At 72.6% G+C, this 57,671-nt stretch carries 41 protein-coding genes (2 of these 41 only partly in view); 20 read left to right on the top strand and 21 right to left on the bottom strand.

What is annotated here, in order from left to right:
* Both IE248_RS01515 and IE248_RS01510 read right to left on the bottom strand, forming a co-directional pair.
* Positions 1-2,691, bottom strand: the 5' portion of a protein-coding gene (locus IE248_RS01515; RefSeq protein WP_190029814.1) for an AfsR/SARP family transcriptional regulator. Its footprint begins 858 nt before the window's first position; the window shows 2,691 of its 3,549 coding nt (coding positions 1-2,691); the start codon lies at positions 2,689-2,691; the stop codon falls past the left edge of the window.
* Between the two features lie 184 nt (positions 2,692-2,875).
* Complete coding sequence (locus IE248_RS01510; RefSeq protein ID WP_086025369.1) at positions 2,876-3,514, bottom strand: TetR/AcrR family transcriptional regulator; 639 nt, start codon at positions 3,512-3,514, stop codon at positions 2,876-2,878.
* Positions 3,515-3,819: 305 nt separating this feature from the next.
* On the opposite strand from IE248_RS01510, the gene IE248_RS01505 reads away from it, so the two are divergent.
* The 4 genes from IE248_RS01505 to IE248_RS01490 all read left to right on the top strand — a co-directional run bounded on the left by IE248_RS01505 (position 3,820) and on the right by IE248_RS01490 (position 8,166).
* The gene (locus IE248_RS01505) at positions 3,820-4,818 is read left to right on the top strand and encodes a tetratricopeptide repeat protein (protein WP_190029813.1); all 999 of its coding nucleotides are present in this window, start codon (positions 3,820-3,822) and stop codon (positions 4,816-4,818) included.
* Between the two features lie 613 nt (positions 4,819-5,431).
* Complete coding sequence (locus IE248_RS01500; protein WP_073798313.1) at positions 5,432-6,070, top strand: DUF6230 family protein; 639 nt, start codon at positions 5,432-5,434, stop codon at positions 6,068-6,070.
* A 115-nt stretch (positions 6,071-6,185) separates the two neighbouring features.
* A complete protein-coding gene (locus tag IE248_RS01495; protein ID WP_008738316.1) occupies positions 6,186-6,776 on the top strand; it encodes a DUF6114 domain-containing protein in 591 nt (196 codons plus the stop codon).
* Entirely contained in the window at positions 6,766-8,166 is a 1,401-nt protein-coding gene (locus tag IE248_RS01490) for a hypothetical protein (protein WP_190029812.1), read from the top strand. The genes IE248_RS01495 and IE248_RS01490 overlap by 11 nt, the downstream gene beginning before the upstream one ends.
* Before the next feature lie 91 nt (positions 8,167-8,257).
* Here IE248_RS01490 and pyk read toward each other — a convergent pair whose 3' ends face one another.
* The 3 genes from pyk to pta all read right to left on the bottom strand — a co-directional run bounded on the left by pyk (position 8,258) and on the right by pta (position 13,105).
* On the bottom strand, positions 8,258-9,691 hold the full coding sequence (pyk, locus tag IE248_RS01485) for a pyruvate kinase (protein ID WP_190029811.1): 1,434 nt from the start codon (positions 9,689-9,691) through the stop codon (positions 8,258-8,260).
* 63 nt (positions 9,692-9,754) lie between these two features.
* The gene (locus tag IE248_RS01480) at positions 9,755-10,957 is read right to left on the bottom strand and encodes an acetate kinase (RefSeq protein WP_073798315.1); all 1,203 of its coding nucleotides are present in this window, start codon (positions 10,955-10,957) and stop codon (positions 9,755-9,757) included.
* A gap of 63 nt (positions 10,958-11,020) precedes the next feature.
* Complete coding sequence (gene pta, locus IE248_RS01475; RefSeq protein ID WP_073798316.1) at positions 11,021-13,105, bottom strand: phosphate acetyltransferase; 2,085 nt, start codon at positions 13,103-13,105, stop codon at positions 11,021-11,023.
* A gap of 267 nt (positions 13,106-13,372) precedes the next feature.
* Between pta and IE248_RS01470 the strand changes: the two genes are divergently transcribed.
* On the top strand, positions 13,373-14,398 hold the full coding sequence (locus IE248_RS01470; RefSeq protein WP_008738325.1) for an ATP-dependent 6-phosphofructokinase: 1,026 nt from the start codon (positions 13,373-13,375) through the stop codon (positions 14,396-14,398).
* A 68-nt stretch (positions 14,399-14,466) separates the two neighbouring features.
* Here IE248_RS01470 and IE248_RS01465 read toward each other — a convergent pair whose 3' ends face one another.
* Entirely contained in the window at positions 14,467-15,156 is a 690-nt protein-coding gene (locus IE248_RS01465; protein WP_073798317.1) for a helix-turn-helix domain-containing protein, read from the bottom strand.
* 321 nt (positions 15,157-15,477) lie between these two features.
* Between IE248_RS01465 and IE248_RS01460 the strand changes: the two genes are divergently transcribed.
* Positions 15,478-15,882 (top strand): MerR family transcriptional regulator, encoded by a 405-nt coding sequence (locus IE248_RS01460; RefSeq protein WP_008738328.1) that lies wholly within the window; start codon positions 15,478-15,480, stop codon positions 15,880-15,882.
* Between the two features lie 16 nt (positions 15,883-15,898).
* Positions 15,899-16,267, top strand: a complete 369-nt coding sequence (locus IE248_RS01455) for a thioredoxin family protein (protein ID WP_073798318.1) — start codon at positions 15,899-15,901, stop codon at positions 16,265-16,267.
* On the opposite strand, the gene glgB is transcribed toward IE248_RS01455, so the two are convergent.
* From glgB to IE248_RS01435, 4 genes are all read right to left on the bottom strand, one after another.
* Entirely contained in the window at positions 16,254-18,611 is a 2,358-nt protein-coding gene (gene glgB, locus IE248_RS01450; RefSeq protein ID WP_190029810.1) for a 1,4-alpha-glucan branching enzyme, read from the bottom strand. The two genes, IE248_RS01455 and glgB, sit on opposite strands and share 14 nt — an antisense overlap.
* Positions 18,608-20,116: a maltokinase N-terminal cap-like domain-containing protein gene (locus tag IE248_RS01445; RefSeq protein WP_190029809.1), complete on the bottom strand. Its 1,509-nt coding sequence runs from the start codon at positions 20,114-20,116 to the stop codon at positions 18,608-18,610. Before IE248_RS01445 ends, glgB begins: the two co-directional genes overlap by 4 nt.
* 217 nt (positions 20,117-20,333) lie before the next feature.
* Complete coding sequence (gene treS / locus IE248_RS01440) at positions 20,334-22,028, bottom strand: maltose alpha-D-glucosyltransferase (RefSeq protein ID WP_008738339.1); 1,695 nt, start codon at positions 22,026-22,028, stop codon at positions 20,334-20,336.
* Entirely contained in the window at positions 22,025-24,019 is a 1,995-nt protein-coding gene (locus IE248_RS01435) for an alpha-1,4-glucan--maltose-1-phosphate maltosyltransferase (protein WP_190029808.1), read from the bottom strand. The genes treS and IE248_RS01435 overlap by 4 nt, the downstream gene beginning before the upstream one ends.
* Before the next feature lie 635 nt (positions 24,020-24,654).
* Between IE248_RS01435 and glgP the strand changes: the two genes are divergently transcribed.
* The gene (glgP, locus tag IE248_RS01430) at positions 24,655-27,300 is read left to right on the top strand and encodes an alpha-glucan family phosphorylase (RefSeq protein ID WP_008738347.1); all 2,646 of its coding nucleotides are present in this window, start codon (positions 24,655-24,657) and stop codon (positions 27,298-27,300) included.
* Between the two features lie 12 nt (positions 27,301-27,312).
* On the opposite strand, the gene IE248_RS01425 is transcribed toward glgP, so the two are convergent.
* Positions 27,313-28,323, bottom strand: coding sequence for an Lrp/AsnC family transcriptional regulator (locus IE248_RS01425; protein WP_190029807.1), 1,011 nt, complete (start codon positions 28,321-28,323; stop codon positions 27,313-27,315).
* 130 nt (positions 28,324-28,453) lie between these two features.
* Here IE248_RS01425 and IE248_RS01420 point away from each other — a divergent pair, with 130 nt between their 5' ends.
* Positions 28,454-30,001, top strand: a complete 1,548-nt coding sequence (locus IE248_RS01420) for a DHA2 family efflux MFS transporter permease subunit (protein WP_190029806.1) — start codon at positions 28,454-28,456, stop codon at positions 29,999-30,001.
* Between the two features lie 175 nt (positions 30,002-30,176).
* Positions 30,177-30,656: a hypothetical protein gene (locus IE248_RS01415; protein WP_073798321.1), complete on the top strand. Its 480-nt coding sequence runs from the start codon at positions 30,177-30,179 to the stop codon at positions 30,654-30,656.
* Between the two features lie 116 nt (positions 30,657-30,772).
* On the opposite strand, the gene IE248_RS01410 is transcribed toward IE248_RS01415, so the two are convergent.
* Positions 30,773-33,046, bottom strand: a complete 2,274-nt coding sequence (locus IE248_RS01410) for a M4 family metallopeptidase (RefSeq protein WP_037791308.1) — start codon at positions 33,044-33,046, stop codon at positions 30,773-30,775.
* Positions 33,047-33,457: 411 nt separating this feature from the next.
* Between IE248_RS01410 and IE248_RS01405 the strand changes: the two genes are divergently transcribed.
* A complete protein-coding gene (locus IE248_RS01405; protein ID WP_100582719.1) occupies positions 33,458-34,915 on the top strand; it encodes a sugar transferase in 1,458 nt (485 codons plus the stop codon).
* A 22-nt stretch (positions 34,916-34,937) separates the two neighbouring features.
* Here IE248_RS01405 and IE248_RS01400 read toward each other — a convergent pair whose 3' ends face one another.
* Positions 34,938-35,882 carry a GDP-L-fucose synthase family protein gene (locus IE248_RS01400; RefSeq protein WP_073798322.1) on the bottom strand — a complete coding sequence of 315 codons (945 nt, stop codon included), beginning with the start codon at positions 35,880-35,882 and terminating at the stop codon, positions 34,938-34,940.
* A gap of 298 nt (positions 35,883-36,180) precedes the next feature.
* On the opposite strand from IE248_RS01400, the gene gmd reads away from it, so the two are divergent.
* From gmd to IE248_RS01380, 4 genes are all read left to right on the top strand, one after another.
* Positions 36,181-37,194, top strand: a complete 1,014-nt coding sequence (gene gmd, locus IE248_RS01395; RefSeq protein WP_008738358.1) for a GDP-mannose 4,6-dehydratase — start codon at positions 36,181-36,183, stop codon at positions 37,192-37,194.
* 246 nt (positions 37,195-37,440) lie between these two features.
* Positions 37,441-40,215 (top strand): LamG-like jellyroll fold domain-containing protein, encoded by a 2,775-nt coding sequence (locus tag IE248_RS01390; protein WP_190029805.1) that lies wholly within the window; start codon positions 37,441-37,443, stop codon positions 40,213-40,215.
* 85 nt (positions 40,216-40,300) lie between these two features.
* The gene (locus IE248_RS01385) at positions 40,301-40,987 is read left to right on the top strand and encodes a hypothetical protein (protein ID WP_073798324.1); all 687 of its coding nucleotides are present in this window, start codon (positions 40,301-40,303) and stop codon (positions 40,985-40,987) included.
* A gap of 117 nt (positions 40,988-41,104) precedes the next feature.
* Positions 41,105-41,320 carry a DUF6458 family protein gene (locus IE248_RS01380; RefSeq protein ID WP_037791312.1) on the top strand — a complete coding sequence of 72 codons (216 nt, stop codon included), beginning with the start codon at positions 41,105-41,107 and terminating at the stop codon, positions 41,318-41,320.
* A gap of 28 nt (positions 41,321-41,348) precedes the next feature.
* On the opposite strand, the gene IE248_RS01375 is transcribed toward IE248_RS01380, so the two are convergent.
* Together IE248_RS01375 and IE248_RS01370 are read right to left on the bottom strand one after the other, a co-directional pair.
* Positions 41,349-42,470, bottom strand: a complete 1,122-nt coding sequence (locus IE248_RS01375; RefSeq protein WP_190029804.1) for a glycosyltransferase — start codon at positions 42,468-42,470, stop codon at positions 41,349-41,351.
* A complete protein-coding gene (locus tag IE248_RS01370; RefSeq protein WP_190029803.1) occupies positions 42,467-43,006 on the bottom strand; it encodes a WcaF family extracellular polysaccharide biosynthesis acetyltransferase in 540 nt (179 codons plus the stop codon). Before IE248_RS01370 ends, IE248_RS01375 begins: the two co-directional genes overlap by 4 nt.
* Before the next feature lie 96 nt (positions 43,007-43,102).
* Here IE248_RS01370 and IE248_RS01365 point away from each other — a divergent pair, with 96 nt between their 5' ends.
* On the top strand, positions 43,103-44,662 hold the full coding sequence (locus IE248_RS01365) for a hypothetical protein (protein ID WP_008738368.1): 1,560 nt from the start codon (positions 43,103-43,105) through the stop codon (positions 44,660-44,662).
* Positions 44,663-44,695: 33 nt separating this feature from the next.
* Here IE248_RS01365 and IE248_RS01360 read toward each other — a convergent pair whose 3' ends face one another.
* The 3 genes from IE248_RS01360 to IE248_RS01350 are packed head-to-tail and all read right to left on the bottom strand — an operon-like array spanning position 44,696 to position 48,878.
* Complete coding sequence (locus tag IE248_RS01360; RefSeq protein WP_100582723.1) at positions 44,696-45,916, bottom strand: MATE family efflux transporter; 1,221 nt, start codon at positions 45,914-45,916, stop codon at positions 44,696-44,698.
* Positions 45,913-47,676: a lipopolysaccharide biosynthesis protein gene (locus tag IE248_RS01355; RefSeq protein WP_073798327.1), complete on the bottom strand. Its 1,764-nt coding sequence runs from the start codon at positions 47,674-47,676 to the stop codon at positions 45,913-45,915. The genes IE248_RS01360 and IE248_RS01355 overlap by 4 nt, the downstream gene beginning before the upstream one ends.
* A complete protein-coding gene (locus tag IE248_RS01350; protein WP_190030051.1) occupies positions 47,673-48,878 on the bottom strand; it encodes a glycosyltransferase family 4 protein in 1,206 nt (401 codons plus the stop codon). The genes IE248_RS01355 and IE248_RS01350 overlap by 4 nt, the downstream gene beginning before the upstream one ends.
* 172 nt (positions 48,879-49,050) lie before the next feature.
* Between IE248_RS01350 and IE248_RS01345 the strand changes: the two genes are divergently transcribed.
* Positions 49,051-49,521 (top strand): FAD synthase family protein, encoded by a 471-nt coding sequence (locus IE248_RS01345; protein ID WP_037798162.1) that lies wholly within the window; start codon positions 49,051-49,053, stop codon positions 49,519-49,521.
* Here the strand turns inward: IE248_RS01345 and IE248_RS01340 are convergent.
* The gene (locus IE248_RS01340; protein ID WP_073798328.1) at positions 49,502-50,224 is read right to left on the bottom strand and encodes a CDP-alcohol phosphatidyltransferase family protein; all 723 of its coding nucleotides are present in this window, start codon (positions 50,222-50,224) and stop codon (positions 49,502-49,504) included. The two genes, IE248_RS01345 and IE248_RS01340, sit on opposite strands and share 20 nt — an antisense overlap.
* Before the next feature lie 42 nt (positions 50,225-50,266).
* Positions 50,267-51,466 (bottom strand): MFS transporter, encoded by a 1,200-nt coding sequence (locus IE248_RS01335; RefSeq protein WP_190029802.1) that lies wholly within the window; start codon positions 51,464-51,466, stop codon positions 50,267-50,269.
* 72 nt (positions 51,467-51,538) lie between these two features.
* Here IE248_RS01335 and IE248_RS01330 point away from each other — a divergent pair, with 72 nt between their 5' ends.
* Complete coding sequence (locus tag IE248_RS01330; protein ID WP_037798163.1) at positions 51,539-52,042, top strand: MarR family winged helix-turn-helix transcriptional regulator; 504 nt, start codon at positions 51,539-51,541, stop codon at positions 52,040-52,042.
* 9 nt (positions 52,043-52,051) lie between these two features.
* Here the strand turns inward: IE248_RS01330 and glgX are convergent, their stop codons facing one another.
* Positions 52,052-54,247: a glycogen debranching protein GlgX gene (gene glgX, locus IE248_RS01325; RefSeq protein WP_037799875.1), complete on the bottom strand. Its 2,196-nt coding sequence runs from the start codon at positions 54,245-54,247 to the stop codon at positions 52,052-52,054.
* Between the two features lie 390 nt (positions 54,248-54,637).
* On the opposite strand from glgX, the gene IE248_RS01320 reads away from it, so the two are divergent.
* Together IE248_RS01320 and IE248_RS01315 are read left to right on the top strand one after the other, a co-directional pair.
* Positions 54,638-55,834: a L,D-transpeptidase gene (locus IE248_RS01320; protein WP_373301444.1), complete on the top strand. Its 1,197-nt coding sequence runs from the start codon at positions 54,638-54,640 to the stop codon at positions 55,832-55,834.
* A gap of 112 nt (positions 55,835-55,946) precedes the next feature.
* Positions 55,947-57,671, top strand: the 5' portion of a protein-coding gene (locus IE248_RS01315) for a choice-of-anchor A family protein (protein WP_190029801.1). Its footprint extends 849 nt past the window's final position; the window shows 1,725 of its 2,574 coding nt (coding positions 1-1,725); the start codon lies at positions 55,947-55,949; its stop codon lies beyond the right edge, outside the window.

Here is a 57,671-nt window from a genome sequence, read left to right as displayed (position 1 = left end):
GGCCTCCGACGCGGCGGCGATCCCCTCGCGGAACCGGCCGAGTTTGGCGCGGGAGACGGTCTGGTTCGACAGGCTCAGCCGCAGCTGCGCCGGGTCGCCGATCCGCCGGGCCGCCGCCACCGCGAGGTCCGCGGCCTGCGCGTACTCCGACAGGTAGCTGCGGGCATTGAGATGGAACACCAGGTTCCGGGCCAGGTGGACGGCGTGCGCGAAGAACCCCCGCTCCTGGGCGCGTGCCACGGCCGCCAGCAGCGTCACGTACTCCCGGTCGAAGTACGCCTCCGCCTCGCCCGCGCTCCCGATCGGCGGGAGCCCGCCGGTCGGCCGGGCGAACGGGACGTCGACGGCGTCGCGCCCCGGGTACAGGAACCGGCAGGCCTCCTCGGTCACCGCGAAGAAGTGGTCCAGCAGCCGCCCGGTGGCCGCCGTCTCCACCGTGTCGTTGTCGCCGTCGTTGTCGTTGTCGTCGTCGCCGCGCGGGCTCTGGGCGAAGCTCCGCACCAGGTCGTGGAAGGCGTACCGGCCGATCTCGTGCTGCCCGACCAGGTGCGCGTCCAGCAGGTGCTCCAGTACGTCCTCGGCCTCCCGCACCCCGCACCCCAGCAGCGCCGCCGCCGAATGCACGTCGATCTCCGCGCCGGGGTGCAGCCCCAACAGCCGGAACGCGTCCCGGTGTTCCTTCCGCATAGCCCGGTAGGACAGCCGCAGCGTCGCCTCGACGCTGCGCTCGCCCGACCTCAGCTCGTCCAGCCTGCGGGTCCCGTCCGCGAGCCGGTCCACCAGGTGGCGCACCGTCCAGCGCGGCCGGTTGCGCAGCCGGGCGGTCGCGATCCGCAGCGCCAGCGGCAGGTGCCCGCACAGCTCCGCCAGCGCCTCGACGGCCTCCGGCTCCCGCTCCGTCCGGGACCGGCCGAGCGCCTCCCTGACCAGCGCCCGGCTGTCCGGCGGGGACATCACCCCGACCGACATCCAGTCGCAGCCGTCGAGTTCGACCATGCGGGTCCGGCTGGTGATCAGGACGAGGGAGTTCGACGACGCCGGGAGCAGCGGCCGCACCTGCGCGACGTCGGCGGCGTTGTCCAGGACGATCAGCATCCGGCGCTCGGCCAGCATGCCCCGCCACATGCAGCTGCGGCTGTCGGCCTCCTCGGGCAGCCGCTCGCCCGGCACGCCGAGGCTGCGCAGCAGTGCGCCGAGGACGCTCAGCGGCAGCCGCGGCTGCTCGCCGGGGGTGAACCCGCGCAGGTCGATGTAGAGCTGCCCGTCCGGATAGGCCTCGGCCAGCCGGTGCGCGGCCCGGATCGCGAGGGCGGTCTTGCCGCTGCCGCCCATGCCGTCGATGGCGACGATCCGGGTGGCCCCGTCGGCCGGAGCGGCGGCCCGCTCCAGCAGCCGGCCCAGCTCCCGCTCCCGCCCGGTGAACCCGGTCAGGTCGTTGGGCAGCGTCCGCGGCACCTCGGTCGCCCGCGGCGCCACCCGCTCACCCCCGGCCGCCGCCCCGGTCCCGGCCCCGCCGCCGGGCCCGGCCGCGTTCGTGGATCCGGCCCCGGGACCGGCGCCGGCCCAGGGCTCGGGCCCGACCGCGGATGAGGCCCTGCCCTCGGCCCAGGGCGCGCCCGCGACTGCTGCGCCGCTCGTCTCACCGGCCCCGGCCCAGGGCGCGCCCGCGATTGCCGGGCTGTCCGTGTCGCCGCCCCCGGCCCAAGGCCCGCCCGGGAAACCGGGTCCGGGCTTGGCCGGGGCGTCGGGCCCGGTCCCGGTCGCCGTCTCCGCGTCGGCCACCGGGCCGCCCGCAGCGGGTTCGGCCGGGGCCGCGGCCCCGGCCATCGAGCCGGGCGCGGCCTTCGGCCAGCCCGGGGTCCCGGTCACGGGGGCCGGGCCGGCCCAGGGCGTGGCGGGGCGCGGGGGCGCGGGGGGTTCCGGGGGCGCGAGTTCGGGGCTGTCGCGGAGGATCGCCTCGTACAGGCGGGTGAGCCGGGGGCCCGGGTCGATGCCGAGTTCCTCGACCAGCAGCTCCCGGACCCGGCCGAACTCCGCCAGGGCCTCCGCCTGGCGGCCCGACCGGTACAGCGCGAGCATCAACTGGCCGCGCGGCGCCTCCCGCAGGGGGTGGGCGGCTATCAGCTCCCGCAGGTCGCCGACGAGTTCCCCGGACTCGCCGAGCGCCAGCCTGATCTCGATGAGCTGTTCGACCGCGGTCAGCCGGCGTTCCTCCAGCACCGCCGAGGCCGAGGCGATCGCCGTGCCGCCGCTCCCCGACAGCACCGGGCCGCGCCACAGGTCGAGCGCGGCGCGCAGTTCCCGCGCCACGTCCAGCGGCCGCCCGGCGTCCAGCGCCGCCCGGGCCTGCCGCAGCCGCAGCGCGAACAGGCTGAGATCGAGCCGTTCCGGGGCGACGGCCACCCGGTAGCCGGCCCCCTCGGTGACGATCAGCCGGCCGCCGTCCGGAATGCGCTGGCGCAGATCGGCGACGGCTTTGCGGACCTGGTGCGCGGCGGTGGCGGGCGGCTCGTCGTCCCAGGCGGCCTCGACGAGGCGGCCGATGGGCATCACCCGGCCGGGGTCGAGGAGCAGCGTCGCGAGCACCCGCTCCGAGATCGGTCCGCCGAGCCGGATCCGGGCGCCTCCCGCGCGGACTTCGAGCGAGCCGAGGACCGCGAAGTGCACGTCTGCGGGGCGATGATCGCTCATGGTTGCCTCACCGGGTTCGCGCCAGCCCTCGACGGGAGGCCTTGACGAAGCGTGATCGTATACCAGCTCCCCGTGGCCGCGGCAGGCCCCGAAAACAAGGCGGCGGAGGCCCAACTGCCCAGGTAAATACGGAGTGATGGGTTCCTGGAGCCGCGGCCGCGCCGCCGGTCGCCGACCGGCGGAATCAGGCCGGGGGCCCGCCCTGGAGGCCGTGCATCAGGAGCGCCGTGAAGGTGGCCACCCACAGCCCGTCCACCGGCTCGGAGCTCACCAGCGCCCGGTGCACCACCGTGCCCGCGATCACGTCGAAGATCAGGTCGGTGGTGTCGCCGGTGAGGGACTCGTCCTCCTCGTAGGGGAGTTCGCCGCGGGCCTGCGCCCGTTCGCGCCCCAGTACGACGAGACGTTTCTGCCGGTCCACGATCGCCGACCGGATCCGGTCGCGCAGCGCCTCGTCCCGGGTGGACTCCGCGACCACCGCCATCAGGGCCGTACGGGCCTCCGGGCGCCGCAGCAGTTCCGCGAACTGGAGGACCACGTACTCGATGTCCGCTTCGAGGGAGCCCCGGTCGGGCAGTTCGAGGGCGTCGAAGAGCTCCGCGACCGCGTCCACGACGAGCTCGTTCTTGCCCGCCCAGCGCCGGTACAGGGTGGTCTTCGCGACCCCCGCCCGCGCCGACACGTCGCCCATCGTCAGCTTCGACCAGCCCAGCTCGACCAGCGCGTCCCGGGTGGCGGCCAGGATCGCCGCGTCCGCAGCGGCGCTGCGGGGGCGGCCGGTGCGGCCGGGCGGGGGGCTGATGCCGGGGCTGGGGTTGCGCATGGCGGTGACCATACCCGCCGGTAGGGAACCGCCCCGGGCCCTGGCGCTGTGGTTCAGATCACGGGGCGCCCGGGCCTGCGGGGAGTTACGCTACGGCTCGTAGCGAAAGAGCGACAACCACGCGAAGGCTACTGGTGCCAGGTGGGGACCCGGCGCCGCAGACATCAGGGCAAGAACAGACAAGACCAGCAAGGCGGCAGAGCCGGTAGGACCGGCAGGGCCGGCACGACAGGGGTGGGGCCGGATCGCGCGCTATTTCGCGCGATCCTTTTCGTCGGCGCGCGCACACGGGGGAGGATGTACGCATGCAGCCCAGAAACATGTCCATGAGCGGCGTCGTCGACCTCGCCGCTGTGAAGGCGGCCGGCGAGGCCAAGGCGAAGGCCGAGCAGGCGCGGGCCGAATCGGCCCGGCAGGGCGGGAGCGGCGCCGGCGCCGCGGCCGCGGCCGCCGGCGCCGTGCCGCCCTCCGCGCTCGTCATCGACGTCGACGAGGCCGGCTTCGAACGCGACGTACTCCAGCTCTCCAACGAGGTCCCGGTCGTCCTCGACTTCTGGGCCGAGTGGTGCGAGCCGTGCAAGCAGCTCAGCCCGCTGCTGGAGCGGCTGACCGTCGAGGCCGCCGGCCGCGTCGTCCTCGCGAAGGTCGACGTCGACGCCAACCAGATGCTGATGCAGCAGTTCGGTATCCAGGGCATCCCGGCGGTCTTCGCCGTGGTCGCCGGCCAGGTGCTGCCGCTGTTCCAGGGCGTGGTGCCCGAGCAGCAGATCCGCGAGACCCTCGCCCAGCTGGTCCAGGTCGCCGAGGAGCGCTTCGGCCTCATCGGCCTCCAGGTCGACCCCGGTGCCGAAGGGGCCCCCGCCGCCGCGGCCGCGCCCCCGGCCGGTCCGTACGACGCGCTGCTGGAGGCGGCCGTCGTCGCGCTGGACGCCGGTGACCTCGGCGGCGCGGTGCAGGCGTACAAGAACGTACTCGCCGATGACCCGGCGAACATGGAGGCGAAGCTGGGCCTGGCCCAGGCAGAGTTGCTCTCCCGGGTGCAGCACATGAACCCGCAGGCGGTGCGCGAGGCGGCCGCCGCCAACCCGCGCGATCCGCAGGCGCAGATCGCCGCGGCCGACCTGGACCTGGTCGGCGGGCACGTGGAGGACGCCTTCGGCCGTCTCGTCGACACCGTCAGGGTGACGGCGGGCGACGAGCGGGACGCCGTACGGGTGCGCCTGCTGGAGCTGTTCGAAGTCATCGGGGCGGACGACCCCCGGGTGTCGGCGGCGCGCACCGCGCTCGCCCGCGTCCTGTTCTAGCTCCCGGCCCGGCCCGGATCCGGAAGGGTCCGGGTGGCCGGTGGAGCACCGGCGATTTATTGACACGCTGGTAAACAGCGGCCGCATTTTACCAAAACTTGGTAATCGCGGCCGCTGTTACTGCGAGTAAGCCGAACCAGGTGAACTGTCCGGTTGGTTCACTCTTCCCCCGTTCTGTCGTGGCCCTGGGTGACACCCTGTGTCGCCGCCCGACGGCAGTGGGTCGTACTCCGGTTATCCACCCGTTACCCGCCAGTAACGAACCCCCTTGTGCCCCGGCCTGGAATGGACCACGATCGGCGACGCTCGGTCCTTCCCGCGGAGCCGCTCATCCGGAGCCGCGGTGGAGGGTCCCCACCGAGCCGGCGGGTGGCAGTTTCCGCACCGGCCGTGGGACAGGGGGGTCTCTGCCGCACCGGCAGGGCCTGTCCCTCCAGGTTGCGCGAACGCGTGGCCCAGTGGTTGTCGCTCGGGGGTGATCGCCGGTGTACCGGACGCGGCTGTGCGCCGCGGCCCGGCCGCCTGCGCTCCTTCCCGAGGACGTAGCACTTCTCCCATCCCAGGACGGGTACGGCCCGGACCGGAGATGTACGTCCGAGAAGGAGGAACGAAAATGAGTTCTCAGGTTCGTGGCGGGACCAGATGGAAGCGCTTCGCGCTCGTCATGGTGCCGAGCATCGCGGCCACCGCCGCGGTCGGTGTGGGTCTGGCGCAGGGTGCCCTCGCGGCGTCCTTCAGCGTCTCCGGCCAGGACTTCAAGGTCTCGGCCGACAAGCTCGACGGTGACAACCTCATCCAGTACGGCGGCATTGCCGAGGGTCACGACCTCAAGGGCAACGCGGCGCACCACCCGGTCACCATCTCCGGGTTCAGCCACGCCGAGATCACCAACATGTGCCAGTCGCTGGTGACCCCGACTCCGCTGGGCAACATCACGCTCCAGCTGCGGACGGGCCACAAGGGCAAGCCGGCCGTCGCCGACAACATCTACCTGGATGTTGCCGAGCTCGACACCGACGCCGAGTTCAAGAACCTCGACATCGGTGTCGCCGTGGGCGACGCGAGCCACAAGACCAAGCCGCAGGCCGGTACGGTCGCGAGCCCGTACGCGTTCTCCCAGCGCGCCGACAAGGCGATTCTGTCGAACGTGCGCCAGAAGGCGTGGGCGACGACGGCGGGTACGTTCAAGCTGCCCGACCTCAAGCTGCGCCTGCTCGGCGGCGACCAGCCGTGCTACCAGGACGAGAAGTAATCCGTCCCGAGGTGTGACCGGAAGGGCGGGACGGGGGCGGCAGCGGCCGTCTCCGCCCGCCCGTCCGGGCTCCACCCGAGTTTTCCGTACCACCGTTTCCAGGGAGCTGTAGTCCATGAACCACCAGGCCCCGGTCTACGTTCGCCGCTCCGATGATGCCCTGCTCACCGTGGCGTATTACCACTTCTACGCCTGGCGCGGCCGCCGCCCCTTCTGGGCAGGCCTGTTCATGATCTGCGGTGGTTTCCCGATCGCGTACTACCCGTACGCGGACCTCCGGCTGGGCAACGTCACCCTCGCCATGGCCACGACGGCCGGCTCCGGTTCGCTGATCATCGGCGTACTGCTGGCCGTACTGGGCGTGGCGCTCTGGTTCCAGCAGGCCATCCGCGTCTTCGCGGGAGTCGCCTCGATCCTGCTCGCGCTGGTGTCGCTGCCGGTGTCGAACCTGGGCGGATTCTTCGTCGGGTTCGCGTTCTCCATGGTCGGCGGCGCCCTGGCCCTGTCGTGGGTCCCCGGCAAGCCCGCCGATCCGGCGGAGGCGACGGCGATGGCGCCGGCGGCGACGGAACCCGTGGTCGGCATGAGCAAGGCCGATGCGATGGCGGGCGGCCTCCACGGCGTCCCGGCCCCCCGCGACTCGGAGACGGCACACGCGAGCGAGACGACTGCCCACGCCGATGGCGGGAGGAACAGTGCGGGGTGACGAGACGCAGCGGGGCGTGGCCCCAGGCGCAGAGTCCCGTGACAGAAAGGGCCCGCGGCACGCGGCGCCCAGGAAATCGCTGCTGAACAAGATCCAGATACCCGTCGGCAAGACGATGGCGCTGGCCGCCATGCCGACCGCGGTCTTCGTCGGGATGGGCATGGCCCCGAAGCTGGCCGTGGCCGACGACAAGGAGATCCCCTTCGCGCCCGGCCCGTGCGTGACGCGGTCGGACGAGCCCGCGGAGTCCGCGTCCCCGTCGCCCTCCACGTCGCCTTCGCCCAGTGCGAGTGCGAGCGCGTCGCCCGGCGCGAGCCCCTCGCCGAGCGCGTCCGCCTCGAAGCCGAAGCCGGGCGTGAGCCCGTCGGCGCCGAAGCCGTCCGCGAGCGCCTCGGCGTCCAAGCCGGCTGCCAAGCCGGCCGACCCGCCGCCGGCCGCGAAGCAGACGTCACCGGCTCCGTCGGCCTCGACGCCGGCCGCCAAGCCGGCGAACCCGCTGGACCCGCTGGGGCTGGGCGACAAGGTCAAGGACCTCGTCGACGAGCTCGGCAGGCCCCTCAAGGACGCGAAGGCACCGGCGACCCCGGCGCCCGCGCCGTCCACCACCGCCGCCACGGCCGCCAAGGACACCGCCGCGGACGCGATCCGCGAGGCGGCGAAGAAGGCGGGCGTCCCGGTCTCGGAGCTGTCCAAGGAGGTCAAGGACACCGCCGCGACCCCGAAGGACGAGACGGGCAAGGGCGCCGACAAGGGCGCCGCGCCGAAGCCCAAGGACACCAAGGCGGACCAGGACAAGGCCGACAAGGCCGACAAGGCCAAGGACGCCAAGGACGCCGAGGACGCCGAGGACGCCAAGGACGAGGCCACTCCCGAGGCGACGAAGGACGCGGACGGGAAGGAACCCTTCCCCTGTCCGACGTACGACGCCAAGGCACTCGCCGACGCCGAACTGGAGGCGGGGATCCCGCTCCTCCCGGACGAGCCGTGGTACCTCGACAGCTCGCTGCTGACCCTCTACGGCCTCGACTACGAGGGCATCGTCGAGGTGAAGACGGCGGGCGGCAAGGTCAAGAAGGTCCTCAAGTTCACCGCGGACTCGCTGGACATCAAGGACCTGTACCAGACGGTCGGCAAGAGCGGGAACGTCGCCCACCTGAAGTCCCGCCCGGGCTCCACGTCCAAGATCCGCGGCGGCACGGTGACGATGTACACCGAGAGCCTCAAGGGGAACCTCTTCGGTCTGATCCCGATCGAGTTCACCCCGAACAGCCCGCCGCCCCTGAACGTCCCGTTCGCGTTCTTCACGAACGTCAAGGTCGTCCAGGCCGGCCAGTTCGGCGGCACCCTCACGGTTCCGGGCCTCAAGAACTACATCGGCCCGCCGGAGTAACCCGCCGCGAGCACGACGCGCCGAGGGCGGCACCCCGGATCCTGGAAGGGATCCCGGGTGCCGCCCTCGGTCCGTGTGCGGCAGGTGCCGGTCAGGCCTGCGGGGCGTCGCCGCCCAGGTGGTGGACGCGGACCATGTTGGTCGTGCCCGGGACGCCGGGGGGCGAGCCGGCGGTGATGACCATGGTGTCGCCCTGGTCGTAGCGGCCCAGCTTGAGCAGCTCGCCGTCCACCAGGTCGACCATCGCGTCCGTGGTGTCCACGTGCGGGACGACGTACGACTCGACGCCCCAGCTCAGCGTGAGCTGGTTGCGCGTGTTGACGTCCGTGGTGAAGGCGAGGATCTCCTGCGAGGCGCGGTAGCGCGACAGGCGGCGGGCCGTGTCCCCGGACTGGGTGAAGGCGATGAGCGCCTTGCCGTCGAGGAAGTCCGCGATCTCGCAGGCCGCGCGGGCGACGGAGCCGCCCTGGGTACGGGGCTTCTTGCCCGGGACCAGGGGCTGGAGGCCCTTGGCGAGCAGCTCCTCCTCGGCCGCCGTGACGATCTTCGACATCGTCTTGACGGTCTCGATCGGGTAGGCACCGACCGAGGACTCGGCCGACAGCATGACCGCGTCGGCCCCGTCCAGGATCGCGTTGGCGACGTCGGAGGCCTCCGCGCGCGTCGGGCGGGAGTTGGTGATCATCGACTCCATCATCTGGGTCGCGACGATCACCGGCTTGGCGTTGCGGCGGCACATCTCGATGAGCCGCTTCTGGACCATCGGGACCTTTTCGAGCGGGTACTCGACGGCCAGGTCACCGCGGGCCACCATGACCGCGTCGAACGCGGCGACGACGGCCGCCATGTTCTCGACGGCCTGCGGCTTCTCCACCTTGGCGATGACGGGGACCCGGCGGCCCTCCTCGTCCATGACCTTGTGGACGTCCTTGACGTCGTTGGCGTCGCGGACGAAGGACAGGGCGACCATGTCGCAGCCCATCCGCAGGGCGAAGCGGAGGTCGTCGACGTCCTTCTCCGACAGGGCGGGGACGTTCACGGCCGCGCCGGGCAGGTTGATGCCCTTGTGGTCCGAGATGACACCGCCCTCGATGACGATGGTCCGCACCCGCGGGCCCTCGACCCCGGTCACCCGCAGCTCGACGTTGCCGTCGTTGATCAGGATCTGGTCGCCCTTGGTGACGTCGCCCGGCAGGCCCTTGTAGGTGGTGCCGCAGATGGACTTGTCGCCCGGGACGTCCTCGGTGGTGATGGTGAACTCGTCACCGCGCACCAGCTCGACGGGACCCTCTGCGAAGGTCTCCAGACGGATCTTCGGACCCTGGAGGTCGGCGAGGACGCCGACCGCACGCCCGGTGTCCTCGGAGACCTTCCGGACGCGGTCGTACCGCTCCTGGTGTTCTGCCTGGGACCCGTGGCTGAAGTTGAATCGGGCCACGTTCATGCCTGCCTCGATGAGCGCTTTCAGCTGCTCATACGAGTCGACGGCGGGGCCCAGCGTGCAGACGATTTTGGAACGGCGCATGGAGCGGATCCTATCGGTTTGTTTCGTAGCGGAATATTCCGTCTGGCGGAAAGTCCAAAGTGACTACCGGGTAACCAGCGCGTAGGCCTGCGTCGCGATCTCCAGTTCCTCGTCCGTCGGCACCACGGCCACCGCGACGCGGGCGTCCGGCGGCGAGATCAGCCGCGGCCGCGGCGAGCGCACCCCGTTCGCCTCCGCGTCCAGCTCCAGGCCCAGCCCGCCCAGCCCGGCCACCGCGGCGGCCCGTACCTGGTGGGCGTTCTCGCCGACCCCGGCCGTGAACACCACCGCGTCCACCCGGCCCAGGACCGCCGTGTAGGCGCCGATGTACTTCTTCAGGCGGTGGACGTACGCCTCGAAGGCGACCGTCGCCGCCTCGTCTCCCTCGCCCGCGCGCCGCAGCACCTCGCGCATGTCGTTGTCGCCGCACATGCCCAGCAGACCGCTCTTCTTGTTCAGGAGCGAATCGATCTCATCCACTGAGAGGCCCCCCACCCGCGCCAGGTGGAAGACGACCGCCGGATCCAGATCGCCCGACCGGGTGCCCATCACCAGGCCCTCCAGCGGGGTCAGGCCCATCGAGGTCTCCACGCACACCCCGCCGCGCACCGCCGACGCGGAGGCGCCGTTGCCCAGGTGCAGCACGATCACGTTCACCTCCGCCTCCGGCCGGCCCAGCAGCGCCGCCGTCGCCCGGGAGACGTACGCGTGGGAGGTGCCGTGGAAGCCGTACCGCCGGATGGCGTACTCCCGCGCCGTCGCGGCGTCGATCGCGTACCGCGCCACGTGCTCCGGCATCGTCGAGTGGAACGCCGTGTCGAAGACCGCGACCTGCGGGAGGTCCGCGCGCAGGGTACGGGCCACCTCGATGCCGGTCACGTTCGCCGGGTTGTGCAGCGGGGCCAGCGGGATCAGGTTCCGGATCTCCGCGAGCACCTCGTCGGTGACGACCGTCGGCCGGGTGAACCGGGTCCCGCCGTGCACCACCCGGTGCCCCACCGCGGCCAGCTCGGGGGAGTCCAGGCCCAGCCCGTCGGCCGCCAGTTCCGCCGCGACCGCCTTGAGCGCGGCCTCGTGGTCGGCGATCGGGCCGACCCGCTCGCGTCCGCCGCCCCCGCCCGGCGTCTCGTGCACGAGGCGGGAGGTCTCCTCCCCGATGCGCTCCACCAGGCCGACGGCCAGACGGGACGCGTCCGCCATGTCGAGCAGCTGGTACTTCACCGACGAGGAGCCGGAGTTGAGGACGAGTACGCGCGATGCGGTCACGGTGGGTCTTTCCTTCTCGGGGGTGTGGCCGGGGGAGGGTCCGGGAGGGCCGGGGCCGGTCGGTCAGGCGGTGGGGGCCGGCGCGCCCTGCGCCTGGATCGCGGTGATCGCCACGGTCGTGACGATGTCCTGGACGAGCGCGCCGCGCGAGAGGTCGTTGACCGGCTTGCGCAGGCCCTGGAGCACCGGCCCGACCGCGACGGCGCCCGCCGAACGCTGCACGGCCTTGTACGTGTTGTTGCCCGTGTTGAGGTCGGGGAAGATCAGCACGGTCGCCCGGCCGGCCACCTCGGAACCGGGCAGCTTGGTCGCGGCCACCGAGGGCTCCACGGCCGCGTCGTACTGGATCGGCCCCTCGATCAGCAGATCGGGGTGCCGGGCCCGGACGATCTCGGTCGCCTTGCGGACCTTGTCCACGTCGGCCCCGCTGCCCGAGGTGCCGGTCGAGTACGAGAGCATCGCGATCCGCGGCTCGACCCCGAAGGCCGCCGCGGTGGCCGCCGACTGGACGGCGATGTCCGCGAGCTGCTCGGCGTCCGGGTCCGGGTTGACCGCGCAGTCCCCGTAGACCAGGACCTTGTCGGCCAGGCACATGAAGAAGACCGAGGAGACGATCGAGGCCTCGGGCTTGGTCTTGATGATCTCGAAGGCCGGGCGGATGGTGGCGGCGGTGGAGTGCACCGAGCCGGAGACCATGCCGTCGGCCAGCCCCTCCTGCACCATCAGGGTGCCGAAGTAGTTGGCGTCGGTGACCACGTCGCCCGCCAGCTCGACGGTCATGCCCTTGTGGGCGCGGGCCTGCGCGTAGTACTCGGCGAACCGTTCCCGCAGCGGCGAGGCCGCCGGGTCGATCAGCTGGGCCCCCGAGATGTCGATGCCGAGGTCGGCGGCCTTCTTCAGGATCGCCTGGGTCTCGCCGAGCAGGGTCAGATCGCAGACCCCCCGGCGCAGCACCACGTCCGCGGCGCGCAGCACCCGCTCCTCGGTGCCCTCGGGCAGCACGACCCGGCGGCGCTCGGAGCGGGCCCGCTCCAGCAGCTCGTGCTCGAACATCATCGGCGTGACCCGCTCCGAGCGGGCCACCGACAAGAGGTCGCGCAGCTCGGCGGTGTCCACGTGCCCCTCGAACAGGCCGAGCGCCGTCTCCAGCTTGCGCGGGGTGGCGGAGTTCAGCCGGCTCTGCAGCGAGAAGAGCTCGGTGGCCGTCGGGAAGCTGTTGCCGGCCACCGAGACCACCGGGGTGCCCGGCGCCAGCTTCGAGGCCAGCGTCAGGATGTCCTCGCCCGGGCGCTCGTTCAGGGTCAGCAGCACCCCCGCGATCGGCGGGGTCCCGGAGGTGTGCGCGGCCAGCGCGCCGATCACCAGATCGGAGCGGTCGCCGGGGGTCACCACCAGGCAGCCGGGGGTCAGGGCGCCCAGGAAGTTCGGCAGCATGGCGCCGCCGAAGACGAAGTCCAGCGCGTCGCGGGCCAGCCCGGCGTCGTCGCCGAGGAGCACCTCGCCGCCGAGCGCCGCGGTGATCTCGGCGACGGTCGGCGCGGACAGCGACTTGTCCTCCGGCAGGACGTAGCAGGGCACCGGGAGGCGGGCGGCGAGCCGCTCGGCTATCGCGTCGCGGTCCTCGGCGGCCACCCGGTTGACCATCATCGCGACGACGTGGCAGCCCAGGCTCTCGTACGCCCGGTAGGCGTTGCGGGCCTCGGCGCGCACCGACTCCGCGGGCCGCTTCGTACCGCCCACGACGGGCACGACGACGGCCCCCAGCTCGTTGGCGAGGCGGGCGTTGAACGCCAGCTCGTCGGGGAGGTTGGTGTCGGCGTAGTCGGTGCCGAGCACCAGCATGACCTCGTAGTCGCGGGCCACCCGGTGGAAGCGGTCGACGAGCCGGGAGACCAGCTCGTCGGTACCCTTCTCCGCAGCGATCGCCGAGGCCTCCTCGTAGTCCATGCCGTACGCGGTCGCCGCGTCCTGGTCGATCCGGTAGCGCGCCTTGAGCAGGTCGAAGAGCCGGTCCGGCGCGTCGTGCAGCAGTGGACGGTAGACACCGACCCGGCCCGTCCGGCGGGTCAGCAGCTCCATGATCCCCAGCTCGACGACCTGCCGGCCGTCACCCCGCTCGATACCGGTCACGTACACGCTGCGCGTCACGCGTGTTCTCCGTCCGTCTATGGCTCGATTTTTCCCGATGCGATGGGCCTGACCTCTTGACAATACCCCGGCGGCGGGCTAGGGCGCCCGCCAGCAAAAAGGTCTCCGCGAGGGGTCCGGGGGCCCGGCGGCGGGGTGCCGCGCAGCGCGCCCCGCCCCCGCTGCGTGGAACAATCGGACAGGCTTCATCAATACGCCCTTCATATGTACGGCCGTCCGCCCCCGCGTGAACGGCCCGGTACGACCAGGAGCAGGAGACACAGCACGATGCGCATCGGAGTTCTCACCGCAGGCGGCGACTGCCCGGGACTGAACGCTGTCATCCGGTCGGTCGTACACCGTGCCCTGGTCGGACACGGCGACGAGGTCATCGGTTTCGAAGACGGGTTCAAGGGCCTCCTGGACGGCCATGTCCGCCCCCTCGACATCAACGCCGTCAGCGGCATCCTCGCCCGCGGCGGCACGATCCTCGGCTCCGCCCGCATGGAGCGGGCCCGGCTGCACGAGGCCGCCGAGAACGCGGCGGAACTGGCCACCCGCTACGGCCTCGACGCCCTCATCCCGATCGGCGGCGAGGGCACCCTGACCGCCGCCCGGATGCTGTCGGACGCCGGGATGCCGGTCGTCGGCGTACCGAAGACCATCGACAACGACATCTCCTCCACCGACCGCACCTTCGGCTTCGACACCGCCGTCATGGTCGCGACCGAGGCCATCGACCGCCTCAAGACCACCGCCGAATCGCACCAGCGCGTGATGGTCGTCGAGGTCATGGGCCGCCACGCCGGCTGGATCGCCCTGGAGTCGGGCATGGCCGGCGGCGCCCACGGGATCTGCCTGCCGGAGCGCCCCTTCGAGGTGGACGCCCTGGTGAAGATGGTGGAAGAGCGGTTCGCCCGCGGCAAGAAGTTCGCCGTCATCTGCGTCGCCGAGGGCGCTCACCCGGCGCGGGGCTCCATGCCGTACGAGAAGGGCGAGATCGACGCCTTCGGCCACGAGCGCTTCGCCGGCATCGGCAACCGCCTCGCCGTGGAGCTGGAGCGGCGCCTGGGCAAGGAGGCCCGCCCGGTCATCCTCGGCCACGTCCAGCGCGGCGGCACCCCGACCGCCTACGACCGCGTCCTCGCGACCCGCTTCGGCTGGCACGCCGTCGAGGCCGTCCACCGGGGCGACTACGGCAACATGACCGCGCTGCGCGGCACCGACATCGTGATGGCCCCGCTGGCCCACGCGATCACCGAGCTGAAGACCGTCCCCGAGGACCGGATCTACGAGGCCGAGTCGGTCTTCTGACCCGCCCGGGGGCGTCCCCGCGCGGGCGCCCCCCGCGGGCCGTCGCGCCGCCGTTCCCCCTCGCCGCCCTACCGGGAGCCGCCCGCGACGGCCCAGAACCGGTCCACGATCTCCGCGAGGTACTCCCGCCCCGCGTCGCCCGCCCCGGCCGAACCCCCGCCGCCGCCCCAGCTGAGGGTGGCGACCATCCGGGACTGGTACTCGCCGTAGAGCTGCTCCAGCACCCGCTCCAGATGCTCCTTCGGCACGGGCAGCAGCTTCGACAGCGGCTTCGGGTACGCCTGCCAGCGCGTGGTCACCGCACTGCGCAGGAGCTCGGCGAGCTCCTCCTTCTTGCCGCTCGCGGCCACGAACTGGGCCAGCGTCAGCCCCAGCGTCGAGGTCAGCGCGGCCGACTGCCGCTCATTGGCCTTCCAGCGGCCGGTGTCCTCCATCTTCTGGTACGAGTTCTCGTCCAGCCCGATCCGCCGCGACAGCTCCTCGGCCGTCATCCCCCGCGCGAGCCGGTGCTCCCGCAGGGTGACCGGCTCGGCGAGCAGCTCCCCGGGCGAGCACCAGAGCACCCCGGCGAGGGCCGTGAGCTCGGCGGAGGTGGGCGACATCTCGCCGCGCTCCCACGCCTCCACGGTCTCGGGCGCGACAAGCAGTCCGTACTGGGCGCGCAGGCCATAGGCGACATGACCGGGAGCCATGCCCAGGGCCGCGCGCAGGCGCCGCGCGGCGGGGGCATTGAAAGGAGGGCTTGAGTGCACGCCCACACCGTAGAAGTGGCCAAGCTCCTACGACTACGGACCAAACAAACAAGCCCATAACTCGTAGGAAAGTCCTACGCGGTTTCGCTGATTTGTCGGGTTTCCCCGTGACTGTCCGGTAGCCGGATCGCGGGACATCCCCTCCCGAGGGTACGGATTGAGCCAATCCGTTTCAGGCTCATCCCCGGATCCGCCGAGTGACCCCCGTCACACTGCGTGAACCGGCCACCGGCCACCCGCGTGTCAGGGGCAGGGGCCCTCGCGTACTGGGGGTGCGGGGGCCCCGGTCTTGCCCTGACGTCCACGTCAAGCCGTACGGTCGGGGCCATGCGCATCGGCGAACTGGCGGAACTGGCCGGAACCAGCACCCGGACCCTGCGGTACTACGAGTCGCGCGGGCTGCTGCCCGCACGCCGGGACGGCCAGGGCCACCGCACCTACGACGAGGGCGACCTCCGGATGCTCCGCCAGATCCGGATGCTCCGCGACTTCGGCTTCGAGCTGGAGGAGACCCGCCCCTTCGTGGACTGCCTGCGCGCCGGACACCCGGCCGGCGACTCCTGCCCGTCCTCGCTCGCCGTCTACCGGCGCAAGCTCGCCGAACTCGACGGGCTCATCGGCCAGCTGGCCGACGTGCGCGAGCAGGTGGCCCGGCAGCTGTCCGCCGCCGAGGCGGCCGCCCGGGAGGCCGCCGGGGAGCCGGCCGCGCCGCGCTGCGAAATGACCGGATGAACGAAAGGGGAATCACATGATCCACGCCCAGGGCGTCGCGGAAGTGACCGACGGGGACTTCGGGGCCGAAGTACTCGGCGAGCGCGGCCGGCCCGTGCTGGTGGAGTTCACCGCCGACTGGTGCGGCCCCTGCCGCCAGCTCGCGCCCGTGCTCTCCGCGATCGCCGCCGAGGAGGCCGGCCGCCTCAAGGTCGTCCAGATCGACGCGGACCGCAACCCCGCCACCGTGACGCGGTACGGGGTGCTGTCCATGCCGACCCTGCTCGTCTTCCGCGACGGCGAGCCCGTACGGCAGCTGGTCGGGGCGCGCGCCAAGCGCAGGCTCCTCCAGGAACTGGAGGAGCACCTCGACGCGGCCCCGGCCGCCGCCGCTACGCCGGCCTGAACCAGACCGTCGCCATCGGCGGGAGTGTCATCCGCAGGCTCGCCGCGCGCCCCTGGGCCGGTACCGGCTCGGGGCGCAGCGGTTCGGCGTGGCGCACCCCGCTGCCCCCGTACCGCTCGTCGTCCGTGTTGATGACCTCCCGCCAGTGCGGCACCTGCCCGGGCACCCCGATCCGGTACCCGTGCCGCACCACCGGCGAGAAGTTCGACACCGCCAGCAGCGGCGAGCCGTCCTGCGCGTACCGCAGGAACGCGAACACGTTGTCCTCCGCCGCGTCCGCCTCCACCCACGCGAAGCCCTCCGGCACGCTGTCCCGCTCCCACAGCGCGGGCGTCGCCGTGTACGTCCGGTTCAGGTCGCCCACCAGCTCCCGCACCCCCCGGTGGTCACCGGCCGCCGAGTACGAGGAGTCCAGCAGCCACCAGTCCGGCCCGTGCGCCTCCGACCACTCCGAACCCTGCGCGAACTCCTGCCCCATGAACAGCAGTTGCTTGCCCGGGTGGGCCCACATGAAGCCCAGGTACGCGCGGTGTATGGCCCGCTGCTGCCACCAGTCCCCGGGCAGCTTCGACACCAGCGAGCCCTTGCCGTGGACGACCTCGTCGTGCGAGATCGGCAGGACGTAGTTCTCGCTGAACGCGTAGACCATCGCGAAGGTCATGTCGTTGTGGTGGTACTTGCGGTGCACCGGGTCCTTCGACGCGTAGCGCAGCGTGTCGTGCATCCAGCCCATGTTCCACTTCAGCCCGAAGCCCAGACCGCCCGCGTCCGTCGGCCGCGTCACCCCGTCCCAGGCCGTGGACTCCTCCGCGACCGTCACCACGCCCGGGCAGCGCCGGTACACCGTCGCGTTCATCTCCTGGAGCAGCGCCACCGCGTCCAGGTTCTCCCGGCCGCCGTGCTCGTTCGGCGACCACTCGCCCTCGGACCGCGAGTAGTCCAGGTAGAGCATCGAGGCCACCGCGTCCACCCGCAGCCCGTCGACGTGGAACTCCTCGCACCAGTACACCGCGTTGGCCACCAGGAAGTTGCGGACCTCCTTGCGGCCGTAGTCGAACTCCAGCGTCCCCCAGTCCGGGTGCGCGGCCCGGCGCGGGTCCTGGTGCTCGTACAGCGGCCGCCCGTCGAACTCCGCGAGCGCCCACTCGTCCCGGGGGAAGTGCGCCGGCACCCAGTCGACGATCACCCCGATCCCGGCCTGGTGCAGCGCGTCCACCAGGAAGCGGAAGTCGTCCGGGCCGCCCATCCGCGAGGTCGGCGCGTAGAACCCCGTCACCTGGTAGCCCCACGAGCCGCCGAAGGGGTGCTCGGCGACCGGCATCAGCTCCACGTGCGTGAACCCGAGCTCCTTCACGTACGCCGGGAGCTGCTCCGCCAGCTGCCGGTAGGAGAGCCCCGGCCGCCAGGACGCCAGGTGCACCTCGTACACCGACATCGGCGCCCGGTGGGCCGGGAGCGCCCCGCGGGTCGCCATCCAGCGGGCGTCCCCCCACACGTGCCGCGACGCCGTGACCACCGACGCGGTGGCCGGGGGGACCTCCGCCGCCCGCGCCATCGGATCCGCCCGCAGGGTGTGGCTGCCGTCCGGCCGGGTGATGTCGTACTTGTAGAGGGCGCCCTCGCCGACCCCGGGCAGGAACAGCTCCCACACCCCGCTCGCGCCGAGCGAGCGCATCGGGTAGGCGGTCGAATCCCAGTACGAGAAGTCCCCGGTGACCCGCACCCCCCGGGCGTTCGGCGCCCACACCGTGAACCGGGTTCCGGCCACGCCGTCGATCTCCATGGTCCGGGCGCCGAGCGCCGTCCACAGCTCCTCGTGCCGGCCCTCCCCGATCAGGTGCAGGTCCAGCTCGCCGAGCGCCGGCAGGAACCGGTACGGGTCGTGGATCTCGATCTCGTCGTCGCCGTACGCCACCAGCAGCCGGTACTCGGGCGCCCCGGTCAGCGGCAGCAGCCCGGAGAACAGCCCGTCCCCGTCGTCGAACAGCTCCGCCCGCAGCCCCTTGGCCACGACGGTGACCGCCTTGGCGTACGGGCGCAGCACCCGGAAGGCCACGCCGCCCCGCTGGGTGCGGGCGCCCAGCACCGCGTGCGGATCGTGATGGCTGCCCTCCAGCAGCCGGGCCCGCTCCTCCCCGTCGAGCGCCGGCGCCGGGCGGACCCCGCGCGGCGCGGCGGTCAGGCGGGCCCGGGGCGCCCGGGCCGGGCCCGCGGACTCCTGAACCGGAGCCGGGGCGGGAGCGGCCGCAGCGGGGTCTGTGGCTGCGGCCGGAGCCGGTACGGGAGCGGTCGCGGCCGCGGCTTCGGCGCGGGCGGGCGGTGACGGCTGACGTGCGGCGCTCACGGGAGCGGCCTCCTCGGGGGCTTCGGATGGGGGTGCTGATGGGGGTGGGGATGGGGGTGGGGATGGCTGGGGTGCGGGGAGAGGGAGCCCGGCGCCGGCGGGACGGCCGGGGTCGGCGGGACCCGGTGCGTCGCGGGCCGCTGGGGTTCGGACAGCCGGCGGATCGCCGCCATCGGGACGTGCAGCCAGTCGGGACGGTGCCGCGATTCGTACCGGGCCTCGTACACCGCCTTGTCGGTCTCGTACGCGCGCAGCAGTACGGGGTCCTCGCGCGGATCCCGCCCGGTCGTGCGGGCGTAGCCCTCGCAGAACGCGGCCCGGCAGTCGTCCGCCCAGGCGGGGGCGAAGGGCCGGTGCGAGCGCGCGGCGTAGTCGAACGAGCGCAGTATCCCGGCGATGTCCCGCACCGCCGGTTCCGGGCGGCGCCGGTCCGCCAGCGGCCGGGCCGGCTCGCCCTCGAAATCGATCAGCGCCCAGCTGCCGTCGGCGGTGCGCAGCGTCTGGCCCAGGTGCAGGTCCCCGTGGATCCGCTGGGCCGCCACCCCGGCCCCGCGGGAGGCGGCCAGCGCATCGAACGCCCCGCGCAGCCCCGCCTCGTAGGGCCGCAGCCCCGGTACCTCGCGGGCCGTGGCCGCCAGGCGCGCCGTCATCCCGGCGGCCAGCCGGGCCGTCTGCTCGGGGTCGAGCGCCAGCGTGGGCAGGGCCCCGGCCAGCGCGCTGTGCACCTCGGCGGTGGCCCGGCCCAGCGCGTGCGCCTCGGCGGTGAAGTCGGCCCCGGCGCCGAGCCGGCGCAGCGCCAGCTGCCAGCCGTCGTCGGAGCCCCGCAGGTACGGCTGGAGCACCCCGAGCGTCAGCGGTTCGGCGCCGGGCAGCGCGGCCTCGTACCAGGCGACCGGCGCGGGCACCCGGGTGCAGCCGGCGGCGGCCAGGGCCCTGGGCAGTTCCAGGTCCGGGTTGACCCCGGGGCCGACCCGGCGGAACACCTTCAGGATGTACGAATCCCCGTAGATCAGGGAGGAGTTGGTCTGTTCCCCGGACAACGGCCGGGGCGTGGGCGAAGCAGGGATCAGCGCCGCCGGATCCCGGTCGAAGCGGAGCGGGCCGAGGGACCCGGGGGAGCGCAACCGTTCCAGCAGCAGCGCCGCGAGCCGCGGATCGCCGAGGCCCTCGTACACGGCCTGCCCGGCGTACGGGCCCTGTTCGGCGTACCCGATCAGCGCGGGCGCGAGCGCCGGAGGCAGGTTCGGGCGTACCCCCAGCAGCAGCTGGTAGCAGTCCGAACTGCCGTCGGCGTCGACCCCGACGAGCAGGTGCAGCAGCCCCGGCGAGGCCTCGGGCGGCAGTAGTTCCACCGCCGAGACCAGCCGGAGCCGGGTGATCGCGCGCCCCTTGCCGGCGAACCAGCGCTGCCTCGGCAGCCAGGCACGCAGCATGGGCTCCAGCGGTCCGAGCGGGACCGCGCCCAGGCTGACCTGGCGGCTCCGGGCGGATGCAGCCTCCGACATGGCGTCGAGTCCTTTCCCCGGGCCGTCACAGAATGCGCAGAGTGTCCCGGATGGCGAGGGTTGCTGTCCGGTGATGGGAGAGTGTCGGGTCAGGATGATCCGTACAGGGGCGGGCGATTGACCCATTCGAGCGCCCGCCCCGTACTGCCGTACTGCGGTCGAAAAGTGGTGCAGCCGTACGGAGGTGCCCTGTTGCTCGCTGTTGCCGCTGACTCTGTTACTCGCCGCGCAGACGGAACCAGTAGAAGCCGTGACCCGCGAGCGTGAGCAGGTACGGCCACTCGCCGATCGGCGGGAAGCGCACGTCGCCCGTGAGCTCCACCGGGACCCGTCCGTTGAACGACCGCAGATCCAGCTCGGTGGGCTGCGCGAAACGCGAGAAGTTGTGCACGCACAGCACCAGGTCGTCCCCGTACTCGCGCAGGAACGCGAGCACCGCCGGGTTCGACGACGGCAGTTCGGTGTACGAGCCCAGTCCGAAGGCGGGGTTCGCCTTGCGGACCTCGATCAGCCGGCGCGTCCAGTGCAGCAGTGACGAGGGCGACGCCATGGCCGCCTCGACGTTGGTGACCTGGTACCCGTAGACCGGGTCCATGATGACCGGCAGGTTCAGCCTGCCCGGATCGCAGGAGGAGAAACCGGCGTTGCGGTCCGGGGTCCACTGCATGGGCGTGCGCACGCCGTCGCGGTCGCCGAGCCAGATGTTGTCGCCCATGCCGATCTCGTCGCCGTAGTAGAGCACCGGCGAGCCGGGCAGCGACAGCAGCAGGGCGGTGAACAGCTCCATCTGGTTGCGGTCGTTGTCCAGCAGCGGGGCGAGCCGGCGCCGGATGCCGATGTTGGCCCGCATCCGCGGGTCCTTGGCGTACTCGGCGTACATGTAGTCGCGCTCTTCGTCCGTGACCATTTCGAGGGTGAGCTCGTCGTGGTTGCGCAGGAAGATGCCCCACTGGCAGCGGTCCGGGATCGCCGGGGTCTTGGCCAGGATCTCCGAGACGGGGTAGCGGGACTCGCGGCGCACGGCCATGAAGATGCGCGGCATGACGGGGAAGTGGAAGGCCATGTGGCATTCGTCCCCGCCCTTCGCGAAGTCGCCGAAGTAGTCGACGACGTCCTCGGGCCACTGGTTGGCCTCGGCGAGCAGCACGGTGTCCGGGTAGTGCGCGTCGATCTCGGCCCGCACCCGCTTGAGGAGGGAGTGCGTGCGCGGCAGGTTCTCGCAGTTGGTGCCCTCCTCGGCGTACAGGTAGGGCACGGCGTCGAGGCGGAAGCCGTCGATGCCGAGGTCGAGCCAGAAGCGCAGCGCGGAGATGATCTCCTCCTGCACGGCCGGGTTCTCGAAGTTCAGGTCCGGCTGGTGCGAGAAGAAGCGGTGCCAGTAGTACTGCTTGCGCAGCGGGTCGTACGTCCAGTTGGAGGTCTCGGTGTCGACGAAGATGATGCGGGCGTCCTGGTACTGCTTGTCGTTGTCGGCCCACATGTAGTAGTCGCCGTACGGGCCGTCCGGGTCCTTGCGCGACTGCTGGAACCACTCGTGCTGGTCGCTCGTGTGGTTCATGACGAAGTCGATGATGACCCGCATGCCGCGGTGGTGGGCGGCGTCGACGAACTCCACGAAGTCGGCGAGGTCGCCGAACTCCGGGAGCACCGAGGTGTAGTCGGAGACGTCGTAGCCCCCGTCGCGCAGGGGTGAGGCGAAGAACGGCGGCAGCCAGAGGCAGTCGACGCCGAGCCACTGGAGGTAGTCCAGCTTGGCGGTGAGCCCCTTGAGGTCACCGACGCCGTCGCCGTTGCTGTCGTGGAAGGACCGGACGAGTACCTCGTAGAAGACCGCCCGCTTGAACCAGTCGGGATCGCGGTCTTTGGCGGGGGTGTCCTCGAACGTGTCGTGAACGGGATCGTTGATCATCATGTGGTGGGTGACCCTCCGGTGGGCGGGGACGGTCGCAGGGCCGCCAGTACGTGCGCGGGCGTGCGGCCCGGCTCTAGGCGCACGTAGTTGGCCCTGCCCCAGTGGTAGGTCTCGCCGGTGAGCTCGTCGCGCACCGCGAGGGACCCGTGCCAGTCGAGGCCGAGTACCGGCATGTCCAACGAGACCGTCGCCTCCTGGGTGTGGTGCGGATCGAGGTTGACGACCACCAGTACGGAATTGGCTCCCGCGTGCTTCGAATAGGCGATCACCTGGTCGTTGTCGGTCGAGTGGAAGTGGATGTCGCGCAGCTGCTGGAGCGCCGGGTTGCGGCGGCGCAGCCGGTTCAGGGTGGTGATGAGCGGGGCGATGGTGCGGCCCTCGCGCTCGGCGGCGGCCCAGTCGCGCGGCCGGAACTCGTACTTCTCGGAGTTCAGGTACTCCTCGCTGCCCTCCTTGACCGGCTCGTTCTCGCAGAGCTCGTAGCCGGAGTAGACGCCCCAGGTGGGGGACAGGGTGGCGGCGAGCACGGCCCGTACCTCGAAGGCCGGGCGGCCGCCGTGCTGGAGGTACTCGTGCAGGATGTCGGGCGTGTTGACGAAGAAGTTCGGCCGCATCACGGAGGCCGACCGGGTGCCGGCGAGCTCGGTCACGTACTCGGTCAGCTCGGCCTTGGTGTTGCGCCAGGTGAAGTACGTGTAGGACTGCTGGAAGCCGACGGCGGCGAGCGCGCGCATCATGGCGGGGCGGGTGAAGGCCTCGGCCAGGAAGATCACGTCGGGGTCGGACTTGTTGATGTCCGCGATCACCTTCTGCCAGAACACGACCGGCTTGGTGTGCGGATTGTCGACCCGGAAGATGCGGACGCCGTGGTCCATCCAGTGGCGCAGGATCCCGACGGTCTCCTCGACGATGCCGGGCATGTCGGTGTCGAAGTGCACCGGGAAGATGTCCTGGTACTTCTTCGGCGGGTTCTCGGCGTACGCGATCGTCCCGTCGGCGCGGTGGCGGAACCACTCCGGGTGCTTCTCCACCCAGGGGTGGTCCGGGGAGCACTGGAGGGCGAAGTCGAGGGCGATCTCCATCCCGAGCTCGCGGGCCCGGGCGACGAACGCGTCGAAGTCCTCGATGGTGCCGAGCTCCGGGTGGACGGCTTCGTGCCCGCCCTCGGTGGAGCCGATGGCCCACGGTACGCCCGGGTCCCAACTCCCTGCGGAGAGCGTGTTGTTGGGGCCCTTGCGGTAGGTGCTGCCGATGGGGTGCACCGGCGGCAGGTACACCACGTCGAACCCCATCGCGGCGATGGCCGGCAGCCGCTCGGCGGCGGTCCGCAGGGTTCCGCTCACCGGCTCGCGGCCCGGCTCGACGACGGCCCCCTCGGAGCGGGGGAACATCTCGTACCAGGAACCGAAGAGGGCCCGCTTGCGCTCGACGAGCAGCGGCAGCGCCTTGGAGGCGGTGACCAGCTCCCGGTACGGCTTGCGGGCGAGCGCCGCGTCGACCGGGGCCGCGAGGGCGGCCTCGTACCGTACGGAGACCTCCCGGTCCTCGTCGCGCAGGGCCTCGGCGGCGGCCAGCACGTGCTGGCGCCCGTCCTTCCGGGGAATCTTCGCGGCGGCCCGGGCGTAGAGCTCGGCGCCCTCCATGAGGGTGAGGCCGGTGTCGATCCCGGCCGGGATCTTGATCGCCGCGTGGGCCCGCCAGGTGGCCACGGGGTCGCTCCACGCCTCGACCGTGTAAGTCCACCTCCCCTCGACCTCGGCGGACACCCGGGCCCCCCACCGGTCGGTGCCGGGGGCCAGTTCGTACATCGGCACGGGGGGCCGGAGCCGCCCGCTGGGGTCTCGGAGCACGACATGCGCGGCTACGGCGTCGTGTCCCTCGCGGAACACGGTGGCGGAGATCTCGAAGACCTCGTCGACGACCGCCTTGGCGGGTCTGACGCCGCAGTCGACGGCGGGGCGGACGTCCAGCACGGGAATGCGACCGATCATGATGGGATCACCTGGGGGCAGTTCGCAGGGCTCGGTGACAACAGGCCAGCCGGAAGAGGGGCTGGTAGTGCACGCTCTGTTCGCTCTGTTTCTAGCCGCTCCGTCGACGGCTGGGCTGCGGGCATGGCCGCTCCTGTCCGCGTTCACTCGGGTGGCGGGAGAGGTTGGGTGCGGTGGTGCCGTGCGTGTACCCGGGGAGCCCTTCCCACTCTCGTGCCGCCCATGCCGGGCGGTTGGTTAACTACTCGTACGTAGTGGCACGGGCAATACCAAGGCCCCGCTCGACATCCACCGAGGCTCCGTCAAGTCGGCCGGGACTACTCGATGTGCACCGCCACACCCCCCGCCCCACCCGTCCCATCACCCCCTCGGGCCAGCCTTTTCCCGTACGTCGGACGCGGGAGTTACCGGCCCCCGTCCAGGTTGACGCCGGTGGCCGTGCGATCCGATCGACCGCTGATCCGACGGCGCGCGACACCCCTCGCGACGGGCCCGGCCGCGCCGGCGCGCAGCCGCCGCCGGGGACGCGGGATGGCTCGGGTGCGGGGGCGGGGATAGCCTTCCGGGGGTTGATGCGCGGGTGCACAGCGTGGTGCGGCCGCTCCGATCCGTCATCCCCTGCGAAGGTGGAACACGTGAAGGCTATCCGTCGATTCACCGTGCGCCCCGTCCTCCCGGAACCTCTGACGCCGCTCGCCGACCTCGCGCGCAACCTGCGCTGGTCTTGGCACGCGGAAACCCGCGAACTCTTTCAATCCGTCGATCCCGACGGCTGGCAGGCCGCCGGCGGCGATCCCGTCCGGCTGCTCGGCGCCGTCTCCGCCGCCCGGCTCGCGGAGCTGGCCGGAGACCGGCGGTTCCTGCGCCGGCTCGCCGTCGTCACCGCAGACCTCGATGACTACGTGGGCGGCGGCAGGTGGTACCAGAGCCACGAGAGCGGCGCGGAACTCCCCGCCGCCATCGCCTACTTCTCCCCGGAATTCGGCATCACCGCCGCCCTTCCCCAGTACTCCGGCGGCCTCGGCATCCTCGCCGGGGACCACCTCAAGGCCGCCAGCGACCTCGGCGTCCCGCTCATCGGCGTCGGGCTGCTGTACCGGCACGGATACTTCCGGCAGTCGCTCTCCCGCGACGGCTGGCAGCAGGAGCACTACCCCGTCCTCGACCCGAACGAGCTCCCCGTCTCCCTCCTGCGGGACGCCGACGGCGCCCCGGCCCGGGTGTCCCTGAGCCTCCCCGGCGGCCGCGCGTTGCACGCGCACATCTGGCAGGCCCGCGTCGGGCGGGTCCCGCTGCTGCTCCTCGACTCCGACGTCGAGGACAACGACGCCCCCGCCCGCGAGGTGACCGACCGGCTCTACGGCGGCGGCAGCGACCACCGCCTCCTCCAGGAGATGCTGCTCGGCATCGGCGGCGTCCGCGCGGTGCGCACGTACTGCGACCTGACCGGCCATCCCGCGCCCGAGGTGTTCCACACGAACGAGGGGCACGCCGGCTTCCTCGGCCTCGAACGCATAAGGGAACTGGAAGGCGAGCAGGGCCTCGGCTTCGACGCCGCCGTCGAGGCCGTCCGCGCCGGCACCGTGTTCACCACCCACACCCCCGTCCCCGCCGGCATCGACCGCTTCGAGCGGTCCCTGGTCGCCCGCCACTTCGGCGAGGGCGGCGAACTCCCCGGCGTCCCCGTCGACCGGATCCTGGAACTCGGCGCCGAGTCCTACCCCGGCGGCGACCCCGGCGTGTTCAACATGGCCGTCATGGGGCTGCGCCTCGCCCAGCGCGCCAACGGGGTGTCCACCCTGCACGGGGCCGTCAGCCGGGGCATGTTCGCCGGGCTCTGGCCGGGCTTCGACCCCGGTGACGTCCCCATCACCTCCGTCACCAACGGGGTGCACGCCCCGACCTGGGTCGCCCCCGAGGTGGTCCGGCTCGGCATCCGCCAGATCGGCCCGGGCCGCACCGAGGACGCGCTGTCCGTCGGCGGCTCCCGGCGCTGGGACGCCGTCGCCGACATCCCCGACCAGGACGTCTGGGACCTGCGCCGCGTCCTGCGCGAGCAGCTGGTGCAGGAGGTCCGCGACCGGCTGCGCGCCTCCTGGCTCCAGCGCGGGGCCGCCGAGGCCGAACTCGGCTGGGTGGACTCCGTGCTCGACCCGGACGTCCTCACCATCGGGTTCGCCCGGCGCGTGCCCTCGTACAAGCGGCTGACGCTGATGCTGCGCGATCCCGAGCGGCTGCGCAGGCTGCTGCTGGACCCGGAGCGGCCGGTGCAGATCGTGGTCGCGGGCAAGGCGCACCCGGCCGACGACGGCGGGAAGCGGCTGGTCCAGGAGCTGGTGCGGTTCGCGGACGACCCCCGGGTGCGTCACCGGATCGTGTTCCTCCCCGACTACGGCATGGCGATGGCGCAGAAGCTCTACCCGGGCTGCGACGTCTGGCTGAACAACCCGCTCCGCCCGCTGGAGGCGTGCGGCACCAGCGGGATGAAGGCAGCCCTCAACGGCTGCCTCAACCTGTCGGTGCTGGACGGCTGGTGGGACGAGTGGTTCGAGCCCGACTTCGGCTGGGCCATCCCCACCGCCGACGGCGTCGGCACCGACGAGGAGCGCCGCGACGACCTGGAGGCGAACGCCCTCTACGAGCTGATCGAGGGCCGGGTCGCCCCCCGCTTCTACGACCGGGTCGGCCGCACCGGACTGCCCGTGCGGTGGATCGAGATGGTCCGGCGCACCCTCGTCTCCCTGGGGCCGAAGGTGCTCGCGGGGCGGATGGTACGGGAGTACGTGGAGCGGCTCTACGCCCCGGCCGCGCTCGCGCACCGGGCGCTCACCCCGGACGCCGCGCGGGACCTCGCCTGGTGGAAGGGCCGGGTCCGGGCGGCCTGGCCGCGCGTCGGCGTCGAACACGTGGAGGCCCTGGCCGCCGCCCCCGTGAACGGCACCGCCGAACTCGGGGCCACCCTCACGCTCCGGGTCCAGGTCTCGCTGGACGCGCTGACCCCGGAGGACGTCGAGGTACAGGCCGTCGCGGGGCGGGTGGACGCCCAGGACGTCATCCGTGACGGACGGGCCTTCCCGCTCAAACCGTCCGTCGGCCCCGACCTCGAAGGACGCTGGGTGTACGAAGGCCCGCTCGCGCTGGACCGGACGGGTCCGTTCGGCTACACCGTGCGGATCCTGCCCTCGCACCCGCTGCTCGCGACCCCGGCCGAACTGGGCCTCCTCGCGGGCCCGTCGGAAACGGACACCGCGGGGCCCGGCACGGGCGTCGTCCTGCGCTGACCCGGTGGCCTCCTAGGAGGAGGCGGGCGGCTGGTCGACCAGCCGCCCGTCCTCCACGAACATCCCGGCCCGCTTCACGCTGCGCAGGGTCGGGATCACCTCCACCTGGCGGACCCCCTCCACCGCGCCGACGCGCTCGGTCAGGTACGTGTACAGCGCCTCGGTGTCCCGGCACACCACCACCGCCATCACATTGGCCGCGCCCGTCACCACCGCCGCGAACGGCACCTCCGGATGGCCGCCGAGCGCGGCGCCCACCTGCGCCAGCCGCGCCGGCTCGGCGGTCAGCAGCAGCGTCGCCTCCGCCTCGTACCCCAGCGCCGTCGGGACGAGCTCCACGTCGAAGTAGACCGCGCCCAGCTCCCGCAGCCGGTCCAGCCGCCGGCGCGCCGTGGACTCCGAGAGCCCCGAGGCCCCGGCCAGCTCCGGGAAGCCGGCCCGGCCGTCGCGGCCCAGTACGGCGAGCATGGCGAGCTCCGCGTCGTCCAGGCTGTAGCGCTCCGTCGGCGGCGGTCCCTGCGGAGCCGGCCGCTCCAGCGCCGCGGTCTGCTCCGGACCCAGGGCGTCCAGGCCGAACCAGCGGTCCGGGCCGCCCGAGAAGGTCCGCAGGATGGTGTGCGCGCTGACCCCGGTCACCCGGCGGGTGCGCGGCAGCTTGTCCAGCAGCAGCACGTCGCGGTCCCGGCGGGTCCGCGCCTTCGTCATGCAGTGGATCTCCGTACCGCCGGAGCCCAGCTTCACCCAGGCGATGTCCGGGCGCCGGGCCAGCGCCTCGGCCACCGCCAAGGTGGCGTCCGGCATGCACTGCACCCGCAGCCAGGACTCGAAGAGGCCGACCCGGCGGCCCAGCGGCAGGCCCACCACCCGCACCAGCCCGGCGGCCCGCATCCGGCGGTAGCGCCGCACCACCGTCTGGTCGGAGACCCCCAGCACCTCGGCGAGCCGGCGCAGCGGCACCCGGCCGTCGATCATCAGCCCCTCGATCAGCTGCCGGTCGAGGCTGTCCAGCGCAACGTCTTTCATGGTCTCCTCCATCGCTTTCCATCATTCCAGGAGATTCCATGACCGAAATCCGCCGCACACCCGTATCTGGTGGAAGGATCCCCGGCTCCGCCTGCCACCTTGGCCCCCTCGAACGAAGAAGGAGAAACCCATGCGCAAGTGGCTGCCGCTGACCGCGGTCTGCCTCGGGGCGTTCATGCTGCTGGTCGACGTCACGATCGTCACCGTCGCACTGCCCGACATGGCCGCCGACATGCACAGCGGGTTCGCCGGCCTGCAGTGGGTCATGGACGTCTACGCCCTGGCCCTCGCCGCCCTGCTGCTCGGCGCCGGCTCGCTCGCCGACCGGATCGGCCGCCGCCGCGTCTACCTGGGCGGGCTCGCCCTGTTCGCCGCCGCCTCGCTCGCCTGCGGGCTGGCCACCGGCCTCGGCGCCCTGATCGCCTTCCGCGCCTTCCAGGGCATAGGCGGCGCGGCCATGTTCGCCACGACCATGGCCCTGCTCAGCTCGGCCTACCAGGGACGCGACCGCGGCGTCGCCTTCGGCGTCTGGGGCGCGGTCAACGGCGCGGCGGCCGCCGCCGGACCCATCCTCGGCGGCGTGCTGACCGAGCAGTTCGGCTGGCGCTGGATCTTCTTCATCAACCTGCCGGTCTCCGCGCTCGCGGTGTACGTCACCCTCCGCGCCGTCGGCGAGTCCCGCGACCCGCGCGCCAAGGGCCTGGACCTGCCCGGCATGGCCACCTTCACGGCCGGCGCCGGCACGCTGACGTACGCGCTGATCCGCGGCGGCGAGGACGGCTGGACCTCCGCCGCCACCCTCGGCCTGTTCGGGCTCGCCGCCGTCGCCTTCGCCGCCTTCGTCGTGGCCGAACTGCGCGGCTCCCACCCGATGCTGGACCTCTCGCTCTTCCGCGACCCGGCCTTCACCGGGATCATGGCCGGCTCGCTGCTGCTCTCCGGCGCCGCCTTCTCGTACCTGATGTACACCTCGCTGTGGCTCCAGTCGGCCGAGGGGATGGGCCCGGTCGGAGCGGGGCTGGTGCTGGTGCCGCTCAGCCTCGCCGCGTTCGTGGTCGCCGCGGCGGCCGGCCGGCTGCTGCACGGGATGCCGGCCCGGCTCACCGTGGGCGGCGGACTGCTGCTGATCGGCATCGGCGCGCTGCTCCAGGCGCTGCTGCTGGACGCGGGCGACGGCTGGCCGGCGCTGGTGCCGGGGCTGGTGGTCACCGGTGTCGGCGTGGGCGCGGCGACCCCGGCGCTGGCCTCGGCCGCGATGGCGGCGGTGGCCCCGGCCCGGGCGGGCATGGCGGGCGGCGCCCTCAACACCTCGCGGCAGCTGGGCAACGCGCTCGGGATCGCGGTCCTGGGCGCGGTGTTCCACGCGGGCCTGCGGTCCGGCCTCGGCGGCGACGGGGCCCGCGAGAGCGCCCGGACGGCGGAGGCGCTGGCCTCCGGGCAGGCGGCCCGGCTGATCGGCGCGGCCCCGGCGGGCCAGGCGCGGGAGTCGGTGGCCCACCTGGTGGACCTGGCCTTCGCGAGCGGCCTGCGGGAGACCTTCGTGGTCTCGGGGGCGATGGGCCTGCTGGGCGCGCTGCTGGTGCTGCTCCTCGTACGCACCCCCCGCCAGGCGACGGCTCCGGCGGCGGTCCCGGCCGCCCGGGCGGAGGCGGCCGCCACGGAGGCGAAGACGCCGTGACGGAACCCGCCGGGCCGGGCCCGTACGGGCGGCCCCGGCGGTTCTCACGGGTGAACCTTCGAACACGCGGAGCACACCGGGCGCGCTGAATCGTTTCAGTGGAACGGTCCGCTCCTACGCTTCCGGCGGATGCCACCGGACCGGCATCCCCGGAACCCGAGGAACGGACTCCCCCATGCGTGTCAGAACCACCGCCGCGGCGCTCGTCGCCGCCCTCGCGATCGTCCTGCCCACAGCCGGCCCGTCGCTGGCGGGCGGCCACGACGGCCACGACGGCCGCAACCTCGGCGAGCTGCACTACCGGTTCGTCGACGAGAACGGCTACGAGCGCCAGGCGCAGCTGCGCCCGGCGGACAACGACACCTGCTACCGCCTGACCGGCACCTCGGAGAGCGACCCGGCCTACCAGGTCCGCAACGAGACCCGGTCCCTCGCGATCCTCTTCGACAACGCCACCTGCGGCGGCCGGGACGTGGAGACGCTCTCGCCGGGCCAGCGCTCGCGCGGGAACGTGTCGGTCGCCTCCGTCCTCTTCGTGCCGACCGAGGGCGAAGAGCACCACGGCCGCCCGGACCACCAGGGCGGCAACGGCAACTGGCAGCACGACGACGAGGACGAGGACATCTTCCGCTCGATCATGCGCTCCATGGGCTGACCCGCGGGCCGGGCGGCCCCGCGGCCAATGGAACAGGGCCGCCCGGGGAGGTTTCCTCCCGGGCGGCCCCGTGGTCTTTCGGGTTCAGCCGTGGGTCACACCCTGCCCCGAAGGGGTCAGAAGGTGAGCTTCCAGCTGTTGATGTAGCCGGTGTCCAGGCTGGCGAGGTCCGCTACGCGGAGCTTCCAGGTGCCCTGCGCCACCTCGGAGGAGGCGTTCACGGTGAAGGACTGGACGATGTTGTCCGCGCTGCCGCCGGTGCGGTTGCGCAGGTTGTAGACGGAGCCGTCGGGGGCGACGAGGTCGACCTTCAGGTCACCGACGTAGGTGTGGACGATGTTGACGTCCACCTTGAGGGTGCTCGGGGCGTTGCCCGTGCGGGTCACGGCGATCGGCGACTCCACGGTCGCGTTGTCCGCGATCTGGTAGTCGTTCGTGTTCTCGAACACGTTCTGCTGGGACGTGCCGACGGTCCAGGTGAAGGACGTCGTGCCCGTCTTGCTCGCCGAGTCGGTCACCGTCACGGTCACGTTGGACGTGCCCGCGGTGGTCGCCGTACCCGAGATCAGACCGGTCGAGGCGTTGATCGACAGGCCGGCCGGCAGGCCGGTCGCCGCGTAGCTCAGCGCACCCGGGTTGGTGCTGGTCGCCTGGACCTGAAGGCTCACGGCGGTGTTGACCTGGGTGGTCTGGTTGGCGATCGGGGTGACCGAGACGCCGGAGGCCGGCGGCCGGGCGCCGACGTTGATGCCCGCCCAGGCGTTGGCCACGTTGTTGTACGTGACCGAGTTGGCCCCGTACAGGTCGGCGGCGGCCTGGAGGGTCGCGGTACGGGCGGCCGCGTAGTTGGTGTTCGACTTGAACAGACCCGTGGTCAGCGCGCGGAACCAGATCTTCGCGGCGGCCTCGCGGCCGATCGCGGTGACCGGGAGGTTGTCGGAGGTCGGCGAGTTGTAGCTGACGCCGTTGATGACCTTGGCGCCGGATCCCTCGGACATCAGGTAGAAGACGTGGTTGGCCGGGCCCGAGGAGTAGTGGACGTCGATGTTGCCGATGCCCGAGTACCACGCGTCCTTGGAGCCGCCGTCCTTGCTCGGCTTGTCCATGTAGCGCAGCGGGGTGCCGTCGCCGTTGATGTCGATCTTCTCGCCGACGAGGTAGTCACCGACGTCGTTCGGGTTGTTGGCGGTGAACTCGACGTTCGCCGCCATGATGTCGGAGGTCGCCTCGTTCAGACCGCCGGGCTCACCGCTGTAGGTCATGTTGCCGGTGACCGAGGTCAGACCGTGGGTCATCTCGTGCGCGGCCACGTCGATGGAGGTCAGCGGGTGGTTGTTGCCCGTGCCGTCGCCGTAGGTCATGCAGAAGCAGCCGTCGTCCCAGAACGCGTTGACGTACGCGTTGCCGTAGTGGACCCGGCTGTACGGGGCCACGCCGTCGTTGCGCAGACCGTTGCGGCCGTGCACGTTCTTGTAGTAGTCCCAGGTCAGCTGCGCGCCGTAGGCGGCGTCGGCGCCGGCGGTCTCGCGGTTGGAGGGCGAGCCGTTGCCCCACGTGTCGTCCGGCCCGGTGAACAGGGTTCCGGTGCCGGAGCTGCCCCCGTTCAGGTCGTACGTCTTGTGGTTGCCGCGGCTGGCGTCGGTCAGCGTGTAGTTGCTGCCCGACTGCGAGCTGCCGAGGGTGACCTGGCCGCTGTACTCGGTGTTGCCGATGCCCTTCTCGATCGCCTGCCACTCGGTGATCTTCGCGCCGGTCCGGGCGTCGGTGACCACGTGCAGCTTGCTCGGGGTGACGCCGTCGCTCTGGACACCGCCGACGACGGTCTCGTAGGCGAGGACGGGGGCGCCTTCGGCGGCCCAGATCACCTTGCGGGCGCCCTGCTCGGCCTTGGCGTCCTTGCCGCCGCTCGCCGACAGCGCGGAGAAGGCGGTGCGTTCGGCGGCCGAGGGGGTCACGGCGGCGGAGGTGTCCGCGACCTTGATCTCGTGGTTGGTGGCCTTGGTCACGCTCTTGGTCACGCCGCCCTTGGCGTGGACCGTGAGGTCACCGCCGAGCACGGGCAGACCGTCGTAGGTGCGCTCGTACGTGGTGTGCGTGGTGCCGTCCGCATCCTGGACGACATCGCGGACGATGAGCTTCTCCTTGCCACCGAGGCCGAGGGCCTTCGCGGCCTGCGCGGTGGTGGCGTTGGCGCCCGCCAGGAGCGTCGCACGCTCCGAGGCGCTGAGGGCCTTGGGAGCCGCGCCCGGGTTGGCCTGGACGGCCTTGGTCGCCGAGGACGCGGTGGCGTCTGCGGTGGCGGTACCTGCCTGAATGCCTACGGCGAGCATCGCGGCGGCGGCTATGAGGGCGCCGATGGCGGTGGAACGCCTGTGGGGGGTCGGACTCAACGCAGACTCCTTCTGCAAGGGGGTTCCGGACGGCTGGGTGGGCCGCCGGGCAGAGCAGGCTGGTGCGATGAACGGATCGAAGAGTGACAGCTGGCGGCCGCAATGTCAGGGCCGCGTCAAAAGGTTGGCTGGAAACGGTCCGTTGTCCGAGGCGACGTATCCGGTATCCGAACCATTCACCTTTGTGTGGGAGGGATGGGGCCGGGCCCTGGAATGACTGATACCGGTTGTTAACACTTGAGCAACGAGAGATTTCGTTAACCCGAACGGCACTTACCGTACGGGTGTTTGTCGTACTGTTTCCCGGTGCGACAGTCGCCCGCCGTTTGGGGAAGCCGCGGGCAGGCGCCACCGTCATAGACCGCGTGCCAGGGGGGCCTTGTGAGCCGTGTTCATTTTCCTGCGCAAACCGTGGCCGGAGCGGCCGCCGATTCGGCGGGGCCGTACGCCGTGCCCGCGCGCCGCCTGGGTGACAAGGCCCGCTGGTACCTGCCCGCCGCCGTCACGGCCGACTTCCTCGGCGCGGCCGTCCCCGTCGGCCTGGTCTTCGACGCGGCGCAGCAGGTCCGGCCCGTGTACTGCGCCGTCGCGGCCGCGCTGGCGTGGACCGGAGTGCAGGCGCTGCGGCGCCGTTACACCTCCCGCGCGCTCGGAGAATCCCGTGGAGTGCTCCCCGTCCTCCATGACTGGCTGATTCTCATCGGTGTCCTCGCCGTCGCCCGGGTGGTGACCGAGGAGAGCACCCCCCGACTGGCCGCCCTCGGGGCGCTGTTGCCCGCCCTGCTCGTCACCGTCGCCTGCCACAAGCTCACCTACCGCCACCTCACCGCCGCCCGCCGCGAGGCGCAGGCCGTCAGCCGGGTGCTGGTGGTCGGTGAGCCCGCGGCCGCCGAGGACGTCATCGCGCACCTCGCCGCCCGCACCGACCACCCGTACGTCGTCGTCGGGGTGGTCCCCGTCGGCTCCGGCGCCCTGGAGAGCGGGGTGCCCGTCGCCGGGCGGCTCGCCCCGCAGATGCCGGACGCGGCGACCGAGGACCCGGCCGCCGTGCTCGGCGCCGTCCGCGCCCACCACGCCGACCTGGTGCTCGTGGCGCCCGGGGCGCGGTTCGCGGGGGAGCGGCTGCGCCGGGTCGCCTGGGCGCTGCACGACGCCCGGATGGAACTGGCCGTCTTCCCCGGTCTGGTGGAGATATCCGTCAAGCGGCTGGAGACCCTGTCCGCGGGCGGACTCGCCGTGCTGCGGGTCGCTCCGCCCGTGCGGCGCGGGGTGCAGACCGCGCTCAAGGCGGTGCTGGACCGGATCGGGGCCGGCCTCGGGCTGCTGGCGCTGTCGCCGTTCTTCCTCGCGGTCGTGCTGGCGATACGTTTCTCCTCGCGCGGCCCCGCCTTCTACTGCCAGCGCCGGGTCGGCCGCGACGGGGTCCCGTTCGTGATGTGGAAGTTCCGCACCATGGTCGTGGACGCCGACAAGCTCAAGGCCGAGCTCTCCGGGTCCAACGAGAACGACGGCCTGATGTTCAAGATGCGGCGCGACCCCCGGGTGACCCGGGTGGGCCGGCTGCTGCGCCGCACCTCGATGGACGAACTGCCCCAGCTGGTCAACGTACTGACGGGCAGCATGTCGCTGGTCGGACCGCGCCCGCCGCTGCCGGAGGAGGTGGCCCAGTACGACGAGGTCGAGCTGCGCCGGCTCACTGTGCGGCCCGGTATGACCGGCCTGTGGCAGATCAGCGGGCGGTCGGACCTCTCGTGGGACGAAACGATTCAGCTAGATCTTCAGTACGTCGACAACTGGTCCTTCACCAGCGATGTCGACGTCATGGGCCGTACCCTCCGCGCCGTCGTCGACGGTCGCGGAGCGTACTGACGGCGGGCCGGGGCCCGTGAGATCAGTTCTGCCCGAGCCACCACGCGTACGTCGCGGCGATGCCGTCCCGCAGCGGGACGCCCGGCTTCCAGCCCAGCGAGGTCAGGCGCGACACGTCGAGCAGCTTGCGCGGGGTCCCGTCCGGCTTGGACGTGTCCCAGGCGAGCCGGCCGCGGAAGCCGGTCACCTCGGCGACGGTCTCGGCGAGCGCCTTGATGGTGAGGTCCTCGCCGCAGCCGATGTTGACGGGCTCGTCGCCGTCGTAGGTGTTCAGCAGCACGGCGCAGGCGGCCGCGAGGTCGTCGACGTGGAGGAACTCCCGGCGCGGGGTGCCCGATCCCCACAGGGTGACCTCGTCGCGCCCCTGCTCCGCCGCCTCGTGGAAGCGGCGGATCAGCGCGGGCAGGACGTGCGAGGACTCCAGGTCGAAGTTGTCCCCGGGGCCGTAGAGATTCGTCGGCATGGCCGAGATGTACGAGGCCCCGTACTGCTTGCGGTACGACTGGACCTGGACGATGCCGGCGATCTTGGCGAGGGCGTACGCCTCGTTGGTCGGCTCCAGCGGGCCGGTCAGCAGGGCGTCCTCGCTGATCGGCTGCGGGGCCAGCTTCGGGTAGATGCAGGAGGAGCCGAGGAACAGCAGCCGCCCCACGCCCGCCTCGTGCGACCCGGCGATCACACTGAGCTGGATCTTGAGGTTGTCCTCCAGGAACTGCACCGGGTACGTGCTGTTGGCCATGATCCCGCCCACCTTGGCGGCGGCCAGCACGACGGCGTCCGGGCGGACGTCCCTCAGGTACGCCCCGGTCGCGGCGGCGTCCCGCAGGTCGAGCTCGGAGCGGCCGCGGGTGAGCACCTCGTGGCCGTCGGCGGTGAGCCGGCGGACGACCGCGGACCCCACGAGGCCGCGGTGCCCCGCGACGAAGACACGGGAGTGCGGGGGCAGGAGCGGCAGCGAACTTGTCATACCGCCGATGATGCCAGTCCGTTGGCGCGGACCTCGGGGGGAGCCCGGATCCGGCGTCCGGATCCTGCTCCCACCCCCCGCGCCCGCGCACCCCGGGCCGCACCCCGGGCCGCGGCGCGCGGATCCGGCGGCGGCGCCGGACCGGGCGGCATGTACGGTACGCATCCGGTCCCGGGCACGGGGGCGGCGGCGGGACTCCCGCCCGGGCGGGCGGCCGCCGGCGGCAGGCCGACGCCGGGCCGGAACACAGACCGAGGCGCAGCCTCATCGCACGACAACCAACCCCAGGGGGACCCACATGGGCAAGACCGCACTGATCACCGGCGTCACCGGACAGGACGGCTCCTACCTCGCTGAGCTGCTGCTCTCCAAGGGCTACACGGTGCACGGGCTCGTGCGGCGGTCCTCCAGCTTCAACACGGAGCGGATCGACCACATCTACCAGGACCCGCAGACCGCGAACCGCTCCTTCGTGCTGCACCACGCGGACCTCGCCGACGGCGTCGCCCTCGTGAACCTGCTCCGCGAGATACGGCCCGACGAGGTCTACAACCTGGGCGCCCAGTCCCATGTGCGGGTCTCCTTCGACGCCCCCCTCTACACCGGCGACGTGACCGGCCTCGGCGCGCTCCGCCTGCTGGAGGCGATCCGGGCCAGCGGCGTGGACACCCGCATCTACCAGGCCTCGTCCTCCGAGATGTTCGGCGCCACCCCGCCCCCGCAGAACGAGGGCACCCCGTTCCACCCGCGCAGCCCGTACGGCGCCGCCAAGGTCTTCGCGTACTGGACCACCGTGAACTACCGCGAGGCGTACGACATGTTCGCCGTCAACGGGATCCTCTTCAACCACGAGTCCCCGCGCCGCGGCGAGACCTTCGTGACCCGCAAGATCACCCGCGCGGTCGCCCGCATCAAGGCCGGTCTCCAGGACCACCTCTACCTCGGCAACCTCGACGCCGTCCGCGACTGGGGCTACGCCCCCGAGTACGTCGACGCGATGTGGCGGATGCTCCAGCAGGACGAGCCCACCGACTACGTCGTGGCCACCGGGGTCGCCGCCACCGTCCGCGAGTTCGTCGAGGCCTCCTTCGGACACGCGGGCCTCGACTGGAACGAGCACGTGCGCTACGACCCCAAGTACGAGCGCCCCAGCGAGGTCGACGCCCTGATCGGCGACGCGAGCAAGGCCCAGGACATCCTTGGCTGGAAGCCGACGGTCCTCGTCTCCGAGCTCGCGCAGATCATGGTTGACGCCGATGTCCGCCAGGTCGAGGACCAACTCGCGGGAGTGACCGTCCGTATCGACCGCTGAAGTCGCTCGTCTCGCCTACGATTTGCCGTGTCCCGGTCATTCCCACAGCTCTGCACGGGTGTGGCCGGGGCAAACCTGCCGTATGTCCGTAGTGCGCCCTCCAGGCTGAACCCTGTTGATTCCAAGTTGGTATGCAATGGGTCAAGTGAGGTGACCGGGCCCTCGCGTGAGCCCTAGTCTGCGCCAGTACATATGGCTGTTCGGATAGTTCCAGCCATCAAACCGGGCAATTGCCCTGGGGGGCTCATGCGTAGATCCAGAGGGCTGACTGCTGCCCTCGCCCTGTCACTCGCCGGAGCGGGAACCGGCATAGGCCTGGTGCTGATGCCCGAGGCGTCCGCCATCACCGCGCCCGTGGCCTTCACCGCCGACGAGCTGCCCACCTGGCAGCCGAACGGCGTCGTCTGGGCCATGGCCCAGACGGGCGGCACCGTCTTCGCCGGCGGAACCTTCTCGGCCGTCACGCCGCCCGCGGGCGCCGCCGGCTCCGAGCAGGAAGCCGTGAACTTCGTCGCGCTCGACGCCGCGACGGGCAACCCGACCTCCTGCAAGCTCGCCTTCACCGTCACCGACGGTACCGCGACGGTGCGCACGCTGGTCGTGTCGAAGGACGGCAAGACGCTGTACGCGGGCGGGTACTTCGGCGCCGTCAACGGCACCCCCGTCTCCAGCGTCGCCGCGATCGACATCGAGAGCTGCACCCCCAAGGCCTCCTTCCACCCGGGCTTCCCCGCCACCGTGCGCGCGCTGGCCGTCACCGACGACACGCTCTACGCGGCCGGCGACTTCAACGCCGTCGAGGGCCAGGAGCGCCAGCGCTTCGCCGCGGTCGACGCCGCCTCCGGTGCGGTCAAGCCCTTCGTCGCCAACGCCGACGAGCCCGGCCGCGCCATCGAGATCAGCAACGACGGCAAGAACGTCCTGCTCGGCGGTGACTTCTTCGACGTCAACGGCTCCAGCACGCACGCCCTGGCCGTCGTGAACGCGACCACCGGCGCCGTCACCAAGACGTACACCAACATCCCGTCGAACTCGGTGGTCAAGGACATCTCCGCCGACGCGACCGGGTACTACACCGGCAACGAGGGCTCCGGCGGCGGCGTCTTCGACGGCCGCATCGGCCTCGGCACCGACTTCAACGAGAAGTGGCGCGACCGCTGCCTCGGCGCGACCCAGTTCGTACTGCCCTACCAGGGCGTGCTCTACAGCTCCTCGCACGCGCACGACTGCTCGCTGGAGAACCAGTTCCCCGACGGCAAGCGCAACTTCCTGCTGGCGCAGCTGACCGACCACCAGGGCGCCGCCCCCGCGCCCGTGGACGGGTTCGTGCCCAGCCCCGCCAAGCTCGGCTGGCACCCCACCGCGAACGACGGCATCGGCGAGGGCATCGGCCCGCGCGTCATGTCCGTCGCGGAGAAGAACGACGTCAAGTACCTGTGGGTCGGCGGTGAGTTCACCCTCATCAACGGCAAGGAGCAGCAGGCCCTGACCCGGTTCGCCTCCACCGGCGACGTCGGCGCCCCGACCACCCCGGTCGCCAGCGCCTCCAGCGTCAAGCCCGGCGAGGCCCAGGTCCGCTGGCGCACCAGCTACGACGCGGACGACAGCAAGCTGACCTACCGCGTCTACCGCAACGGCTCGGCCTCGCCGGTCGCCACGGTGACCGCGGAGTCCCTGGAGTGGGAGCGCCCCCAGGCCTCCTGGAACGACACCACCGTCAAGGCCGGCCAGTCGTACAGCTACCGGGTGACCGCCACCGACGCCGCGGGCAACACCAGCGCCCTGTCGGCCGCGGTCTCCGTCACGGTCCCGACCTCGGTGCAGTCGTACCCGAACCAGGTCCGCGCCGACGGCGCCAACCTGTACTGGCGCTACGACGACACCGTCAGCCCGTACGTCGCCGACTCCTCGGCCGCCGGCAACACCAGCGGCATCCAGCTGAACGCCCCCGCGCTGCGCCAGGGCCCGGGCGCCATCACCGGCACCAGCACGGCGATGGGCTTCAACGGCACCAGCCAGCAGGTGTACAGCGACCGCCGCCAGTCGGTCGGCGCCACCTTCAGCGTCGAGACGTGGTTCAAGACCAACACCACGCGCGGCGGCAAGCTGATCGGCTTCGGCAACAACAACGCCCGCACCAGCGGTACGTACGACAAGCAGATCTACATGACCAACACCGGTCGTCTGTTCTTCGGCGTCCACAACGGCTCGACGCGGACCATCTCCACCGGCCTCTTCGAGACGTACAACGACAACAAGTGGCACCACGTCGTCGGTACGCAGGGCCCCGGCGGCATCACCCTGTACGTGGACGGCCAGAAGAAGGACTCCTCCAGCTCCACGGGCACCACCGCGTACCAGGGCTACTGGCACGCCGGCGGTGACAACCTCACCGGCTGGCCGACCAAGCCGACCAGCAACTTCTTCGCCGGTCAGCTCGACGAGACGGCCGTCTACCCGACGGCGCTGACGCAGACCCAGGTCAAGAACCACTTCGACCTGGCCAAGGCCCCGACCGACACGGTCTCCGAGGTCGCCGCGACCGAGGACACCTACGTCAACCAGGGCGCCCCGAGCACCGCCTACGGCGCGTCGACCTCGCTCGCGGTGCGCGGCACCTCGGCGTACGAGACGTACCTGCGCTTCAACCTGCCGGCCGCCCCGGCCGGACAGGTCCTGAAGTCCGCGTCGCTGCAGTTCAAGACCACGACGCAGGCCGGTGCCGGTACGACCGACACGGTGTCCGTGGTTCCGGTCACCGGTACCTGGACCGGTGCGGGCACCACCTTCACCACCAAGCCGGCCCTCGGCACCAGCCCGCTCGGCGCCATCGCGGGCGTCGCGGACGGCTCGGCCGTCCACAGCGTGGAGCTGGACACCACCGCGCTCACCCCCGTGCTGGGCACCGCGTACGCCGTGGGCCTGAAGAGCACGGGCACCGATCCGCTCTGGATCTGGTCCTCGGAGGCGACGGCCGCGGACGCCGTGCCCGAGCTGGTGCTGACCTTCGGCGCCAAGTAGTCACCTCGTGACGCACGCCGCGGGGCCCGCCTTCCCGGGCCGGGCCCCGCGGCTCCTCTCTACCAGTAAGTACGGGAGCCACCTGATGTACCGACGCTCCGCAGCGGCTGCTGTCCTGCTGGCCGCCGCCCTGACGCTGACCGCCTGCGGTTCCGGCGGCGACAAGGCCGAACCCGCCGCGGCGGCCAAGCCGAAGCCGCCCGCCGCCTCGTCGGTGCCCGACCCGGCGGACTCCCCGGCCGCGTCCGCCCCGGCGGCGCCGGCCGAGGCGAAGCCGACGGGTCCGGTGCTGCCGGACGCGAAGCTCACGCCGAAGACGGGCACCTTCAAGCCCAACGAGAAGCAGTACCTGAGCGGCCGGGTCCCCGAGAAGATGGATCCGGCGGCGGTCCTGCAGAACGGGCAGGAGTCCTGCCAACGGGTGGAGCGCACCGCCAAGCGCGACAAGGACGCGGCGACCGGGTCCGTCATCGCCGGGGAGATCCCGGCGGCGAAGGACGCGATCACGATCCTGTGCCCCGAGCAGAAGCCGATCCTGGACGCCGCGGCGAAGGGCTTCCCCGACGGCACCCGCAAGTCGCCCGCGGCGGGCAGCTACCGGGCGCTGACCCAGAGCACCACCTGCACCTGGGAGTCCCGCTCCAAGGACGGCTCGGTCCTCTCCGCGGGCCCGGAAGCCCCGCTCAAGGCGGGCGACAAGATCGTCGCCAAGATCCCGGCGGGCACCGCCGAGTTCACCTCCACGGGCTGCTACGCCTGGGTCCCCGCGTAACCCCCGGCTCCCGAACGCGCCCCCGGTGACCGCGACTGCGGCCGCCGGGGGCGTTTTTCCGTACGGGCCCGGGGTACCCGCGTGTTCACACGAACAGCGACTACGGAGGCGGAATCCATGGGAGGCATCGGCGGCTGCATCGCCCTGATCGTGGTGGGGGCTGTTCTCACCTTCGCGAGCGACTGGAAGATGGACGGGGTCAACCTGGACCTGGTCGGCCTGATCATGATGGCGGCCGGCGCCCTCGGCCTCGCCGTCTACGCGAGCGTCTTCAAGCGCCGCCGCACGGCCGCCCTCCCGGTGGTGGACGAAACCCGCCGCGACATCCTCTGACCCCCGGCCCCGGCTCCCCGCCCCCGCCCTACGCCGGACGCCGCGCGCCCTCGTAGACGGAGAGCAGGGTGTCGAGGACGGAGTCCATCGAGAAGGAGGCGGCGGCCAGTTCGCGGGCGGCGGCGGAGGCCTTGGCGTTCGCGGCGGGGTCCAGCAGGGCGAGGACGGCCTCGGCCACCCCCGCCGGGCCCGGGGTGATCGCACGGCCCGCGCCCGCGGCGGCGATGTCGCGGGCCAGGCCGTTGGAGTGGGTGACCACGGAGGGGACGCCGACCGCCAGGGCTTCCAGGACCGACATCGGGAACGGCTCGTCCACCGAGGGCAGGACGTACACGTGGGTCCGCCGCAGCTCGGACAGGACCTGCTCCGAGGAGAGGGCCCCCGGCACCGTGAAGCGCGCGGACAGGCCGAGCGCCTCGATCCGGGCCCGGACCGCCGCGAGCTCGCCCTCGTCCGGTCCGGCCACCACGAACTCGGCGTCCGGGTGCGCCGCGAGGATGGCCGGGGCCGCGTCCACGAAGTCCACCGGGCGCTTGCGGGCCTGGAGCCGCGCCGCGTACAGGATGCGCGGCGGCCCGGAGGGGGCGGGCCGCTCCTCCTGCGCCGGGGTGCCGTTCACCAGGCGCACCGCCCGCGCGAGCGGGCCCCGGGTGACCGCCTCCAGGCCCTCCCGCTCGTGCGGCGTCAGGTACAGCAGGGCGTCCGCGCCGCGCAGCAGCCGGCGTACCGCCACCGCGTCCAGCACCTTGGCCAGCAGCTTCTCGCTCGGGTCCACCATGCCGTGGGTCTGGAGCACCAGCGGCTTGCGGGCCCGCAGCGCCGCCAGGGCCACGGGCAGCGTCACCAGGTCCCGCGCCAGGTGTACGTGGACCAGGTCCGCGTCCCGTACGAGCCGGCCCGCCGACGCCAGCAGGGCCGGCGAGGTCATCCCGCTGAAGCCCAGCGGAAGCAGCCGCCGCGCCGGGAACAGCTTCGCCGGCACGCCCTCGACGGACGTCGGCCACGGCTCGGGGAACCCCTCGCCCAGCGCCAGCAGCCGCGCCTCGTGGCCGCGCTCCCGCAGTCCCTTGGCCAGGTTCAGCGCGACCCGGACCGGGCCGCCGAAGGCGTGCGAGGGGGAGTGCAGGGTAACGGCGTGCAGGACTCTCACTTGGGCTCCTCGACCGGGCGGCGCTGCCCGTCCATCGTCTGCAGGGTCAGTGCGGGAAGGTTTCTGTGGACGATCGCCCCGGCGCCCGCGACCGCGCAGCGGCCGATGGTCACCCCGGCCAGCACGGTCGCCCGTACGGCCACCCACGCGCCGTCCTCGACCACGATCGGGGCGTTGCGGTAGCGGAAGTCGGCCGCCCGGTGGTCGTGCGAGCCGGTGCACAGCATGGCCTCCTGCGAGACGCACACGTGCGAACCGATCGTCACCGGCTCCAGGTTCAGCACCCAGGCGCCCTCGCCGATCCAGGTGTGGTCCCCGATGCTGAGCTTCCACGGCCACAGCACCCGCACCTTGTGCCGGATCAGCACCCCCTCGCCGATCCGCGCCCCGAACGCCCGCAGCAGCGCCACGCGCAGCCGGGCCGGACAGAACCACGCCATGAACAGCGTGTTCATCACCGCGAACCAGAGCGCCTGCGTCAGCAGCCCGCGCCCCTTGTCGTAACCGGCCAGCGTGAACGCAGGAAGATCCCGCAACGGTCGCCCCTCAGCCTCTGCCCCCCGGCGCCTCCCCGGGCGCCGCCCGCTCAGATTAGACTGCGCGCGGACCAGGCACATGGGGTGGGGGCAGCAGTGGCAACGGACATACGCAAAGCCCCCGTCGGCCCGCCGTCCGGGCCCCCGTCACCCCCGCCGCCGCGCCCCCCGTCGCGCCCGCCGCTCCCCGACTTCGAGGACGAGCGGCGATGGGGCCGGGTCACCACCCCGCGCACCCTGCTCTCCCGCGCGCTGTCCGTACCGCTCATCCTCGGATTCACCGTCTTCCTGCCGCTGTTCGTGGCCGTCCAGTCCGGCGACGGGCAGCGCGACGCGGCCTTCTGGCTCCAGCTCCTGCTCACCATGTACGCGGGGGCCCGGCTCTCCGCGATGGTGCTGACCAGCCGCCGCAAGCTGCTCCAGGGCTCGTTCTGGCTCTTCGTCTACATGGCGATGGGCGTCGCCCCGCTCGCCCAGGCCGTCCTCGGCCGGGTGCCGACGCCCGTCGTCGGCCCGCGCTCCGACCTCACCATCGCCATCGGGCTGGTGCTGCTCGGCTGTACCGCGTTCGACGTCGGCGTGCTGCTGGCCCGCCACCGGCCGGCGGGCCGCGCGGGCGGCTCCCAGAAGGAGGCGCGGCCGGTCATGGCGCACCGGCGCCGGCTCCAACTGCTCACCGGGATCGCGTTCCTGTGCAGCGCGGCGTTCATCGTGAAGCTCGGCGGACCGGCCGTGTTCTTCTCCAGCCGGCAGGAGATCATCGCCGGCATCGAGGAGGCGGGCGTCTCCAACGGCGACGGCCAGGCCGGCCAGGCCCTGCTGCGCGGGTTCGGCACCGTCCCGGCGCTGCTCGCGCTGCTCCTCTACACCCGCTGGCTGATCACCTCGAAGTTCGCCCGCCGCAAGGTCTCCGTCATCGTGACCTGGGGTGCGCTGGCGGTGCTGAACCTGGTGGTCAACAACCCGGTCTCGAACCCCCGGTACTGGTTCCTCACGGTCATGTTCGCGATGCTCTTCACCGTCTTCCCGGTGAGCGCCGCGATGTACCGGGTGGCGCTGTCGATGGCCGTGGTCGTGGCCCTGCTCGTGTTCCCGTTCGCGGACCGCTTCCGCTACGACGAGAAGAACTACAAGCCGGTCGAGACGACCTCGTTCCTGGAGCCGATGGCGCTCAAGGACTACGACCAGATCGGCATGTTCGCCAACACGATCACGTTCTCGAACTCCGGCCCGGGCCATTTCTACGGGCGCCAGCTCGCGGGCTCGGTCTTCTTCGCGGTGCCGCGCTCGATGTGGCCGGGCAAGCCGCGGGACACGGGGGTGATGGTCGGCCAGTGGATGGGCACGGTCAACACCAACCTGTCCTCCCCGGTCTGGGCCGAGCTGTGGCTGGACTTCGGCCCGCTGGGCATGGGCGGCGGACTGCTGGCGATGGGGTACGCCTCCGCCCGCGTCGACCGCCGCTACGCCAAGCGCGCCACCCGCAGCTCCCCGCCGGGCAGCCTGATCTCGGTGGTGGTGCCGCTGGTCGCGGGGTACTCCTTCATCCTGCTGCGCGGCCCCCTGCTCCAGGCGTCGGGCCGCGTCGCGATCGCGGCGCTCTGCCTGGCGCTCGTCGCGACCTACCGCCAGGACAAGGCCACCACCCTGCGCTGACCGGCCCCGGAGCGGGGCCGGCCGGCGGGGAGGTCAGGCCGGGGCAGGCGCCGGAGCCGGGAGCGGGGCGGCCGGGAGGCGGGAGACGCGCAGCCAGGCGGCGGCCGCCTTGAGGGCGGAACCGGCGGCCAGGCCCCAGGCCGCGCCGGTCACGCCGAACGCCGCGTAGCCCCCCAGCAGGAGCGCCACCGACAGCAGCGAGAACACCACCTGCAACGACAGCGTCGCCTTCGGGTTCAGCACCCGCAGGGTCAGCAGGGCGCAGGTGCCCAGGCCCATCACCGCGTACTGGGCACCCGTCGCGGGCAGGAGGGCGGCGGCGGCGTCCCAGGTGTCGCCCAGGAGCTGCCGCCCCAGCCGCCCGGGCAGTGCGTACAGCACCGCCGCCCAGGCGGCGCCCAGCACCGCGAGGGCCGAGCCCATCAGCAGCGTCAGCCGGACCACCCCGCGCTTGCCCGACGCCCGCCCCACCACCGGCGGGCCGAAGGCGTTCGCCGAGTTGAACAGCACGTTCAGCGGCCCGAACAGCGTCGTCGCGCCCCGTAGCGCGCCCACCGCCAGCGGGGTCGCGAACAGGCCGAGGCCGAGGACCGCCAGCTGGCTGGAGCCGTTGCCCACGGCGAACTCGATCACGAAGCGCTGCCCCAGGTGGCCGCGCCGCAGATAGGGCGTCAGGTCCGCCACCGCGCCCCGTACGTACGGGCGCAGCAGCCACAGCCCCAGCGCCAGCGCGGGCAGCGCCGAGACGCCCCACACCAGCACCAGCCGCCCTGCCGAAGCCCCCTCGGGCTGCACCAGCAGCGCCGGGACCACGCACACCAGCCGCAGCGCGTCGGCGGCCAGCGCCCGCTCGGGCGTCCGCAGCGCGGAGAAGCAGTACCGCAGCCCGTCCTGCACCAGCACCAACGGCAGTACGAGGCCCAGCGCGAGGAACGCCCACCCCGCCGGCCCCGGCAGCAGCAGCCCGAGGCCCGCCAGCGCCGCGCCCACGACCGCGGAGGCCACGCCCGTGAAGGCCACCGCCGAGCGGCACACCGCGCCGAGCCGCTCGCCCTTCTCCAGCACCACCGTCTGGCCGACGTAGGCCATGTTCAGCCCGAGCAGCACGCTGAACGCGACGTACACCATCGAGAAGTCGGCGAAGGCGGCGGCCGACGACAGCCGGGCGGCCAGCACCAGCACCAGGATGTTCGTGGCGCTCGACGCCGCCTGGTCCAGGACCGAGGAGACCGCCGCGAGACCGCGTCGGCTCACCTGCGGCCCGTACGGACCGTACGCAGGGCGACGGTGTCGCTGCCGTCACCGGGAACCTGCCGCTCGGGCCGGTCCTCGTCCCCGTCGCCGCCCTCGCCCCCGGCCGCCCGGGCCGGTGCTTCGGCGGCGGGGCGCGCCGCGGGGGCCTCGGGGGCCCCGGCGGACTTCTTGCCCCGGCCGCGCTTCTCGCCGGGCAGCGGGGCGTGCAGCACCGCGCCCAGCACGGTGCCCCCGGCCCCGCTGATCAGCTCGCGGATCCGGACCAGGTCGCTGCGGTGCACGGCGCGCGGGTCGCACACCACGAGCACGCCGTCCACGCGGTCCACGAGGGCCAGCGCGTCCGCGTACGAGAGCACCGGCGGGGCGAGCACCACGACGGTGGAGTTGGGGGAGTCGGCCTCGGAGATCAGCCGGGTCGCGCGCGGCGAGGTCAGCGCGCGGGCGACGTTGCGCGCCCGCTCGCCCGGGATCAGGTCGAAGGCGCCCGACTCGCCGGCGTCCACGACGAGCTGGCGCCCGTCGGGCCAGTCGTGGTCCCCGTGCCCGGGGTGCCCGCCGGCGGGCGCGCCGCCCGGCGTACGGCTCCAGCGCGGCCGCCCGCCCGCGTCGGTGGGCAGCTGGCTGGCCAGGACCGGGGTGCGCAGGTCGGCCTCGATCAGCAGCACGTCCTTGCCGGTCTCGGCGAACGAGGCGGCCAGGTTCACGGCCACCGCCGCGGCGGTCTCGCTGCTGCCCCGGGGGGCGACCACGAGCAGCCGGCGCCGGTCGGCGAACCGGGCGTCGTAGGCGAGCCGGAACGCCACCGAGCGGAACTCCTCGGCGAGCCGGGGATCCTCCTCGCCGGCCGCGAGCAGCGGTCCGCCGCCGGTCTTGTTCCGGGGCAGGGAGCCCAGTACGGGCGCCCGCAGGGCCCGGGCCACATCGCCCTCGGAGCGCGGCGCCGGGTCGAAGACGAGCCGCACCCAGGCGGCGAGCAGGCCGAGCGCGAGACCCACGGCCGCGCCGAGCGCGAGCGACATGGGCAGGCCCGGGCCGTCGGGCGCGGTGGGCGCGGCGGCCGGGCTGGTGACCCGGCCGGGGGTCATGTCGAGCGCTTCCAGCTTGGTGATGCTGTTGTTGTAGCGGCCGACCTCGCTCTGCAGGTCGGTCTTGCTGGAGGTGGCCGCGTCGCGCGTGGCGCCGGCCGGCATCTTGGCGATGTCCTTGGCGAGGTCGTCCAGCTGCTTGGCGACCGGGTCGCGCTGGTCCTGGTAGCCCTTGACCATCTTGTCGCGGGTGACGTCGAGGGCCTCCTGCCGCTTGAGCAGGTACGCCTCGGTCATCGCGTTGGCGCGCCGGGCCGCCTCCTTGGGGGAGGAGGCCGTGTAGGTGAAGCGGAGCACCATCGTCTGCGGCGGGTTCGTCACCTGGAGACCACCGCGCAGGGCGGCCAGGCCGGCGGCGGGGATGCCGAGCTTCTTCGCCGCCTCGCCGGCTATGGAGCTGGAGAGCGCGACCTGCCGCTCCGAGCCGATGTTGATCGCCTTGTCGGGCGCCAGGCTCGGGTTGAAGGGGTCGTCGGTGGGGGCGCGCAGGACCACGTCCGCGACGGAGACGTACGTGTCGGCCGTGGAGACGCCGAGGTAGACGCCGCCCAGCAGGCCTATCCCGATGCCGGCCCCGATGAGGCGCCGGTAGCGCAGGAGTTGCCGGAACTGGTCCCTCAGGAGATCCGGCTCGTCCTCGGCCGGGGGCGCCGCTGGGCGGTTCGTCTCGATCACGTCCGGGGACCCCCAAGTGCTTCGTCGATCAGTGCGTCGATACGGGCCAGGCCCGCCTCGCGGCTCAGGTGCGCCGCCACGTGGCGCGGTCCGGCCGCTCCCAGCCGGTCCGCCCCCTCGGGGTCCTGCGCCAGGGCCCGTACGGCCTTCAGCAGGGCGTCCGGGTCCTCCGGCGGTACGAGCACCCCCGCGCCCGAGCGTTCCACCTCCTGGGCGGTGCCGCCCAGCGCCGCGACGGAGGCGACGACGGGCCGGCCGGCCTGGAAGTAGGAGGTGAGCTTGGACGGCACGCTCATGTCCATCACGGCCGCGTGCTGCGTGACCGCGAGGACGTCCGCCGCGGCGAGGATATCCGGGAACTCGCCGTCGGCGGCAGGGGGGATGATGTCCAGATTCGGTACGTCGGCCGCGAGGCCGGCCAGGGCCGCGCGCTGGCTGCCGTCCCCCATGAGGACGAAGCGGACGTCCGGATCCAGGCGGGCCGCGCCGACGAGGACTTCGAGGCCCTGCTTGAGGCCCATGTTCCCGGAGTGCAGGACGACCGTCTGGCCGGGGGCCCAGCCGAGGTGCCGGCGGGTCTCGCCGCGCGGCCTGGTCGGCTGGGGCACGTGCGACCAGTTGGGGACGATCCGGATCTTGGCCGGGTCCACGCCGAGGCCCACGACGCGGTCCACGAAGGTCTCGTGGATGACGCCGACGAGCGTGGCCCGCTTCAGGGCGTACGACTCGGCGCGCCCGGCGAACGCGGCCGCCTTGTCGCCGCCGCTGATCCCGCTCTGCGCGGCGGCGGCGCCCATCAGGTCCTGGACGACCGGGACGAACGGGACCTTCCAGCGCGCCGCGAGCCGGGCGGCGGTGACCCCGCCCGCGAGGCTGGGCATCTGGGCCAGGACCGCGTCCGGCTTCGGCATCCGGGGCGGGGCCACGGCGCCGTGGAGCAGAATCGATCCTTCGAAAAGGGCCCGCTTCACGGCGGTCTGACGCGCCGGCACGGTGTGCGCACGCCGGTGCACGGTGACCCCCGCGCGCTGCTCCGTGCGCCGGAGCGCCCCCTTGTACTCGGGCTCCAACGACCACGCCGGATAGTGCGGCATGCCCGCCAGGACGTGGGTCTCGTGGCCGAGATCCGCCCAGTGCTCCGCGATCTGGGTGGCGTACGGGCCGATGCCCGCGTGCTCGGGAGCGTAATTGGTGGAAACCAGCAACAGGCGCCGGTGACCGGATCTGGACACTGAACGTCCCCTTCTCCCCTGGATGATGCGCACGTCACCCTATTCGTTCACCCGTGTGAAGAGGAACGTGCACGCTATTGTCTGCTAATCCGCCACACCGGGGGGTGTGGCTGCTGGGGGGGTACTCATGACGGAGCGCGACATGTCCGACCTTGGCGCGACCGCGCGCCGACCGTACCGAGTCGGCTACGCGCCCGGCGCGTACGACCTGTTCCACATCGGGCACCTGAACATCCTCCGGCACGCCCGGAGCCAGTGCGACTACCTGGTGGCCGGAGTCGTCTCCGACGAGATGGCCGAACGGGCCAAGGGCCGCCGCCCGATGATCCCGCTCGTCGAACGGCTGGAGATCGTCCGCAGCGTCAAGTACGTGGACGCCGCGTTCGTCGAGACCGTCCCGGACAAGGTGGAGACCTGGAAGCAGGTCCGCTTCGACGTCATCTTCAAGGGCGACGACTGGCGGGACACCCCCAAGGGCGACAAGCTGGAGAAGGACTTCGCCGAGGTGGGCGTCGACGTCGTGTACTTCCCCTACACCGTCCACACGTCCAGCACCCAGCTGCGCCGGGCGCTGGACGCGCTCTCGCAGCCGCTCAGCGCGGAACGGCGCTGAGCTCGCGGAACCACTTCGCGAGGAACGCCACCAGGAACAGGGCGGCGACGGCCCCCAGTCCCGCGTACGCCCAGCGGAACAGCTCCCCGCCTCCGAGCAGCAGGAACACCAGGCAGAACACCCCGTAGTCCACCGGCAGCAACGCCACCGCGCGCACCGTCGACGGCGCGGCGGCGGGGCTGCCCGGCGCGGGCTTCGGCTTCAGCTTCTCGGTCAGCAGCCCCCCGAAGAAGGTGACGACGGAGGCGAACTGGAAGCCCAGCGGCACCAGCAGCCAGCCGTCACCACCCGTCCCGTACGCCTCGGGGAAGCGGTAGAAGGCGATCAGCACGCAGGTGTGCAGCGCCGTCAGCTTGGCGCAGTCCACGACGTGGTCGAGCCATTCGCCGGCCGCGCTCCCGCCCCCGCGCAGCCGGGCCAGCTGCCCGTCCGCGGAGTCGAAGGCGAATCCGACCGCGAGCGCGGCCCACACGGCGATCCCCAGCCCCCACGAGGGCGCGGCGAGCGCGACGGCGGCGACGGCGGCGAAGCTGAAGGCGGCACTGACCAGCGTCACCTGGTTCGGGGTGAGCCCGAGCGCGTACGACCCGGCGGCCAGGTACCGCCCGGCGGGCCGGTTGACGAACCGCGAGTAGAGCGACACCCCCTTCGCCGACTTCTGCGCCCCGCGCAGCTCTCGCAGAGCGGTCCCGAATCCTGCCATCTACGCAAGCCCCCTTGAACGTATGTACGTAGGAAGGCCACATCATCGCAGGGCGAGCGAAGGCTTCCCCTCCGGATGCGCCCTGACGTCCCGGAGCAGCAGTACGGACAGGTTCGCGGCGGCCGTGAGAACGGCCGCGACGAGCAGCGGCGCCGCCGTCCCGGTGACCGCGGCGAGCGGAGCGGCCGCCGCCAGCCCCAAGGGGCGGGCCGCGAAGGAGATCAGGGTGTCGAAGGACCCCACCCGCCCCAGGGTCTCCAGCGGGATCCGGCGCTGGATCTCCGTCTCCCACAGGGGGCTCAGCACCCCCACCCCGAACATGGCGGCGCAGAAGGCGCCCGCCGTCACGGCCGTGGGCAGCCGCAGCGCGAACGCGGTGAGCGGCAGGGCCTGGAGCGAGGAGGCCACGGCCACGGCGACCAGCGGCCGCCGCACGGGCAGCCGGCCCGCCGCCCAGACCCCGAGGAGCAGCCCGGCGGTGCCGAGCTGGCTGAGGAGCACCCAGGTGCCGGCCCCGCCGAGGCTCTCCACCGCGATCAGCGGGCCGAGGGTGAGCAGCAGTCCCGCCGCGAGGTGCCAGACCCCGTGGGCGAGCACGTTGGCCAGGAACCACGGGTGCCGCCGGGTCTCCGCCCAGCCCGCCCGCAGCTCGCCGAGGAATCCGCCGCGCACGGCGGCCCGTTCGGGCGGCGGGGTGCGCACCCCGCCGAGGGTGAGCGCGGAGCAGACGAACAGCGCGCCGGTCAGCAGCGAGGACCAGCCGGCGCCGACGCCGAGCACCACCGCCCCCGCGGTGGCCGGCCCGGCCAGCTGCGCGAGCCCGTTCGCCACCCCGAGCCGGGCGTTGACCCGCAGCCGGTCCGGCGCCGGGACGGCGGCGGCCACCAGGGTCCGGGCCGAGGGGTTGCCGAAGGCCACGGCGGCCCCGGTCACGGCGGCGAGCGCCGCGAGCCCGGGTATCCGTACGGGTCCGGTCAGCAGCATCGCGCCGGTGCCCAGCTGTGCGGCGGCGCGGGCGAGGTCGGCGGCGAGCACCACCCGGCGGGCGGGCCAGCGGTCGGCGGCCACGCCCGCGAGGGGCAGCAGGAGCACCATCGGGAGCATCTCGGCGGCGAGCACCAGCCCGAGGTCCCCGGCCGAGCCGGTGCGGATCACGGCGAGGGTGAGGGTGGTGGGGATCAAGGCGGTGGCGAGGGCGGCGAAGGTGCGGCCGGCCAGCAGCCGCCGGATGGTCGGGGTCATGACGGGAAAGATATTTCGCCAGCGAATCATTCGTCAACGAAATACTTTCGCCCGGATGCGATACTGCCGTCCATGGAGAAGGAGCGCACCGAGGATTCCGTCGACCGGCACATCGCCCGCTGGAGCGGCAAGGTCCCCTTCGACGTGCCCACGGAGGCGGTCATCACCCGCATCCAGCTGCTGGCCAAGCACGTGAACACCGGCAAGGAACGGGCCCTGGCCGAGACCGGCCTCCAGCGCTTCGAGTTCGAGACCCTGCACCGGCTGGCCTCCCGGGGCACCCCCTGGCGGGCCCCCTCGGCCGAACTCGCCGCCGAACTGGTGCTCTCCCCGGCCGGGATGACCGGCCGCCTCGACACCCTGGAGAAGTCCGGGCTGGTGCGCCGGCTGCGCGCCGCCGGCGACCGCCGCCGGGTCGAGGTCGAGCTCACCGAGGAGGGCCACCGGCGCTGGACCGAGGCCATGCGCTGGCGCGGCATCGCCGAGGCGGAGCTGATCGAGCCCCTCGACGACACCGACCGCGCCGCCCTCGCCACCTTGCTCAAGCGGATGCTGCTGCGGGCCGAGACCCGCTGAGCGGGCCCCTCAGTCCACCACCTTCAACAGCAGCACCGACCGCGCCGGCACCGTCAGCGTCTCGCCGCCCCGGTGACGGGTGGCCGGCGGGGCGGCCTGGTCCTCCCGCGAGGTGTCCAGCACCAGTTCGTACGCCGCCGCCCACGGCTCGCCCGGCAGCACCCAGGCCGCCGGCCGGTCCCCGGCGTGCAGGAGCGCCAGGAAGCTGTCGTCCACCACCTTGCGGCCCCGCTCGTCGCGGCCCGGGATGTCCCGGCCCGACAGGTACAGGCCCAGCGCGGCGGCCGGCGCGTACCAGTCCCGCTCGGTCATCTCCGCCCCCGCCGGGGTGAACCAGGCCAGGTCCCGCAGCCCGTCCGCACCCTGCGGGCGCCCCGAGAAGAACGCCCGCCGCCGCAGCACCGGGTGCTTGTGGCGCAGCGCGATCAGCCGGCGGGCCAGGCCGAACAGCTGCTGCCAGGACGGGTCCGACAGCAGCGACCAGTCCACCCACCCCGTCTCGTTGTCCTGGCAGTACGCGTTGTTGTTGCCGCCCTGCGTCCGCCCGAACTCGTCGCCCGCCACCAGCATCGGCACCCCGGTCGACAGCAGCAGGGTGGTCAGCATGTTCCGCAGCTGCCGCCGCCGCAGGATCCCGATCCGGGCGTCGTCGCTCTCCCCTTCCGCCCCGCAGTTCCACGACCGGTTGTCGTTCGTCCCGTCCCGGCCCGCCTCCCCGTTCGCGTCGTTGTGCTTGCGCTCGTACGAGACCAGGTCGCGCAGGGTGAACCCGTCGTGCGCGGTGATGAAGTTGACCGAGGCGTACGGGCGCCGCCCGCCCCAGGCGTACAGGTCGCTCGACCCCGACAGCCGGTACCCCAGATCCCGTACGTCGGGCAGCGCGCCCCGCCAGAAGTCCCGTACGGCATCCCGGTAGCGGTCGTTCCACTCCGTCCACAGCGGAGGGAACGCGCCCACCTGGTAGCCGCCCGATCCCACGTCCCACGGCTCGGCGATCAGCTTCACCCGGCGCAGCACCGGGTCCTGGGCGATCACCGCCAGGAACGGCGACAGCATGTCCACGTCGTGCATGGACCGGGCCAGCGCCGCCGCGAGGTCGAAGCGGAAGCCGTCCACCCCCATCTCCGTCACCCAGTACCGCAGCGAGTCGGTGATCAGGCGCAGCACGTGCGGCCGCCCCGCGTGCAGGGTGTTCCCGCAGCCCGTGTAGTCGGAGTACCGGCGCTGGTCGGACTGGAGCCGGTAGTAGCCCCGGTTGTCGATCCCGCGCAGCGACAGCGTCGGGCCCAGCTCGCCCGCCTCCGCCGTGTGGTTGTAGACCACGTCGAGGATGACCTCGATCCCCGCCGCGTGCAGGGCCCGCACCATCCGCTTGAACTCGCCGACCTGCTGGCCGGCCGTACCGCTCGACGAGTAGCCCGCGTGCGGGGCGAAGTAGCCGACCGAGTTGTAGCCCCAGTAGTTGCGCAGGCCCCGCCGCAGCAGGTGGTCCTCGTGCGCGAACTGGTGCACCGGCAGCAGCTCCACCGCCGTCACGCCCAGGTCCGTCAGGTGCTCGATCGCCGCCGGGTGGGCGAGGCCCGCGTAGGTGCCGCGCAGCTCCTCGGGAACACCCGGATGGCGCATCGTGAACCCGCGCACGTGCAGCTCGTAGATGACCGAGTCGGCCCACGGGGTCTTCGGCCGGACGTCGTCCGCCCAGTCGTCGTCATCGTGGACCACCACCCCCTTGGGAACGTGCGGGGCGGAGTCCCGGTCGTCGCGCACGGTGTCCGCGATGTACTGCTGCGGCCAGTCCCGGACGTGCCCGTACACCTCCGGCGGCAGCGTGAAGTCGCCGTCGACGGCCCGGGCGTACGGGTCCAGCAGCAGCTTCGCCGGATTGTGCCGGGCGCCCGTCCAGGGGTCCCAGCGCCCGTGCACCCGGAACCCGTACCGCTGCCCGGGGCGCACGCCGGGCACGAAGCCGTGCCAGATCTCGTGCGTGAGCTCGGTCAGCGAGCACCGGGTCTCGCCGCCGTCGGAGTCGAAGAGGCACAGCTCCACCGCCTCCGCGCCCTGCGCCCACAGCGCGAAGTTGGTGCCCGCCGTCCCGTCCGGGCCGTGGTGGAACCGGGCCCCCAGCGGATGCGAGGACCCCGGCCACACCACCGGGCCCGGGCGCGCGGAGGCCCGTACCGGCTGCCCCGGCGCACGCCCCTTCACCTGCCCGTTCGGCTGCCCGTTCAGCCGGCCGTTCGACCGGCCGTTCGCCGGACCGCCGTGCTGCCCGTTCGGCGGCGGCCCGGTCACCTCGGGTGCGGGCGCGGCCTGACCGCCCCGCACCCCGTTCCCCGCGTTCGACGCTTCTGCGGCGGCATCCACCGCCTCCTGTCCGGCTGCGCTCGACACTGCCCGCCTCCACGGCTCCTGGGTACCTGCGGGGGTGGGGGAGTGCGGCCCCGGCGTCCCGGCCAGGGCCCGCCCCCGTCTGGTCCTTCCCACTGTTCTGCCCGGACAGTTCTGCCCGGAACGTGTGCCGCGCTCACGTTTCCCCCGGAGGGGGCCGGTCGTTGGAGGGACGTGACTCTTCTGACGAGGCGGGCAGGGGCGGGCTTGGCCGCCGTAGCGGCATGGGTGGGCCTTCTGGGCGGCCTGGCCGGATGCACCGAAGGCGGCGGTTCCCCGGTCGAGATCCAGCTGCCCGGCAAACCCCGCGCCCCGCAGGAGGCCATCCGGATCACCCCGGACGACAACGCCAAGGGGGTGCCGGCCGAGGGCCCGCTCAGCGTGTCCGTGCCCGAGGGCCGGCTGGAGCGGGTCGTGGTCACCAAGGTGGAGGACGCCCAGCAGGAGGAGGTCCCCGGCTCCATCGCCGCCGACGGCCTCAGCTGGAGCCCCGACCAGGCGGCCGGACGGCTCGCGCTGGCCGCCAAGTACACCGTCGACGCCGTCGCCCTCGACGGGCACGACCGCCGCCAGGCCCGGCACACCACCTTCACCACCTTCGTCCCCGAGGACCGGTTCATCGGCTACTTCAAGCCCGAGAACCGCTCCACGGTCGGCACCGGGATGATCGTCTCCTTCAACTTCAACCAGTCCATCAAGCACAAGGCCGACGTGGAGAAGGCCATCACCATCACCGCCGACCCCGCGACGGAGGTCGTCGGCCACTGGTTCGGCACCGAGCGCCTCGACTTCCGGCCCAAGCGCTACTGGCAGTCCGGCACCAAGGTCACCGTGCGGATGAACCTCCGCGACGTCGAGGGCGCCCCCGGCTCCTACGGCATCCAGGACAAGACCATCACCTTCACCGTCGGCCGCTCCCAGATCTCCACCGTGGACGCCGCCGAACACACCATGGAGGTCCGCCGCGAGGGCGAGCTGGTCTCCACCGTGCCGATCACCGCCGGGGCGCCGAAGAACACCACCTACAACGGGAAGATGGTGGTGATGGAGCTCTTCGACGTCACCCGCATGAACGGCCAGACCGTCGGCTTCGGAGGGGAGTACGACATCCCCGACGTCCCGCACGCCATGCGGCTCACCAGCTCCGGGACCTTCCTGCACGGCAACTACTGGGCCCACCCCGACACCTTCGGCTCCACCAACATCAGCCACGGCTGCATCGGCCTGCGCGACGACAAGGGCGGCGGCTCCGACACGCCCGCCGGCTGGTTCTACGACCGGACCCTGGTCGGCGACGTGGTCGAGGTCGTGAACTCGCAGGACAAGACGGTCGCCCCCAACAACGGACTGGGCGGCTGGAACATGTCCTGGGCGGACTGGGTCGCCGGCTCGGCGCGCACGTGAGGGTGATCGCGGTGATGGAAATGCCGTAGTCCGGGGTGCGCCTCCCGCACTCGCGTGCGACCCTCCCGCCAGCCTGGCAGAGCACCACTCAGCAGGCGACGGACGGAGTGTCATGAGAGCAAGGACGGCCGCGAAGACCGGGCGGGCACGCCTGGGCCTCGGCCTCGCGGTGACGGTGGCGGTGCTGGCCACCGCCGCCCCCGCGTACCCGGCGTACCCCGCGACGGCGGGAACCGGAGCGGTACGGGCCGCGCTGCCCGGGGGGCTCGGCCCCTGCCTGGGCCCCGAATGCCCCGACGCGTACCTCGACCCGCACACCGGGCCGGCCAACGGCCGGGACGCCGGGATCAACATCTTCGTCGGCGGCGACTTCCAGGTCCGCGAGCGGGCCGCCGAGGCGGAGGGCCGGGTCGTCGTACTGGGCTCCTTCGACCAGGACAAGGCCGACGGCGCCAGCCGGGTCTACAACGTCGGCATCGTCGGCGCGGGCTCCCAGACCCAGCCGCCCGCCGGCTCCGACTTCCTGACCACCGGCGGCGGGATCGCCGTCGCCGACGGCGAACGCCTCATCGCCGACGGCGGCGTCGTCCGCCACGCCGGCCCGCTCACGGGCACCGTCAGCGCCACCCGCGTGGTCCGGGACCCGGACGCCGCCACCCCGTACGCGCCCCTGCGCCGCGAGCTCGCCGCCGCCAGCCAGTGCTACGCCCGCCCGGGCGGGACGGCGCGGCCCCCGACGGGCACCGTCACCAACAACCGCTTCGAGACCCTCTTCAGGGGCGACGGCCGCTCACCGCTCCAGGTCTTCAACGTGGACGCCGACATCGCCGCCCCCGGCCGGGGCCAGCAGGGCATCCGGTTCGCGGACATCCCGCCGAACGCCACCATCCTGGTCAACGTGCTGGGCGCCGACCGGGCCGTGGTCACCTACAGCGGGGAGCAGACCTACCGCCAGCGGCTGCTGTGGAACTTCCCCGACGCCACCACCGTCGGCCTGCTCGGCACCGGCCAGTTCCAGGGCGCCGCGCTCATCGGCAACCCGGCCTCGCGCACCACGGTCACCCTGCCCGGCTTCAACGGCCGCTTCTTCACCACCGGCTCGCTGAGGCACACCAGCGCCACCACCGGGGGCGGCGGCCAGGAGTTCCACTCCTACCCCTTCACCGGTGACCTGCCCGACTGCGGGAGCGCCCCGGTGACCGGCGAGCTCTCCGTCCTCAAGGTGAACGGGGCCGGCGACGCGCTGGCCGGCGCCGGCTTCGAGCTGTGGCGCGAGAGCAACGGCACCCCCGGCCTCCAGACCGGGACCCCGGGCGGCGACACCCGGGACCCCCGCGGCTGCACCACCCGCGCGGACGGCATCTGCCGCCTCACCGCCGAGCCGGGCACGTACTACTGGCGGGAGGTCACCCCGCCCGCCGGCTACGCCCTCCCGGCGAACCCGGTGTTCGGGCCGCTGGTGCTGACCCCGGGCAACGCCGGCGAGGGCGTGCGCGTCCGCGCCGTGAACACGCCGCTCGTACCCCCCGTACGGGGCGAGGTGAGCGTCCTGAAGACCGACGCGGAGACGGGCGACCCGCTCGCGGGCGCCGTCTTCCGCCTCTGGAAGGAGACCAACGGCACCCCCGGCCTCCAGACGGGGCGGCCGAACGGCGACACCCCGGTCGGGGGACCCTGCACCACCGACGAGAGCGGCGACTGCACGCGGACCGTCGGGGTGGGCACGTACTACTGGCAGGAGATCACGGCCCCGCCCGGCTACCTGCTGCCGGCGAACCCGGTGTTCGGGCCGCTCGCCCTGACGGAGGAGAACGCGCGCGAGGGCGTCACCGTCACG

It is taken from the genome of Streptomyces goshikiensis (genome assembly GCF_014650555.1).
Lineage (GTDB): Bacteria > Actinomycetota > Actinomycetes > Streptomycetales > Streptomycetaceae > Streptomyces > Streptomyces goshikiensis.
The sequence above is the reverse complement of the archived record's forward strand: the minus strand, read 5'-3'. Positions and strand labels throughout refer to the sequence as shown.

Coding starts and splice junctions, on each gene's coding strand:
- IE248_RS01510 (WP_086025369.1), bottom strand. CDS start 3,514: ATGCGCAACCCCAGCCCCGGCATCAGCCCCCCGCCCGGCCGCACCGGC.
- IE248_RS01505 (WP_190029813.1), top strand. CDS start 3,820: ATGCAGCCCAGAAACATGTCCATGAGCGGCGTCGTCGACCTCGCCGCT.
- IE248_RS01500 (WP_073798313.1), top strand. CDS start 5,432: ATGAGTTCTCAGGTTCGTGGCGGGACCAGATGGAAGCGCTTCGCGCTC.
- IE248_RS01495 (WP_008738316.1), top strand. CDS start 6,186: ATGAACCACCAGGCCCCGGTCTACGTTCGCCGCTCCGATGATGCCCTG.
- pyk (WP_190029811.1), bottom strand. CDS start 9,691: ATGCGCCGTTCCAAAATCGTCTGCACGCTGGGCCCCGCCGTCGACTCG.
- IE248_RS01470 (WP_008738325.1), top strand. CDS start 13,373: ATGCGCATCGGAGTTCTCACCGCAGGCGGCGACTGCCCGGGACTGAAC.
- IE248_RS01460 (WP_008738328.1), top strand. CDS start 15,478: ATGCGCATCGGCGAACTGGCGGAACTGGCCGGAACCAGCACCCGGACC.
- IE248_RS01455 (WP_073798318.1), top strand. CDS start 15,899: ATGATCCACGCCCAGGGCGTCGCGGAAGTGACCGACGGGGACTTCGGG.
- IE248_RS01445 (WP_190029809.1), bottom strand. CDS start 20,116: ATGTCGGAGGCTGCATCCGCCCGGAGCCGCCAGGTCAGCCTGGGCGCG.
- treS (WP_008738339.1), bottom strand. CDS start 22,028: ATGATGATCAACGATCCCGTTCACGACACGTTCGAGGACACCCCCGCC.
- IE248_RS01435 (WP_190029808.1), bottom strand. CDS start 24,019: ATGATCGGTCGCATTCCCGTGCTGGACGTCCGCCCCGCCGTCGACTGC.
- IE248_RS01425 (WP_190029807.1), bottom strand. CDS start 28,323: ATGAAAGACGTTGCGCTGGACAGCCTCGACCGGCAGCTGATCGAGGGG.
- IE248_RS01420 (WP_190029806.1), top strand. CDS start 28,454: ATGCGCAAGTGGCTGCCGCTGACCGCGGTCTGCCTCGGGGCGTTCATG.
- IE248_RS01415 (WP_073798321.1), top strand. CDS start 30,177: ATGCGTGTCAGAACCACCGCCGCGGCGCTCGTCGCCGCCCTCGCGATC.
- IE248_RS01400 (WP_073798322.1), bottom strand. CDS start 35,882: ATGACAAGTTCGCTGCCGCTCCTGCCCCCGCACTCCCGTGTCTTCGTC.
- gmd (WP_008738358.1), top strand. CDS start 36,181: ATGGGCAAGACCGCACTGATCACCGGCGTCACCGGACAGGACGGCTCC.
- IE248_RS01390 (WP_190029805.1), top strand. CDS start 37,441: ATGCGTAGATCCAGAGGGCTGACTGCTGCCCTCGCCCTGTCACTCGCC.
- IE248_RS01385 (WP_073798324.1), top strand. CDS start 40,301: ATGTACCGACGCTCCGCAGCGGCTGCTGTCCTGCTGGCCGCCGCCCTG.
- IE248_RS01380 (WP_037791312.1), top strand. CDS start 41,105: ATGGGAGGCATCGGCGGCTGCATCGCCCTGATCGTGGTGGGGGCTGTT.
- IE248_RS01345 (WP_037798162.1), top strand. CDS start 49,051: ATGTCCGACCTTGGCGCGACCGCGCGCCGACCGTACCGAGTCGGCTAC.
- IE248_RS01340 (WP_073798328.1), bottom strand. CDS start 50,224: ATGGCAGGATTCGGGACCGCTCTGCGAGAGCTGCGCGGGGCGCAGAAG.
- IE248_RS01335 (WP_190029802.1), bottom strand. CDS start 51,466: ATGACCCCGACCATCCGGCGGCTGCTGGCCGGCCGCACCTTCGCCGCC.
- IE248_RS01330 (WP_037798163.1), top strand. CDS start 51,539: ATGGAGAAGGAGCGCACCGAGGATTCCGTCGACCGGCACATCGCCCGC.